The sequence below is a fragment of the Microbacterium gawkjiense genome (assembly GCF_031932225.1).
In the GTDB taxonomy this organism is placed as follows: Bacteria; Actinomycetota; Actinomycetes; order Actinomycetales; family Microbacteriaceae; genus Microbacterium; species Microbacterium gawkjiense.
On record NZ_JAUZVV010000001.1, the window covers coordinates 957,362 to 1,013,148 of the forward strand.

The following is a 55,787-nucleotide window of genomic DNA, read 5'->3' on the forward strand; positions in this document are numbered from 1 at the left end:
TCGAGCTCGGGCGGGATCACCCGCACGGGCGCCGTGATGACGAGCGTGCGCGAGACGTCGCCGTGGCGGAACTCGAGGGCGGTCTCGCGCACCGTGCGCACGATCGCCGGATCGCCCTGCCGGTGCTCGCCGCCGAAGTAGGCGTGCAGGTCGCAGAAGATGAACACGCTCGGGTCGGTCACGCCGGCGGCGTGCTGCAGCGCGCGGGCGGGGTTCGTCGTGTTCGAGACGCTCTTGCCGTCGGGGCCGATGAGCCCGAGCGCCGAGGTCCACGTCCACACCGCGCGGCGGTTACGCTGCGCGTGGGCGGCGTCGGTGATCGCGGCGATCGCGCGGACCTCTTCGCCGGTCTCGAGGTACAGCAGCGGCAATCGCGCCTTGAAGGCGGCGTCCAGCGTGGCGTCGAAGGTCACGTCCGTCCCTTTCGTTCGGTGGTCATGGTGTGTCGGATGCCGGTTCGTCCAGCGTGATCGTCCATCGCCCGGCGCCCTCGTCGGTGTCGACCCGCAGGATCACGCGCCCCTGCGCGGGCCAGGATGCGCGGGTGTCGACGTCGTCGACGCCCTTCACGAGGTCGATGACCTCGCCCGGGAAGGCGGCATCCACGGTGAAGAAGCCGTCCCCCTCGAAGGCGAAGCGGGCACTCAGCGCGTCGCCGTCGTACGACAGCAACGCCGGACCGTCGCCCGTCGCGGACCCGCCCTCGATGGGTGTCGGCGTCTCTCGACTCACGCTCGCGGTCCAGTCCGTGAGGCGCGGCGCGAACCAGAGCCGGCCGCCCGTCGCGGCCGACACGACGGCGATCTTCCGGCTCTCGCTCACCAGCCCGATGTAGTCGGGGCGTTCGTCGTCGAGACCCACGGCGGCGTCGACCTGCTGGTAGACGTTCAGGTAGTCGTCCGTGCCGCTCGTGAGCGGGCCCACGACCCAGACGTCGTCGCCCGGCGGCAGCTCGATGAAGCCGCTCGCGGCCGTGCCGCTCAGCTCGTCGCCCTCGAGCCGCGCCTCCTGCGCGTCGGGGTCGTCCCACGGTTCGTACTCGTAGCGGTTCGGGTCGGTGAGGACGAGGTCCCCCGTCCGCGGGTTGACCCCGACGAAGGGCACGAGGACGAAGGCGAGCACGACCGCGACGGCCGACCCGGCCAGCCAGGTGATGGTCGAGAAGCGCCGGATCCGGGCATCCGCGGTACTCACGGCGTCGCCCCGGGTGACGGTGACGGTGACAGCGTCGGTGTCGGTGTCGGTGTCGGCGGGAACTCGAGCTTCCAGCCCACGTCGTCCCAGGATTCGACCGAGAAGACGACGAGCGGCGCGTCGGGCCACGCGATCGACTGGTCGAGGGGCGCCTCGCCGTCGAAGGTCCTCTCACTGCCGTGGGGCGTCACGATCTGGATCGCGATGCTCCCCTCGCCGCGCGCGCTCAGCCGGGCGGTCGACGCCTCGCCGGCGTGGGTGAAGACGGCCGACTCGAACCCGGAAGCGACGTCGTTCGTCCACCCGAGCCCGCCCGTGGTCACCCGCGCGCGCCACGTCTCATCGCTGAAACCGTCGACCCACAGCTCGACGTCGGGCTGCTCGACGAGCACGACGACGCGGCCGTCGGCGAGGGAGGAGAAGCGCGGCGGCTCGCCGTACTCACCCTCGGTCACGATCCGGCCGCCGGGGCCTGTGACCCGCACACCGCCGAGGTAGGTCGAGTCCTCGGGCGTCAGGACGACGGCAGCGTCGACGTCGAGACCGCTGAGACGGATGACCGCACCGTCGGAACCCTCGTACACCCCGCCGCCGCGGTCGTCCGCGACGATCGGGTCCGGGCTCGTCCACGGCTCGCTCGCGTAGTCCTCGTCGACACCGACCGCACCCACGTCGAAGCCGCCCTCGTCCGCGTAGACGAGGGCGACGATGCCCGCCACGACCAGGCCCGCGATCCAGACGAAAGCGGTGAAACCGCCCAGTCGCGCGATCGCCGTCCGGCTCGCGCCCGTCTGCCCGCCCGCGCTCATGTTCCCCTCCGCCCCGACACGTTACCGGGCACGGAGGTCAGGACGAGAAGGCTAGGAGCGCCGTCGGCGACGGTGCTATTGTCCGGTGCCGGACGCGGCCAGGGACCCCCGTGCGATCCTCGATCGCGAGCGAGACGACCTCGTCGGCCCGCTCGCCCGCGACGAGCAGCGTGTCGCGCGCGACCACGTGGTGACGCGGCCAGACCGTGCCCGCCTCGGCGAGCGCGATCGGCTGCAGGGCCTCGCCGCCGCCGCGCACCTTGACGGTCGCGATCGTGTCGCTGCCGCGCAGCCCCGCGTAGAGGAAGACACCGTCGGCGGACATCGCGAGCTCCGCGCCCCTGTCGCCCGGGAAGGCGCCGAGCTGCGCCCCGCCCACCAGGCGCCATTCGCCGGCGGCATCCGCCGCGAGCGCGAACACCTCGCCCGAGTACTCCGTCACGACGTACACGTGCCCACTCGGGTGCGCCCGCAGGTGACGCGGGCCGGTGCCGGTCGGCAGGGCGAGGCGCTGCACCTCGCGGCCGCCGCGCCAGAAGCGCACGAGATCGAGGCCGAGGTCGGTCGTCGCGATCACTCCGCCGGGCAGCGCGGCCGCCTGGTGCGCGTGCGACGGCCGGCCCGGCGCGGGTCTGGCCGCATCCGTCTCGTCGTCGGCGTGCGGGATGAGGTGGGCGTACTCCGCGCCGGCGGCGGCACGCAGCGCGCGGGCCGCAGCGGTGAGATCGGATGCCGGTCCGCCCTCGGCGGCGGCCGTCCACGCGCGGGCGGACCCGGGCCGCCCGTCGGGAGCGAGCGCGACGCGCACCACCGCACCGTCGCCGTAGCAGGAGACGATCAGCGCGTCCTCGAGCGCGAGCACGTGGCAGGGGCTCTCGCCCACGGCCACCTCGGGTCCGAGCGGAGCGAACGAGCGCTCCCCCGTCTGACGGTAGGCGCGGACGGTGCCGCGGCCCTCGAGCGTCGCGTAGACGACGTCGAGGGACGGGTGCCGCGCGATCCACGATGGCGACTCGGCCGCGACGACGTCGCCGCCGCCGAAGCCGAGGGGGCCGCTCGCCAACGGGGATGCGGCGCTCCCGGCATCCAGCAGTCCGATGCCCGTCGCCGACCCGCCCATGTCGGCGGAGTACCCGCCGAGCAGGAACCGCACGGGTCAGTCGAGCAGGTCGTGGCGCACGATGACCGCGTCGCGCGCGGGCCCGACGCCGATGACCGAGATGCGCGTGCCGCTCATCTTCTCGAGGGCGAGCACGTAGTCCTGCGCAGTCTGCGGCAGGTCCTCGAAGGTGCGGGCGGTCGAGATGTCCTCGCTCCAGCCGGGGAAGTTCTCGAGGATCGGCGTCGCGTGGTGGAAGTCGGTCTGATTGACCGGCACCTCGTCGAAACGCTGTCCGTCGACGTCGTAGGCGACGCAGACGGGGATCTCCTTCAGGCCCGTGAGGATGTCGAGCTTGGTGAGCACGAGGTCCGTGATGCCGTTGATCCGCGTCGCGTAGCGCGTGATCGGGGCGTCGTACCAGCCGACGCGGCGCGGCCGGCCGGTCGTCGTGCCGAACTCGAACCCGCGCGAGCGCAGGAAGTCGCCGTCCTCGTCGAACAGCTCGGTCGGGAACGGACCCGAGCCGACACGCGTCGTATACGCCTTCACGATGCCGACGATGCGGTCGAGGCGGTTCGGCCCGACGCCCGATCCGGTCGAGGCGCCGCCCGCGGTCGCGGAGGACGACGTGACGAACGGGTAGGTGCCGTGGTCGATGTCGAGCATCGTCGCCTGGCCACCCTCGAAGACGACGACATCGCCGGCATCGAGCGCGTCGCTCAGCAGCAGACCGGTGTCGCACACCATGGGCCGCACGCGCTCGGCGTACGAGAGCAGGTCGTCGACGACCTCGTCGACGGTGATGGCGCGGCGGTTGAAGACCTTCACCAGCAGGTGGTTCTTCTGGTCGAGGGCGCCCTCGACCTTCTGGCGCAGGATGTTCTCGTCGAACAGGTCCTGCACGCGGATGCCGGTGCGGTTGATCTTGTCGGCGTAGGTGGGGCCGATGCCGCGACCGGTCGTGCCGATCATGCGCTTGCCGAGGAAGCGCTCGGTGACCTTGTCGAGCGTGCGGTGGTATTGCGTGATGATGTGCGCGTTGGCGCTCACCTTCAGCCGCGAGACGTCGACGCCGCGGGCCTGCAGGGCGCCGAGCTCGGCGAAGAGCACCTCGAGGTCGATGACGACACCGTTGCCGATGACGGCGTTGACGCCCGGCGACAGGATGCCGCTGGGCAGCAGGTGCAGGGCGTACTTCTCGTCGCCGATCACCACGGTGTGGCCGGCGTTGTTGCCGCCGTTGAACTTGACGACCCAGTCGGTGCGCTCACCCAGGAGGTCGGTGGCTTTGCCCTTGCCCTCGTCTCCCCATTGAACGCCGACGATCACGATGCCTGGCATGGGCTCTCCCCCGTTATCGGACGGTTACACCCCATCCTATCGGGCCGGGTCCGCGGCCCGAGCCGCGGCATCCGCTCCGCAACGCGGCGTCACACGATTTGTCGTCGTCGGCACGGATTGGGTTGCATCGAGGGGACTGCGCGCGGAAACCGCGCCGTCGTTCCCCCACCCCCACCATCCGAGAGGACGGCCGTTGATCGCGCTCGATCGGGTCTCGAAGCACTACGGCGGTGTCCCCGCCGTAGATGACGTCTCGCTGACCATCCCCACCGGCGAGGTGTTCGGCATCGTCGGTCAGAGCGGCGCCGGCAAGAGCACCCTCGCCCGCATCGTCAACCTCCTCGAACGGCCCGACCACGGCACCGTGACCGTGGACGACGTCGAGCTCACGGCACTGGGCGAGACGGAGCTGCGTGCGGCCCGCCGCCGGATCGGCATGGTCTTCCAGCGGTTCAACCTGCTCAGCAGCCGCACCGTGCGCGGCAACGTCGAGCTCGCCCTCGAGCTCGACGGCGGCTCCCGCGCCGCCCGTCGCGACCGCGCGCAGGAGATGCTCGACCTCGTCGGCCTCGGCCACCGCGGCGACGCGTCGATCCACGAGCTCTCGGGCGGTCAGCAGCAACGCGTCGGCATCGCCCGCGCCCTCGCCACGCGGCCGAGCGTGCTCCTCTCGGACGAGGCGACGAGCGCCCTCGACCCCGAGACGACCGAGTCGATCCTCGACCTCTACCGCCGCATCAACGAGGAGCTCGGGCTCACCGTCCTGCTCATCACGCACGAGATGGACGTCGTGAAGTCCAGCTGCCACTCGGCCGCCCTGCTCGAACAGGGCCGCGTCGTGGAACAGGGACGCCTGGTCGACGTCATCCGCACACCCGGCTCGCGCCTCACCTCGCAGCTGTTCCCCCTCGGCCCCGTACCCGACGGCGTACCGGCCGACGCGACGGTCATCGACATCACCTTCGCGGGCGGCACCGCCGATCGTCCGGTCATCGCACGTCTCGCCCGCGACCACGACGCCGATGTCTCGATCCTCGGCGCGGTCGTCGAGCGCATCGCGGGGACGCAGGCCGGCCGCACACGGCTCGAGGTCCCCGGCCACGTCGCAGCAGCCGTCATCGCCGACCTGCGCGCACAGGGCCTGCTCATCGAGGTCCTCCAGGGGGTGGCCGCATGAACCAGCAGCTGATCGACGTCCTCCTCAAGGCGACCGGCGAGACGCTCTACATGGTCGGCGTCGCCCTGCTCGTGACGATCGTCGTCGGGCTCCCTCTCGGTGTCGTCCTCGTCGGCACCGAGGCGGGGCGCTTCCTCGAGCGCCCGTTCGGATCGCGCGCCGCCGGTGTCGCGATCAACCGCACCCTCGACTTCATCGTCAACTTCGGCCGCTCGGTGCCGTTCATCATCCTGATGGTCGCCCTGATCCCCGTCACCCGGGCCATTGTCGGCACCTTCATCGGATCGACCGCGGCCATCGTGCCCTTGTCGGCCGTCGCGATCCCCTTCTTCGCCCGCATGGTCGAGATCGCGGTCAAAGAGGTCGACCCGGGTCTGCTCGAGGTCGCCTCGTCCCTGGGCGCGAGCCGGTGGCAGCTGGTGACCAAGGTGCTGCTGCCCGAGGCCGCCCCCGCCGCCCTCCTCGGCCTGTCGACCACCGTGACCTCGATCATCAACTTCTCGGCGATGGTCGGCACGGTCGCCGGCGGCGGACTCGGCGACGTCGCGATCCGCTACGGCTATCAGCAGTACAGCTGGATCCACATCGTCGCGGTCATCGTCATCATCTTCGCGATCGTGATGGTGCTGCAGAGCCTCGCCGCCTGGGGCGCCCGGCGCCTCGGCCGACGCAGCACCCGCCGCAGCGCGCGCGTCGCCGCGGCATCCACCGTCTGATCCGCCCCTCCCTCCTCCGGCCGTCCCGACGCCGGTCCCCCGCACCACCGACGAAAGGCATCACGATGTCCCGCACCCTCCGTTCCGCCCTCCTGGCCACCGCCGCCGCCACCGCGCTCCTGCTCAGCGGCTGCGCCTCGTCGCCCTCCGCCGGTGGTGAGGGCGACGGCGACGGCCTCGGCACGCTCAAGGTCGGCGCGCTGCAGACGCCGGCCGGCGACATCCTCAACCACATCGCCGAGACGAGCGCGAAGGAGGCGGGACTCACCATCGAGTTCGTGCCCTTCACCGACTACAACACGCCCAACACCGCGCTGGCCGACGGGTCGATCGACGCGAACCTGTTCCAGAACGCGACCTTCCTCGAGACCTTCAACGAGCAGGCCGGCGGCGAACTGGTCAGCGTCGGCGAGGCATACCTGCCGAGCGCAGCGTTCTACTCCGACAAGGTGTCGAGCCTCGACGACCTCGCCGACGGCGCGAGCATCGCGATCCCCAACGACCCGACCAACGAGGGACGCGCGCTGAAGCTGCTGGCATCCGAGGGGCTCATCGAGGTCACCGACGGCGTCGTCGACCTGAGCGGCATCACCGCCAACCCCAAGAACTTCGAGTTCCGCGAGATCGAGAACGCGACGCTGCCGCAGGCGCTGCCCGATGTGGATGCCGCCTTCGTCACCATCTCGTTCGCCCTGCCCGCCGGCCTCACGAGCGACAAGGCGATCCTGCTCGAAGGCGAGGACAGCCCGTACTACAACGTCCTCGCGACGCGCCCCGAGCTGAAGGACGACGCCCGCGTGCAGAAGCTCTACGAGCTGCTGACCTCGCAGGAGACCGCGGACTTCGAGAACGAGACCTGGGGCGGCCTCGTCGTCCCCGTCGTCAAGGGCTGACCTCTCCCGTTGCGCGCGGCCCGCACCGCCGGGCCGCGCGCTAGGGTTCGGTCATGCGTACCCGAACGTGGCCGACGGTGTGGTCGGTCGTCAGGCTGCTCGCCGCCGCGGTCCTCATGACCGCCGTCGTCGGGCAGTTCGTCACCACGATCCGCTTGGCGATCGCAGACGACCGCGACGTGACGACCACGATCGCGAACTTCTTCAGCTTCTTCACGATCCTGTCGAACCTCGTCGGGGCCATCGCCCTGCTGGCGGCGGTCATCTGGTTCTTCATGCGACCGCCGCACGAAGACCGCGAACCCCGGGGGATCGCCGTCGCCCTGGCCGCAGCCACGACCTACCTCACGATCACCGGCGTGGTCTACAACCTGCTGCTGCGTGGGCTGCCCACGGCCGACGACCACGTCGCCTGGGCCAACGAGATCCTCCACGTCGTCGCGCCGCTGTTCCTCGTGATCGACCTGCTCGTCGCGCCCACCCAGCGCGCTTTGCGGTGGCGGTCGGTCCTCGTCATCCTCGCCGTCCCGATCCTCTGGATCGTCTACACCCTGATCCGCGGACCGTTCGTGACCGACCCGGTGCGCGGCGTCGCGTTCTGGTACCCGTACCCGTTCCTGAACCCGAACGGGGTCGCCGGGTGGGGCGGTGTCTGGGCGTACGTCGCCGGGATCGCCGTCACCTTCGTCGTCGTCGGCACGATCGTCGTCGCCGTCGGGCGCCTGCGCACCCGCGGGGCGCGTTCCGCCCTCACGGTCTGAACCCCGGATCATTCCGAGGGCGGTCGCGCGCGTCAGCTGCGCCAGGCGGCGAGCTTGCGGCGCAGCGGAGTCACCTGCCGCAGCTTGAACAGGACGTACCCGAGAGCTGCGGATTCCGTGTCGAAGGTCTGCAGCGTGCGTCCCATGACACCGCCGCGCTCGTCCGACACCCACGCCTGCCACTGCGCATCCGTGCGCGTGAGCAGCACCGCGTTCATGTGGACGTCGCCCACACCGTACAGGACGGGCGCATCGAGGGACTCCTCGCGGACGATCACCATCAGTTCCTCGACGCTCATCCGTGGACCTCCGGGATCACTCCGCGGGGCGCGAGGACTCGCGCACGATCAGGTGGGTCGGGAGCGGGGTGTCCTCGGTGAGTCCGTCGGGCTCCTCGACGGCGAGGAGCACCTTCTGCATCATGAGCTCGCCGAGGGCACGGAAGTCCTGCCGCACGGTCGTGAGCGGCGGCGACAGGTAGGCGGCCTCGGGCACGTCGTCGAACCCCACGACGGCGACGTCCTCGGGGACGCGCAGCCCACGGGCGCGCAGCGCCGAGAGCAGACCGATCGCCATGTGGTCGTTGCCCGCGAAGACCGCGTCGCCCGGGGAGAGGTCGAGCGACCGTCCGATCTCGGCCCCGCTGGCCGCGGTCCAGTCGCCGTGGCGCGGCTCCACCACCGCCAGCTGGCGGGCCGCGAGCTCGTCGCGCCAGCCGCGGATGCGCTCGACGGCATCCGGATTCCGCACCGGACCGGCGATGTGGAGGATGCGGCGGTGCCCCAGCTCGGCGAGGTGACGCACGGCCGACCGCGCGCCGCGGTACTGATCGATCGACACGAGCTGCGGATGCCGGCGCTGCGTCGCGGCGGCGGCGACCATCGGCACACCGAGGTCGAGCCCGCGCACGACCTCGAGGACGCCGAGGTCGGTCACGACGAGGACGATCGCGTCGACGCGCTGCCGGAGGAGCCCTTCGACGACCGAGCGGATGCTGGCGGCATCCGTGTCGGGCGCGGTCACCGAGTCGACGGAGTACCGCTCTACACGCGCCGCGACGTTGAAGTGCATCGCGATCGAGGTGGGCCCGAAGTCCGCCGTCCCCGGCGTGATCAGACCGATCGTGCGGGTGCGCTTCGTGACGAGGGCACGGGCGGCCGGCGACGGGCTGTAGCGCAGCTGCGCCATCGCCTGCTCGACCCGCGCGCGGGTGGCGGGCCGGACGTTCGGCAGGTCGTTGAGCACCCGCGAGACGGTCTGGTGCGAGACGCCGGCGAGGCGCGCGACGTCGAAGATGTTCGCGGACTTCGCACCGCGCTCGTCGCTCACGACTCGTCCTCGGGTCGGGCCACGAGCGCCAGCAGCGAGTCGACGGTGAGCGAGTCCGCCGGAATGGTGTCGACGAGTCGACCCCCCCGCATGATCGCGATGCGGTTCGAGACCCGCAGCACCTCTTCGAGCTCGGCCGAGATGAACAGCACCGACAGGCCGTTGTCGGCGAGGTCGGCGACGAGCCGCTGGATCTCGACCTTCGCGCCGACGTCGATGCCGCGGGTCGGCTCGTCGAGCACGAGCACCCGGGGCGAGAGTGCGAGCAGCCGCGCGAGCAGCACCTTCTGCTGGTTGCCGCCCGACAGGGTCCCCGCCGGCCGGTCCGGATCGGCGGGACGGATGTCGAGCGCCTCGATCCAGCTCACTGCGAGCTCGCGCCGGCGGGCGCGGGTGAGTCGGTGCAGGATGCCGCGATCGGCCTGCAGCGCGAGGGTGATGTTGTCCTGCACGCTGAGCTCGCCGATGATCCCCTCGGTGCGCCGGTTCTCGGACGAGTAGACGATCCCCTGCCCGATCGCCCGTCGCGGCGTCGCGAGCACGGCGGGCGCACCGCGGACCTCGATCTCACCGGCATCCGGTCGATCCACCCCGGTCAGCGCGCGCGCCAGTTCGGACCGTCCCGAACCGAGCAGCCCCGCGAGACCCACGACCTCGCCCTCGCCGATCGCCAGGGTGGCCGAGGTCAGCCCCGTCCCCGAGGCGAGGCCGCGTCCGGCGAGGGCGACGGGAGAGGATGCCGCGGCATCCTCCCGCTGGTGGACGTCGAGCTCGTCGGCCCCGCGTCCGAGCATCTTCTCGACGAGGTCGATGCGCAGCAGCTCGGTCGGCACGTACTCGCCGATGCGGCGGCCGCCGCGCAGCACCGTGATGCGGTCGCAGATCTCGTAGACCTGGTCGAGGAAGTGCGAGACGAACAGCACCGCGACACCGCGGGAGGTCAGTTCGCGGATGACGCGGAAGAGCTCGGCGACCTCGTCGAGGTCGAGGCTCGAGGTCGGCTCGTCGAGCACGACGACACGGGCGTCGACCGAGATGGCCCGCGCGATCGCGACGAGCTGCTGGATCGCCAGGGAGTGCCGCGACAGTCGCGTGCGGGGGTCGATGTCGAGCCCCAGGCCCTCGAGGATCTCGCCCGCGCGGCGGTGCGTCTCGCGCCAGTCGATCGCCCCGAAGCGCCTGCTCTCGCGTCCCAGCAGCACGTTCTCGCCGACCGAGAGGTTCGGCAGCAGATCGATCTCCTGGTAGACGGCGCTGATCCCGGCGGCGAGCGCATCGGCGGGCGAGCCGAAGTGCACCGGCTCACCGCCGACGCGGATCGTCCCGGCATCCGGTCGCAGCGCACCCGTGATCGCCTTGATGAGCGTCGACTTGCCGGCGCCGTTCTCGCCCATCAGCGAGTGGACCTCGCCGGGCAGCAGACGGAAGTCGACGGCGTCGAGCACCGTCTCGGAGCCGAAGCGAACGGTCGCGCCGGTCACCTCGACGACCGGCGCGACCGCTGCTTCGCGCGCATCCATACGGACCATCATGCCCGCGGTGAGCTCCCCCCGAGCGTCACCGCGACGTTCGCGCGGTCCGCGCCACGAGCAGGCGCTGCACGACGACGAAGACGAGCAGCAGTGCTCCGATCGTGATGCGGGTCCACGACTGGTCGACTCCGAGGAAGGAGATGACCGTCTTGATGGTGCCGTAGACGAACACGCCGATCATCGATCCGAGCACGAACCCGCTGCCGCCCGTGAGCAGCGTGCCGCCGATCACCACCGCGGCGATGGTGTCGAGCTCGGTACCGATGCCGTTCAACGGGTAGGAGGCCCCGGTGTACGCCGTGAAGACGACACCCGCGAGTCCCGCGCACACACCGCTGATGACGTACGCGAGCAGCTTCGTCCGCACGACCGGCAGACCCATGAGGCGCGCGGACTGCTCGTTGCCGCCGATCGCGTAGATCGTGCGTCCGAAGCGGGTGAACTGCAGGATCAGGATGCCGGCGAGCACGACCAGCAGCGCCAGGATGCCGGTCGGGGTCAGGTAGAAGCTGCCCGGCCCGCCCTGCATGCGGGTCGACTGCAGCCACAGGATGGCGGGCTCCTCGACGCGGATCGACGACAGGCTCACCATGAACGCGAGGCCGCGCGCCGCGAACATGGCCGCGAGCGAGGCGATGAACGGCTGCACCCCGAAGTACTGCACGAGCACGCCGACGAACAGACCCATGAGGGCGCCGAGGACCAGCATGACCGGGATGACGAGGGCCACCGGCATCCCCTGGCTCAGCATGCTGGCACCGAGCATCCCGGTGAAGGCCATCACGGCGCCGACGGAGAGGTCGATGCCGCCGGTGAGGATGACGAAGGTCATGCCGACGGCGAGGATCAGCAGGTACGCGTTGTCGAGCAGCAGCGCCGACAGCACGCGCGGGGTGACGAAGTTGCCGAAGTAGGCCTGCGCCCCGAGGAGCATCGCGACGAGGATGACGACGGCGGCGAAGACGGGCACCCACGAGGCGTGCCGGCTGCGGAAGCGCTGGACCGTGTCGGCGAAGCCGCCGGTGCGTCCGAGGTCTGCGGTGATCGCGCTCACGAGGCCACCTCCACAGTGCGACGGGTGCCGCCCCGGACGGCATCGGCTCCCTTGGCGAAGAGGGACCGCGTGCGCGGGGACTGCACGAGGACGACGATCACGACCACGATGGCGAGGAACAGCGGGCTGACCGCCGGCGGCACCCCGAGGAAGGTGATCGTCGACTTGAGGGTCTGGATCGTGAAGACGCCGACGACGGTGCCGGCGATCGTGAACTTGCCGCCCATGAGGCTCGTGCCGCCGAGGACCACCGCGAGGATCGCGTCGAGCTCGATGTAGAGGCCCGCGGCGTTGGCGTCGGCCGCCATGATGTTGGACGAGTAGAGGATGCCGGCGAACCCGGCGAGCAGCCCGCTCGCCGCGTACGCGCCCCAGACGATGCCGCGCGAGCGGACACCGGCGAGGCGGCTGGCCTCGGGGTTGATGCCGACGGCCTCGGTGAGGACGCCGAGCGCGGTGCGCCGCTGCAGGACGGCGACGATCACGATCGCGACCACCGAGACGTAGAACGCGAACGGCAGACCGACGAGATACCCCTGCGCCATGAAGCGGTACGGCGCGCTCGTGATCGTCGTGATGAAGCCGCCCGTGATGAGGAGGGCGACACCGCGGCCGGCGAGCATGAGCACGAGGGTCGCGATGATCGGCTGCACCCCGACGACGGCGACGAGGAAGCCGTTCCAAACACCCAGCACGAGGGCGACACCGACGGCGAGCGCGATCGCGATGAGCACCGTCGAGAGGTCCTCGGGTGCCGGCGACGACGAGATGAAGGTGAGGGCCACCGCGCCCGAGACCGCCATGATCGCGCCGACCGAGAGGTCGATGCCGCGCGTCGCGATGACGAGCGTCATGCCGAGCGCGACGAGCATGAGCGGTGCGCTGTTGCGCAGGATGTCGATGAGCGGCCCGTAGAGCTGACCGTTCTGCACCGTGATCGAGATGAACGAGGGCCGCGCGATCGTGTTGATGATCACGAGCACGAGCAGTGCCGCGATCGGCCAGACGAGGCGGTGCGCCAGGAAGCGCTTGAGTGTCGGGTTCATGCCGCTGTCTCCGGGTTGAGGCGGGACGTCGTCGTCTCGCCGGACTCTTGCGCGATGAGGGCGACCAGGTCGTCGACGGTCACGTCGGTGGCGTCCAGTTCGCCGATCTTAGAACGGTCGCGCAGCACCACGATGCGCTGCGCGATGCGGACGACCTCCTCGAGCTCCGAGGAGATGAAGACGACCGAGAGGCCCTCCGCCGAGAGCTCGGCGACCTTGCGCTGGATGTCGGCCTTCGCGCCGACGTCGATGCCGCGGGTCGGCTCGTCGAGGATGATGAGCTGCGGCGCGGTGGCGAGCCAGCGCGCGAGCAGCACCTTCTGCTGGTTTCCGCCCGAGAGGTTGCGCACGAGTGCGTTCGGGTCGGCGGGGCGGACCCCGAGTGCCGAGATGTACTCCGACACGATCGCATCGCGCTCGGCGCGGCCGATCGGGCGCATCGCTCCGCGCTTGGCCTGGATGCCGAGGACGATGTTCTCGGCGACGGTCAGGTCGGCGATGATGCCCTCGGCGCGACGGTCCTCGCTCGAGAACGCGATGCGATTGTCGATCGCGTTCCGCGGGTTGGTGATGCGTGCGGCATCCCCCCGCACTTCGTGGGTGCCCGCGTCGGCGCGGTCGGCGCCGTAGACGAGGCGGACGAGTTCGCTGCGTCCCGAGCCGAGCAGACCCGCGATGCCGACGACCTCGCCCTCGTAGACCTCCATGTCGACGGGTTCGATGACGTTCTTGCGGCCGAGGCCCGCGACACGCAGGACGGGCGTTGCGGTGCGGTCGATCTCGCGCTCGGCCGAGCGCGAGAGGGCCTCGAGCTCGTCGAGCTGCCGGCCGATCATCTTGGCGATGAGTTCGCCGCGGGGAAGCTCGGCGGGCAGGTACTCGCCCACCAGCTGGCCGTTGCGCAGCACCGTGAGCCGGTCGGAGATCTCGTAGACCTGGTCGAGGAAGTGCGTGACGAAGAGGATGGCGACGCCGCGGTCGCGGAGACCGCGGACGACGGCGAACAACTGCTCGACCTCGCTGCGGTCGAGGCTCGAGGTGGGCTCGTCGAGGACGAGCACCCGGGCATCGGCGACCGTCGCTCGGCTGATCGCGACGAGCTGCTGCACCGCGATGGAGTGCGACGCGAGCGCCGAGCGCGGGTCGATGTCGAGGCCGAGGGCGGCGAGGTACCGCGTCGCCTCGCGGTGGGTGGCCCGCCAGTCGATGAAGCCCGCCCGGCGCACCTCGCGGCCGAGCATGACGTTCTCGCCGACCGAGAGGTTGGTGCAGAGGTTGACCTCCTGGTACACCGTGGAGATCCCGGATGCCTCGGCGTCGGCCGTCGAGCGGAAGACCCGCTGCTCGCCGGCCACCTCGATCGTCCCGCCGTCGATGGCGTACACGCCCGTCAGCGCCTTGATGAGCGTCGACTTGCCGGCGCCGTTCTCACCCATGAGGGTGTGGACCTCGCCGGCGCGCAGCGTCAGGTCGACCCGGTCCAGGGCGAGCACCCCGGGGAACCGGATGGTGACATCCCGCATCCGCACGACCTCGTCGTGCTGCGGGGCGGTGGCCGGGGACTCCGGCGTGGCTGCGACATCGACCATGAGGCGCGCCTTTCCGTGATGACCGCCGGGGACCGGAATCCGGTCCCCGGCGGTGGTTCGGTGATCCGTACGGACCGTGGGGGTTCCGTCGATCAGTAGGGGCGGGAGTCGAGGACCTCGGCGGCCTGCTCCTGCGTGAACGACTGGTCCTCGACGATCGTGCGCTTCTCGACCTCATCGCCGGCGACGACGGCCTTGACGAGCTCGGCGGCCTTGTCACCGAGGAGCGGGTTGCACTCGACGATGAAGTTGAACTCGCCGTTCGCGAGGGCGGTCATGCCGTCCTTCACCGCGTCGATGGTGACGATCTGGATGTCCTTGCCCGGGGTCAGACCGGCCGCCTTGATGGCGTCGAGCGCACCCAGGCCCATGTCGTCGTTGTGCGCGAACAGGACGTTGATGTCCTTGCCGTACTTCTGGAGGTAGCCCTCCATGACCTTCTTGCCGCCGTCACGGGTGAAGTCGCCGGTCTGCGAGTCGAGCACGTTGACGTCGGTGCCTTCGATCGCCTCGTTGAAGCCCGTCGCCCGGTCGAGCGCGGCCGACGAACCGGTCGTGCCCTCCAGGACGACGAGGTTCGCGCCCTTGCCGTCGAAGTTCTCCTTGACCCACTCGCCGGCGGTGCGGCCCTCCTGCTCGAAGTCGAGGCCGACCCACGAGGCGTAGAGGTCGTCGCTGGCCGAGACGGTGCGGTCCTCGAGGATGACCGGGATCCCGGCATCCTTGGCTTCCTTCAGGACGTCGTCCCAGCCGTCGACCGTGATCGGCGCGATCACGATGGCGTCGACACCCTGGTTGATGAAGTTGCGGACGGCGGAGATCTGCGCCTCCTGCTTGTTGTCGGCCGCGTTGAAGATCAGCTCGAAGCCGTTCTCCGTCGAGAAGGCCTTCTTCATCGACTCGGTGTTGGCGGCACGCCAGCCCGACTCCGACCCGGTCTGCGCGAAGCCGACCTTGATGACGTCGTCACCGCCGCCACCCCCGTTGCCACCGGCTCCGGGAGCCGCGCCGCCGGCGCAGCCTGTTGCGACCAGCGCGAATGCCCCCAGCATGGCTGCAGCCGCGAAAACGCTCTTCTTCATCCCAAAACCTCCTTGTTCGGGTCCGGCTCACCGCCGGTGTTCCGGGCCGCCCTGGCCTTCGGATGCTCGAATGTTAGCCTTCACATTTCTCGCAGCGCTAGATTGTGAGCGATAACATTCCGGTAACGCGGCGGGCGGGCAGGGCTGCACCTGCGCGGGCGCCAAGCGGCCCGGTCCAGGCGATGTGAGCATTCACATCCCGGCGCACCGACCCGCCGAGCGGAGATTCTCGCCGACACACCGGCCCCGCATCCGCTCCCCGCGTGTCGCCCGGATCTCCGCCGCACCGCCCGCGCGTAACCGCGCCGGGGGCCGGACCGCCCGCTCGATAGGATGGAGGCCATGTCGAAGGTCCTCCAGTCCCTGCCCGTCGGCGAGCGCGTCGGCATCGCCTTCTCGGGGGGTCTCGACACCTCGGTCGCGGTCGCCTGGATGCGCGACAAGGGCGCCGTCCCGTTCACCTACACCGGCGACCTCGGCCAGTACGACGAGGACGACATCGCATCGATCCCCGGCCGTGCCCTGCAGTACGGCGCCGAGGGTTCCCGCCTCATCGACTGCAAGCCGATGATGGTCGAAGAGGGCCTCGTCGCCCTCTCGTGCGGCGCGTTCCACATCCGCTCCGGCGGGCGCACCTACTTCAACACGACGCCGATCGGCCGCGCCGTGACGGGCACGATGCTCGTCCGCGCCATGAAGGAGGACGGCGTCGACATCTGGGGCGACGGCTCCACCTACAAGGGCAACGACATCGAGCGGTTCTACCGCTACGGCCTGCTGGCGAACCCGGCCCTGCGCATCTACAAGCCGTGGCTGGATGCCGACTTCGTCACCGAACTCGGCGGCCGCACCGAGATGAGCGAGTGGCTCGTCGCGCACGGGTTCCCCTACCGCGACTCCGTCGAGAAGGCATACTCCACCGACGCGAACATCTGGGGCGCGACCCACGAGGCGAAGACGCTCGAGCACCTCGACGTGTCGCTCGAGATCGTCCAGCCCATCATGGGCGTCCGCTTCTGGGACCCCGAGGTCGAGATCAAAACCGAGGACGTGTCGATCACGTTCGAGGCGGGACGCCCCGTCGCGATCAACGGTGTCGAGTACGCGGATGCCGTAGCCCTGGTCATGGAGGCGAACGCGATCGGCGGGCGCCACGGCCTCGGAATGAGCGACCAGATCGAGAACCGCATCATCGAGGCGAAGTCCCGCGGCGTCTATGAAGCCCCGGGCATGGCGCTGCTGTTCATCGCGTATGAGCGCCTGATCAACGGCATCCTGAACGAGGACACCCTCGCCACCTACCACGAGCAGGGCCGGCGTCTCGGCCGGCTCATGTACGAGGGCCGCTGGCTCGAGCCGCAGTCGTTCATGCTGCGCGAGTCGATCCAGCGCTGGGTGGGGTCCGCGATCAGCGGCACCGTGACCCTGCGTCTGCGTCGCGGCGAGGACTACACGATCCTGAACACCGAGAGCCGCAACCTGTCGTACTCGCCCGAGAAGCTCTCGATGGAGCGCGTCGGCGACGCCGCCTTCGGCCCGACCGACCGCATCGGCCAGCTGACGATGCGCAACCTCGACATCGCCGACTCGCGTGCCCGCCTCGAGCACTTCGTGTCGCTCGGCCTCATCGGCGGCGCGACCGGCGAGCTCGTGGGCGACCTCGAGCGCGGCGGCGCGGCGGCGATCACGGGTCACGCGCAGCCCTTCGACGAGCAGCGCGAGGGTCTCGCCGAGGCCTTCGACGAGGCCGGCGAGTCCGCCTCGTTCGACTTCGGCGCGGACTGAGCCTCAGCCCCGCGGCGGGCGGTACGCGACCCGGGCACGGGTCTCGCCCGAGCGGCGGACGAGCCACGTCCCGCTGCGTCGCGCGAGCGCGATCGGCTCGTCCGTCACCGGCCGGCCGTCCCGTTCGAGCGCCACGGCGGTGTCCCACGGCGACACGTTGATGACGTGCACGACCTCGACGTCGTCCGGAGTGCGGCACGGCACCACGACGACGCCGCGACTGTCGGACGTGATCCGGATGCGAGGATGCGCCCCGAGTCGTGCGAGGAGCGCATCCCAGATCTGCGGCAGGCACGGCAGGTCCGCCGCCGCCACGACGACGCGTCCCGCCCCGAGCCCGATGTCGAGGACGCAGGGCTCGCCGGTGCGGGCGAGGTGCGCGAGCGGTGCGGTACCGGCATCCGCTCGTCGCGTGGTCAGAGGCTGCGCGAAGCCGACTGCCACCTCGGCGCCCTGCCACGCCGGGCCGTCGGGGGTGATCGACGGGGCGACGAACGGCGTGCGGCCGGGGGTCGCCGCGTGAGTCGGGCCGACGTCCAGCCCGAGCGCGTCGATCAGGGCGGTGGCCGGGCGACCCTCCATGTCGTGCTGGGGCACGGGTCCGCTCAGCAGCAGCCGCCCCCCGCGACGGACCCAGTCGGCGAGCGCGCGCTGCAGGTCGTCGTCGAGGGACGGCGTCGGCGCGAGGGCGAGCACCCGGTCGGTCGGCAGGTCGGCGAGCGCGTCCGGCCCGTCGAGCAGTGTCGCGTCGGGCGCGTACCCGCCCACGACGAGGGCACGCGTCATGATCTCGCGCGGTCCCGATCCGCGGAAGCGCTCGAGCTCGGCGACGAACTCCGCCTCCCGCGTCGAGCCCGGGTAGCGGTACTCGGTCATGTAGTGGTCGACGACGAACCCGATGGTGACCGGCGGGCGTTCGGGCCGTGCCGCGCGCAGCAGCTCGGCGGCATCCGTCACCGCCTCGGTCAGGTGCACCGTCTCGGCGAACCACGTCGCGAGGTCGCCCTCGGGCCGGATGGGCGCCGCGAACCCGTGGCGCTCCCCCGTGAACGCGATGCGATCGTTGCCGTCGCCGACCGGCTCGAACAGCTCGGGGTTCCGTCCTCCGGCGAGCAGGTAGTAGTTGACGAGCGAGCCGCCCTGCGCGATGGCGAGCTGCAGCTTGAGCCCCGCGGCCTCCGGCCCGGTCGTCACGTCGAGGGCCTCGCCGTAGTCGCCCGAGCCCACCTCGAACTCGAGCACCCCGTACGGCTGGTCGGCCCGACAGGTGGCCGCGAGGAACGCCGTCGAGGTCCACAGCCCCGGCAGGGTGTCGAGGTCGAGATCCCCGATGTAGATGTCGGTGCCGGGGATCGTGTCGCCGTCCGCCCACGTGCGGTGCAGCTGCGAGATCCCGAGCGGGAACATCGTCGCGCGCTCCCCCCAGCACCCGTGGATGTTCACGAGCAGCGCCACGTCTTCGCCGACGCCCCGGGCGCGGACCCCGGCGCGCAGGTGCTGCACGTACCGTGCGTAGCGGTCGCGCGTGAAGCGGCCGAGGTCGCGGTGCAGGGCGAGCACCTGCTCGTCGACGGGTGAGCGCAGCGCCGGACCCCACGTCGCCGGGTCGGTCACGTCGAAGGACGTCGCCCCGACGCCGTACCGCGCCTGGACGGCCTCGCGCGACGTCGTCGCGACGAGCCCCTCGACGAACTCGGCGACGGTCCGGTCCGAGAGGTCGGGTCTGTTCGTCACCCAGGGCAGCATCCCGATCTCGTTGTCGAGTTGGATGCCGACGATCGGCCCACCTCGGTCGACCGCGTGCGCCGCGAGCAGCGGGATGACGGCGTCGAACCACGTGTCGACGGCGGCGAGGAAGGCGGGATGCAGGTAGTCGACGATCGTCTCGGGTCGCCGCTCCCCGTCCCAGCCGGCCGCACGGATCTCGGGGTTTCGTCGCAGCACCGAGTACCCGAGCCCCTCGTTCTTCAGCTCCGCCATCACGAACGGGCCGGGCCGGGCGATCACCGACAGGCCGCGCTCGGCGCACAGGTCGAGGAAGCGGACCAGGTCGAGGTGAGGATGCCGCTGCCCGAAGTCGAACGTCCCGTCGGGCAGCTCGTGGACGAGCCACGGGACGTAGGTCGCGACGGCGGTCACCCCGGTGCGCACGGCGGTGTCGAGCCGGTCGGCCCACTCCGCCGGATCGAGACGGAAGTAGTGGATCTCACCCGAGACGACGAGATCGCGGCGGAGGTCGGCGGGACGATCGGCGGCGCGCATCGGGCGACCGTACCGCCGGTAAATGGTTACATCAAACGCCCGCTGTGGGTTCGCTGGATTATCTTGCACACATGTGTGCAAGATAATTACACTGGCTTCGTGACCGACTCCTCCGTTCCCCGCCGCATCCGCCGTGACGCCGTCGCCAACCGCGCCGGCCTGCTCACGGCTGCGGCACAGACCCTGGCGGCCGACCCGAACGCCTCCGTCGACACGATCGCGCGTGCCGCGGGCCTCAGCCGCCGCGCCCTCTACAGCCACTTCGACGACCGCGACGCGCTCATCCGCGAGATGATCCACGCCGGCGCCGAGCGCTTCAACGCCATCGCCGACACGGTCGACGACGACGGCCCCGCGCCGCTCGCCCTCGCCCGGCTGGCCCTCGCCCTCTGGGAAGGCGCCGCGCACGTGCAGTTCGCCGCCGCCGTCGCCCTCGACGACTCCCACGTCGGCGAGACCGCCGCCATCCTCACGCCGGTCCGCCGCCGCGTGCTCGAGATCGTCGACCGCGGCCGCTGCGAGGGCACCCTCCGCGGCGACCTGCACGTCACGACGGTCGCGCGCCTCGTCGAAGAGGCGGCACGCACCGTCATCACGCGGCTGGATTCGAGTCGGCCGGATGCCGCCGGTGTGGCCGTCCGCGCGATCCTCGGTGTCGCGGGGCTCGGGTGGCGCGAGGCCGACGCCGTGCTCGCGGAGGCTCGCGCATGAGGATCGCCCTCGACGCCGTCGCGAAGGGCAAGGACGGCGGCATCCTGCCCCCCACCTCGCTCGTCCTCGAGACGGGACGTGTCACCCTCGCCACCGCCGAGACGGAGCAGCGCCCCTCGGTGCTCGGTCTCATCGCGACGGGACGGATGCGTCCGGATGCCGGCACGGTGACCCTCGGCGGACACCGCGGCGCCCGTCGGCTCCGCCGCGTCGCCGCGCTCGTCGACGCCCCCGAGGTCAACGACCCGGCCCCCGATGTCGCCGTCGTCGGTGTCGTCGAGGAGGAGCTCATGTTCGCGGGGCGTCGCGCCGATCCCCTGTCGGCCCGGCACTGGCTCGACGACCACGGCTGGCGCCACCTCGCCCGCACACCGTTCGGCCAGGTCCCGGCGGACGACCGCATACGCATGCTGCTCGAACTCGCGGCGCTCCGCCGCGGCATCGAGGCTCTCGTCCTCGTCTCGCCCGACCGCCACGGCGGCGATCCCGTGCACTGGCAGCGGATCGCCGAGGAGTTCGCCGCCCGCGGCTTCGCCGTGCTCGTCATCGCCGGGACGGCCGCGGCGAGCGCGCTCACCCCGAGCGAGCCCGCGGCGCCCGCGCACGTCGGTCGGCCGCGGATCCGCGCCGGCGCCGCGCTGCGCCGCGCGCGCCGCCGGCCGGCATCCGTCACCGCTCGCCCTTCGACCGGAGGCATCCGTCCGTGAAGATCCCCGCCCTGTTCGCCGCCGAGCTGCGGCGGCTCACCTCCACCCGCATGCGGGTGATCGCCCTCATCGCCCTGATCCTCGTGCCCGTCCTCTACGGCGGGCTGTACCTATGGGCGAACCAGGACCCGTACGGCAACCTGTCGCAGGTGCCGGTCGCCCTGGTCGTCAGCGACGAGGGCGCGACGCTCAACGGCAGCGCCCGAAACCTCGGCGACGAGGTCGCCGACTCGCTGCTCGAGGACGGCAGCTTCGACTGGCACGAAGTGGATGCCGCCGGTGCCCGCCGCGGCCTCGATGACGGCGCGTTCGACTTCGCCGTCACCCTGCCCGCCGACTTCACCGCGGCCGTCGCCTCGATCTCGTCGGCGGACCCGCGTCAGGCCGAGATCGACCTGACGACGAACGACGCGAACAACTACCTCGCCTCGACGATCGGCACGCAGGCGGTCGAACGCATCCGCACGACCGTGAGCGAGAAGGTCGTCCGCGAAGCCGGCCTGACGATGCTCGACGCGCTGAACACCGTGCGCGTGAAGCTCCTCGACGCCGCCGACGGCGCGGGCACCCTGACCGACGGCCTCACGACGGCCGGCGACGGTGCCGACACCCTCGCGGACGGCGCGGGCACCCTGGCCGCGGGCACGACGAAGCTCGAGGGCGGGGCGACGAAACTCGCGTCGGGTGTCGACACGCTCGCCGACGGACTGCGCTCGCTCTCCTCCGGCGCCGCGCAGGTCTCGGGCGGCACCGCGAAACTCCGCAGCGTCGCCGACCGCGTCGGATCGGCCGCCGACCGGGTGAGTTCCGCCGTCCCCACCCTCCGCAGCGACCTCACGAGCGCGCTGACCGACCAGGGACTCGACGACGCGCAGATCGCGAAGGTGCTGGACGTGCTCGACCCCATCGGCACCCGCGTCGACGACCTCGACACCAGGGTGCAGCAGGCCGTCTCGCAGATCGACACGCTCGACGACGGCGCGTCCCAGGTGGCGGCCGGCAGCTCCACGCTCGCAAAGGGGGCGGCGACGGCCTCGACGGGGGCGCACACCCTCGCCGACGGCATCGCGACGGCGGATGCCGGGGCCCACGAACTCGACACCGGCGCGCACTCGCTGGCCACCGGCATCCACCGACTCGAGGACGGTGCGGGCACGCTCCGCGACGCCCTGCAGGCGGGCGCCGAGAAGCTGCCCGACGACAGCGCGAAGACCCGCGCCGCGCAGGCAGCTACCCTCGCCGACCCGGTGGGTGTCGCCGAGGACTCGCTCACCCAGGCGCAGAACTACGGCGCCGGACTCGCCCCGTTCTTCGCCGCCCTCGCCGGGTGGATCGGCATCTACGCGCTGTTCCTCATCGTGAAGCCCGTGTCCCGTCGCGCGGTGACCGCGCTCCGCTCCCCCGTCCGCGTCGCGATCGCGGGTTGGCTGACGCCGGCCGCCCTCGGCGCGGTGCAGATGGTGACGCTGTTCGGCGTGCTGTCGATCGCGCTCGGCTTCTCGTTCACGCATCCGCTGCCGACCCTCGGCATCCTGCTGCTCGCGTCGGCCACCTTCGCGGCCATCATCCTCGCGCTGAACGTGTGGCTGGGGTCGGTCGGGCAGTTCCTGGGCCTCGTGCTGATGGTGCTGCAGCTCGTGACCGCCGGCGGTACGTTCCCGTGGCAGACGCTGCCGGCGCCCCTTGCGGCCCTGCACCACGTGCTGCCGATGGGGTACGTCGTCGACGCGATGCGGCAGGTCATGTACGGCGGTGTCGCCGGCCGCGCCTGGGCGGATGCCGCGGTGCTCGCGACGTGGCTCGTCGGCGCCCTGCTGCTCGCCGTCGCCGGCGTCACGCGCATGACGTTCCGGCGCACGATGCGCGACCTGCAGCCGAGCCTGATCGGCTGAGGCTCAGCCGCCCGCGCCGGGCGGGGTCTCCTTCGCGTCGGCGAGCTCGTCGACGTGCAGGGTCCGCCGGTCGATGGTGCCGTTGCGGTACGCCTGGCGCCCGACCATGTGGGCCGACAGCGGCGCCGTCGCGAACTGGATGACGAGCACGGGCACGAGGAAGGCGACGACCGCCCACGACTGCAGCTCGATCCCCACCGCGATGGCGATCAACAGAAGCCCGAGCACCTGCGGCTTGGTCGCCGCGTGCAGGCGGGTCGGCACGTCGCGGAAGCGCAGCAGTCCGATCGCGGCCGTCAGGCACAGGAGCGCCCCCCCGAGGATGAGGACGAGCGACACGACGTGCACGATCTCGGTCATCGCTCGGCTCCGTCCCGGCGGGCGACGAACCGCGCGATCGAGACCGACCCGAACACGCCGACGGCCGCGACGATCAGCAGCACGGGAAGCGTCCGCGTGTGATGGTTAATCGCCATCTCGGCGCCGAGCGCGCAGATGAGGAGCGTCAGCAGGACGTCGGAGGCGACGGCGCGGTCGAGGATCGAGGGCCCGACGATGATCCGCCAGACCGTGAGCAGGGCGGCGACGCCGAAGACGGCGCAGATGACGACGATGAGGGCGGTGGTCACGGGCGCTCCTCCTTCACGCGGGTGCGGATCTCGGCGCCGCCGGCGCCCGACGCGCGGATCGCCTCGAGCTGGGCGGGCGAGCCGACGGCCCGCACGATCCGCGCCTCCCAGCGCTGCACCATCCGCCGCTGCGCGTCGACCTCGGCATCCGTCGCGGCCCCGAGGACGTGCAGGTAGAGGATGCGGCGGTCGCGGTCGGTCTCGAGGACGAGGGAACCGGGGATGAGGGATGCCGTGACCCCGACGTGCGCCATGATCAGGTCGTCGTCGGTCACGAGGGGCACCGCGACGACCGAGACGCCGGGCTGCCGGCCGGGCCGGACGACCTGCCACGCCACGACGAGTGAGCCCTTCACGACGGCGCCCAGGAACTGCACGAGGAAGACGAGCAGCCACCACGGGTTGAGGCGGCCGGACAGCTCGACGGGCGGCAGACGGAAGACGCTCGTCACGAACACGGCGACGACGGTCCCGGTGAGGAAGGCGAGCACCGTGAACTGACCCCACAGCAGCATCCAGAGTGCGATGAGCCAGAGGAAGAACGGCAGCTGCCGCCAGATCCCGGTCAGCGCGCTGCGCTTGACGTCAGTTCCCATCGTTCACCTCGTCCTGCAGCTGGGTGAGGGTCACGGGGTTGAGCAGCGACGCACCCATGCTCGCGCACAGGTGGTAGATCGGACCGGCGAAGACGGTGAGGGCTATCGTGACGGCCACCATGCCCGTCGTGGACGCCGTCATGATCCGCGGGATCACGCGACGCTCCGTCTGCACGCCCGCGGCGGGCGCGTCGCCCAGGTACGAGATGCGGTCGATGACGCCGGACTCCTCGGTGTGGTCCTCCTCCTCGCGCCAGAATGCGAGGTTCCACGCGCGCATCAGCGCCAGGAGGGTCAGGAGCGAGGTCACGATACCCGCGACGATGAGGGCGTACATGATCGGCGTGCCGACCTCGGCGGCCGCGTTGAACAGCGCGTACTTGCCGATGAAGCCCGAGAACGGCGGCAGACCGCCGAGGTTGATGGCGGGGATGAAGTAGAGGACGGCGAGCACCGGCGCCGCCTTCATAAGCCCCTTCACCTTCAGGATCGACGTGGAGCCGGCCCGGCGCTCGACGAGTCCGACCGCGAGGAACAGGGTCGTCTGCACGACGATGTGGTGGACCATGTAGTAGACGGTCGCGCCGAGGGATTCCGGGGTCGCGATCGCGAGTCCGAAGACCATGTATCCGATGTGACTGACGAGCGTGAACGACAGGATACGTTTGAGCTCGGCCTGCGCGACGGCGCCGAGGATGCCGACCACCATCGTGGCGAGCGCCACGATCAGCAGCAGCTGGTTGACGTCGTTGTCGCGGAAGATCTGCGTCTCGGTGCGGATCATCGCGTAGACGCCGACCTTCGTCAGCAGGCCCGCGAACACCGCCGTGACCGGCGCCGGCGCGGTCGGGTACGAGTCGGGCAGCCAGAACGACAGCGGGAAGACCGCCGCCTTGATGCTGAAGGCGAGCAACAGCATCAGGTGGAGGACGAGCTGCACCTCGTCGGGGAGCTCTCCCATCCGGTCGGCCAGCTGGGCCATGTTCACGGTGCCGAGCGCGCCGTAGATGGCGGCGATCGCGGCGAGGAAGAGGATCGACGAGACGAGCGACACGACGATGTAGACGACGCCGGTGCGGATGCGGGACTCGGTGGATCCGAGCGTGATGAGCACGTACGACGCGACCAGCAGGATCTCGAACCCGACGTAGAGGTTGAAGAGGTCGCCCGCGATGAACGCGTTGAAGATGCCAGCCGCGAGGATCAGGTACGACGGGTGGAAGATCGAGACCGGCGTCTCCTCGTCGCCGTCGGCCGCACCCTGGCCGACCGAGAAGAGCAGGACCGCGAGCAGCACGATGCTCGAGACGAGCACCAGCAGCGCCGCGAGGCGGTCGACGTACAGCACGATGCCGAACGGGATCGGCCATCCGCCGACCGACACCGCCAGCGGCATCCCGCTGACATCCACGTAGTACAGCAGCACGGCCGCGACGGCGGCGGCGACCGTGAGGGTCACGATCGAGACGCCCACCTGCACGCGGCGGCGGCGGCCGAAGATCAGCGCGATCCCCGCGCCGAGCAGCGGCAGGGTGACCAGGAGGGGGACGAGCGCGGTCATCGCGGGCCTCCCGGGGTGTCCGTCGGGGCGTCGTCGCGCAGTTCGGCGATGTCCTGCGCGTGGAGGATCACGATGGGCGAGGTCTCCGTCCCGATGAAGTCGGTCGTGGCGTCGTCGTCCTCGTCCGTGATCTCGTCGTCCATCGTCTCCTCGTCGCGGGCGCCGCGCTCGCGCACCTCGCGGTCGGCCTCGTCGTCGGTGACGGTGTCGGCCTGACCGAGCTGCCAGGAGCGGTAGATGAGGGCGAGCAGGAAGGACGAGATCGCGAACGTGATGACGATGGCGGTCAACGAGAGCGCCTGCGGCAGCGGGTCGCTGAAGGACTCCCCCTCGCCGGCGCTGCCGTAGAAGGGTGCGACTCCCGGGGCGCCCATGACGACGAGCAGGAAGAGGTTGGCGGCGTTGCCGAGCAGCAGGAAGCCGATGAGGACGCGCGTGAGGCTGCGCTCGAGCATCGCGTACACCCCGGCGGCGAACAGCACCCCCATGATGATGACGAGGACGAGCGAAACGGTCATGCGGTCACCCGCTCCCGCTGCGCCTGCGTCTGCCGGTCGACCTCGGCGCCGAGCGACCGCAGCACGTCGAGGACGAGTCCGATGACGACGAGGTAGACGCCGACGTCGAAGATCGTCGAGGTCACGAACTCGACCTCGCCGAGGAGCGGCAGTTCGGCCTCCCAGTAGGTGCTGGTCAGCGGTGCGGCGCCGAAGAACAGGGGCACGATCGCGCACGAGAGCGCGAGGACCATGCCCGCACCGAGCAGGCGACCGGCATCGGTGGGCGCGGCGGCACCGAGCTCCCACCGTCCGCCCGCCACGTAGCGCATCACGAGGGCCATGCCCGCGACGAGGCCGCCCGCGAAGCCGCCGCCGGGCAGGTTGTGACCGGCGAAGAGCAGGTAGACCGACACGACGATGATCGAGTGGAAGAGGATGCGGACGATCACCTCGAGCAGCAGCGATCGGTTCTCGGGCTTGACCTTCAGCCCGCCGACGAGCCAGGCCTGCCGGGTCGAGCCGGGCGCCGTCGAGCGCGGGCGCGGGCCATCGGCCGTCTCGACGAGCGGACGGCGGCTGCGACCCGTGCTGGTCGGCATCGACGGCAGGACGCGGCTGTCGGAGCGGTTCGTGACGAAGACGAGCGAGGCGACACCCGTCGCGGCGAGGATGAGCACCGAGAGCTCCCCCATCGTGTCCCAGCCGCGGAGGTCGACGAGGGTGACGTTGACCACGTTCTTGCCGTGTCCGATCTCGTAGGCCAGGTCGGGGAACGGACCCGAGACGGGGTCGGCGACGCGGGCCCCCGTGGCGATGAGGGCGATCGCCGCCATCGTGACGCCGACACCGATGCCGATGACGGCCCGGACCACCGGCAGCACCGAGGCGTTGTGGTCGCCGAGACGGGCGGGGATGCGGCGCAGCACCAGGGCGAAGGCGATGAGGGTCACGGTCTCGACCAGGATCTGCGTGAGCGCGAGGTCGGGGGCACCGCTCGTCGCGAACAGCAGCACCATGCCGAGCCCCGTCACCGAGACGAGCACGACCCCGGTGTAGCGCTTACGGGCGCGGATCGCGACGAAACCGGCGAGGATCATGACCGGTGCCGCCAGCAGCTGGGCCGGGCTCTGCCACGCGTCGACCGCGATGCGCCATTCCGTACCGGCGAGTAGCGCCGTGGCCTCCGCCGCGACGAACACGACGAAGATCGTGCCCACGTAGAACGGCAGCGAGCCGCGCTGGGTGAGCGAGGTGGTCCAGACCGAGACGCGGGCGATGCCGCGCAGGGACAGGTTGTAGACGTCGTTCGCCGTGAACGGCATGACACGCGCCTTCAGCGGGCGCCGCTGGGTGAACCAGAACAGCAGCGCTCCGAGCGCGATCGAGCCGAGCGACAGGAACAGCGCCGGCTCCCACCCGTGCCAGAGGGCCAGGTGGTACTCCTTGCCGCCCTCTTCGAGCGGGATGCCGTCGGCGTACCCGGCGATCGCCGCGTCGACCAGCGGCGCCGCGACGCCGGCGACCATCGTGAGACCGCTCAGCACGACGGGGGCCACGAGGAAGCCGATCGGCGGGTCGGGCCACTCGGTGCGCTCGAGCGGGGCGCCGGCGGCATCCTTCTTCGTCCAGAACGCACCCCACACGAAACGGATGCCGTACGCCGCCGTCAGCGCCGAACCGAGGAGGATGCCGATGAGCGGGATGAGGGCCGCCGTCTCGGTGCCGCCCTCGAGGAACGAGGTGAGCGCCGCCTCTTTCGCGACGAAGCCGACGGTCGGGGCGACCCCCGCCATCGAGGCGATCGCGATGATCGAGAAGGTCGCGAGGGTGGGCGCCTGCCGACCGACGCCCGAGAGCTCCGCGATGTCACGGGTGCTGAGCTGGCGGTCGATGACGCCGACGACGAGGAACAGTGCCGACTTGAAGAGGGCGTGCCCCACGAGCAGCGCGAGACCGGCGAGCGCGCTGTTGCGTTCGCCGTACCCGAGGACGACCGTCAGCATGCCGAGCTGGCTGACGGTGCCGAAGGCGAGGATGCGCTTGAGGTCGGACTCCCGCAGCGCCTGGAAGCCGCCGAGCAGCATCGTGAAGACACCGAGTCCGATGACGATGGGACGCCACGGGTCGGTGTCGGCGAAGGCAGGTGCGAAGCGGGCGATGAGGTAGATGCCCGCCTTCACCATGGCGGCGGCGTGCAGGTAGGCGCTCACCGGGGTCGGCGCGGCCATGGCGCCGGGCAGCCAGAAGTGGAACGGGAAGATGGCCGACTTGCTGAGCGCGCCCACGAGCAGCATCACGATCGCGGCATTCAAGGCGACGGCCTGGCCGCCCTCGAAGACCGGGCCGGTCTCGAGCATCGTCGCGATACTCGTCGTGCCGTAGAGGACGACGAGCATGACGACGCCGATGAGCATGACGAGCCCGCCGAGAGTCGTCACCAGCAGGGCCTGCAGCGCGGCACGACGGCTCGCGCCGCGCCGGTGGTAGAAGCCGATGAGCAGGTACGAGAGGACGCTCGTGACCTCCCAGAGCATGATGAGCACGACGATGTCGTCGGTCAGCACGAGCCCGTACATCGCCCCGGCGAAGGCGAGCAGCACCGCCGAGAACGTCGCGAGGCCCTCGGTCTTGCCGGCGAAGTACCAGCGGCAGTAGATCATCACGAGGGCGCCGACGCCGGTGACGATGAGGGACATCACCCACGACAGGACGTCCATCCGCATCGACACCTGCACCGCGAGATCCGGGATCCAGGTGTATGTCTCGAACGGGATATCCCCGGCGAGCACGGCGGGCGTCTGCCAGGCCGTGTGCACGAAGGCGGCGATCGGCACGATGGCCGCGACGAGGAAGGTGCGTGACCCGAGGCGCGCGACGAGTGCCGGAAGGAGGAGGGGCACGAGCGCGAACGCCGCGAGGAGGATCAGCAACCTGGCCTCCTCTGTGCACTCGCGGGGGTCGAGGACTCCAGTCTACCGGCTGACGACCAGCCGGCGCCCGGCGGGTTCCCAGGTCAGGCGGGTACCGGACCGGTCGTGTTCCCGCGTCGGAATGTGCAGGTGAGGGTGAGGGATGCCGGGTCCCGCCCCTCGAGCATCGCGACGACGGCCTCGCCCGCGGCGCGCCCCTTCGCGATCGCGTCCTGCACGAGCGTCGTCAGGGCGTACGGCGCGAGCCCGTCGACCGTGATGCCGTCGAAACCCGTCACGCTGAGGTCCTCGGGGACACGCAAACCTGCCTCCTCGGCCGCGCGGATGACGCCGGCGGCAAGCAGGTCGCTCTGCGCGATGATCGCCGTGGGCCGCTCCCCCTGCAGCAGGACGCGACCGGCTGCGAGTCCCTCGTCGATCGAGCTCGCCCCGACGGCGTAGGCGGGCGCGTCGGGGTAGACCTGCCGCGCGCCGCGCAGGCGGTCGCGGGTGACCTCGACGGCGATTCGACTGGGGTCGTCGATGAAGCCGCGGGGGCGCGTGGCATCCTTCGTCAGCGTGACGAGGGCCACCCGCTCGTGTCCGAGCGAGCGCACGTGCTCGGCGGCGGTGCGCTGGGCTTCGACGTTGTCGAGCAGGATCTGCGGCACGTCGGGTCCGGCGTCGCCCTCGATGACGACGACGGGGATGCCGCGTCGCCCCAGGACGTCGACCGAGGACTGCAGGATCTCGTTGCACCCGAGCAGGATCGCGGCGTCGACTGGAGCCGTCGTGAGCGTGGGCGCCGACTCGACGGGTCCCTCGTCGTGGAGGAGCAGGACGCCGGCGCCGATGGGCGCGAGCGCATCGGTGAGACCGTCCATCATCGCCGCGGTGACGGGGTCGCGGAACGCGGACGCGAGGCGCTCGCGGAAGAGCACGGCGACGACGCCGGCACGTCCGGTGCGCAGGGACGCGGCCCGCGGATCGGGGCCCGTGTACCCGAGGGCCTCGGCCGCCGCGAGCACCTTGGCGCGGGTGGCGTCCGACACGGACACCTTGCCGCTGAAGACGACGGATGCCGTCGACGCCGACACCCCGGCTTCACGCGCGACGTCGGAGATCGTCGCTCGGCGGCTGCTCATCTTTCGATCGTAGCCGCACGTATCCGATTCTCGAATCGATTCGGAGATCCCGCTAGAGTGACGCCATGACGTTGCACCTCACCGCCTCCCGCCTGTGGACCTGGCGCCTCGCCGTGTTCGCGATCTTCACCGCGAGCGGTCTGAGCATCGCGACGTGGGCGTCGCGGGTGCCCTCGATCAAGGCTGCCCTCGGCATCGAGAACTCGACGATCGGTCTGCTCCTGCTCGGGATGGGCGTCGCGTCGATCCTCGGCCTGTCGGTCTCCTCCGTCATCGCCGCCCGCATGGGGACGCGTCGCGGGATGCTGACGGTCATGCTGGTCCTCGCCGTGGGGCTGTTCCTCATCGGCCTCGGCACCGACGTCATGCCCTCGCTTCTGCTCGTCCTCATCGGGCTCGCCCTCTTCGGGTTCGGCAACGGCGCGCTCGACGTGCTCATGAACGTCGACGGCGCGGCGATCGAGGTCGAGGTGGGCAAGACGATCCTGCCGCTGTTCCACGCCTTCTTCAGCCTCGGCACCGTCATCGGCGCCGGCATCGGCGCGCTGGTGGCCGGGGCGCGGATCGGTGTCTTCCCGCACACCGCTGTGATCGCCGTCGCGATCGTCGTCCTCGCCGTCGTCGCCTTCGCCTACGTGCCGCAGCGCGACTTCGGCGCACCCGACGCGGCTCCCAGCGGATGGCGCTCCCGCCTCTCGGCTGCTCTGTCGGCGTGGCGCGAACCCCGCACCTACGTTCTGGGCGTCGTCATGCTCGGCATGGCGTTCGCCGAGGGCGGCGCGAACGACTGGATGGCCCTCGGCGTGAGCGAGGACCACGAGGGCGGGGTCGCGCTCGGCGCCGCGGCGCTCACGGTCTTCTCCGTGGCGATGACCGTCGTGCGCGTCTTCGGCGGGCCGCTCGTCGACCGCTTCGGCCGCGTCGCGACGCTGCGGGTGCTGGCGGTCACGGCCGTGGTCGGCATCCTGCTGTTCATCCTGGCGCCGAACCTGCCACTCGTCTTCGTCGGCGCGGCCCTCTGGGGCGTGGGCGCCTCGCTCGGCTTCCCGCTCGGGATGTCGGCTGCCGCCGACGACCCCGAGCACGCGGCCGCGCGGGTGAGCGCCGCCGCGACCATCGGCTACGTCGCGTTCCTGTGCGGGCCGCCGATCCTGGGTGTCATCAGCACGCACATCGGCCTGCTCAACACGCTGTTCATCATCGCCGCGCTGGTCGCCGCGTCGGGGTTCGCCTCGGGCGCCGCCAAGCCCCTGCCGGGCACCCGCGGCACTAGCCATTGAGGGGCGTCAGAACAGACGCGGAGCTCCCGACTCGATGCCCTTCATCTCGTCGTAGTCGAGGGTGACACAACGGATGCCGCGGTCCGCCGCCAGGACCTTCGCCTGCGGCTTGATCTCCTGAGCGGCGAAGACGCCGGTGACCGGCGCGAGGTGCGGGTCGCGCCCCAGCAGTTCGAGGTAGCGCGTGAGCTGCTCGACGCCGTCGATGTCGCCCCGACGCTTGACCTCCACCGCCACGGTGCCGCCCTCGGGATTGCGCAGCAGCAGGTCGACCGGTCCGATGGCGGTGGGGAACTCCCGGCGCACGAGCGTCAGGTTCTCGCCGATGACGCCGACCTGCTCCGCGAGGAGCCGCTGCAGATCGGCCTCGACACCGTCCTTGACGAGGCCCGGGTCGGTGCCGAGCTCGTGCGACGAATCGTGCAGCACCTCGTAGATCCGGATGGTCAGCTCATCGCCCGACTTGGCGTGCGCCACGCGCCACTTCTCGACGACGTCAACGTCGTCCTCGCCGGGCTCGATGACCGTCAGCGTGCACGGCGGGCTCATCCAGTTGAGCGGTTGGTGCTGGATGTCGCGGTGGAACGCGACCGTGCCGTCGGCCTTCACCATGATGAGGCGGGTGGCGGGCGGCAGATGGGTGTTGAGGCGACCGGTGTAGTCGACGGAGCAGCGGGCGATGACGAGACGCACGGCGACGAGCCTACCCGCGGGTCCGTACGGGATCGTCCGGGAATGGGTTCCGACGCCGCGTTCCCGGGTGGCGGCTCGTACCGTGGACGGCGAGCAGGTGCGCCGGTGGCGGTCCGTCTCCGGGGGGAGCACGAGATCACCACGTCACCGGGCGCCGTCGCCGCACGCGGATTCGGGCTCGCGTGCCGCTCACCGCGGTGGTGCCGTGTCGGTGACCCGGGGTCCGACTCGGCGCCTCCGCGGCTCTACGATGACGGTGTGGGGGGCACGAGCGACACGAGTGCGGCGCGCATCGACGAGCTGGTCTCGGAGCTCCGCACCCTGCGCGACGCGAGGGGCGTCTCGTACCGCGAACTGGCCGCCCGGATCACCGAACGGCGCATCGCCGCCGGCGCGAATCCCGCGGCGGCGCGCGTCGCCCACACCACGATCTCGGATGCGTTCCGGCTCGGTCGGCGTCGGCTCAACGCCGGCCTCGTCGCCGAAATAGTGGAGGCGCTCGGCGAGGACGCCACTGCGGTGTCCTCCTGGCAGGCGCGGGTGGCGCAGGCCGTCGCCACCGATCCGGTCCACTCTCCGGCGCCGGTCACGGAGACACCGCCCCCTCCCGCGGTGGGGCGCACCCCGGGACGCGTGATCGCCGTCATCGTCGCGGGCGTCCTCCTGAACTCGACCGGCAAGTTCGTGAACCCCCTGCTCGGCGACGTGTTCTTCTTCGACATGGCGGGGACGGCTCTCGTGGCCATCCTCGCGGGCCCCTGGGCGGCCGCCTCCGTCGGCGTCCTCTTCATCGCCGTCGAACTCCTCAAGGGTCAACTCGTCGACGCGGTGTTCTCGGTGACGATGGTGTCCGCCGGACTCGTCTGGGGATTCGGGGCGTCCCGATTCCGCCTCGCCGCCTCGCTCCCCCGCTTCCTGGGGTTGAGTGCCGTCGTGGCAGCGGTCACCTCGACGATCGCGGTTCCCATCACGGTGTTCTACTTGGGTGGCTCCACCGATCGTGGACTCGACGGCCTGCGCGACGTCGTGAGCGGGATGAGCGGGGTGAACCCCGAGGTCGCGATCGGCATCGTGAACATCACCATCTCGCTCGTCGACAAGGTGATCGTCGGTGCACTCGCGTACGCGGTCGCCACCCTCGTCCGTCAGACGCTCCGACCCGCCCGTAGGCTGGACGCATGACGACACGCTCCCCCTGGTCCTGCATCCTCTGGGACGTGGACGGCACCATCGTCGATGCATCGGACGGCATCCTCAGCCGACTCGACCGCTGCCTCAGTCATTTCGGGTACCCCGCCCCGACCCGCGCGGAACTGGTCCACTGGATCGGACCGCCCATGTACGACTCGTTCCAGAAGAACGTGGGGATGACCCCGGCGCAGGCGTCCGAGGCGGTCACCTACTACCGCGCACTCGGCAAGCAGGACGGGTACACGGCCCGCACGCGGCTCTACCCGGGTGTCGGGGAGCTCATCGCGGACATCTCGGCCGCCGGCATCCCGCAGGCGACGGCGAGCTCGAAGCCGGAGGTCCAGGTCGTCGCGCTGATGGAGCACTACGGTCTGGCCGAGCACATGCAAGCGATGGCGGGCGCGACCCCGGACGAGAAGACCCTCGCCTCGAAGGCGGACATCGTGGCGGAGTCACTGCGGCGGCTGCGCTCGATGGGGGTCGACACGAGCCGACCGATCCTCATCGGGGACCGCCATCACGACATCGACGGGGGCGCGGCGAACGGCGTGCCCGTGATCTTCGTGCGGTGGGGCTTCAGTTGGCCCCACGAGTCAGAAGGAGCGCAGGCGGCGGTCGACACGATGGTCGAGCTCCGCCGCCTGCTCCTCACTGAAGAGGTGTGAAACCTCAGAGGGGACGGATGTTCTCCGCCTGAAGACCCTTGGGGCCCTGTGCGATGTCGAACTCAACTCGCTGGTTCTCTTCCAGCGAGCGGTAGCCCGACGATTCGATGGCCGAGTAGTGGGCGAAGACGTCGGCGCCGCCTTCATCGGGAGCGATGAACCCGAAGCCCTTCTCCGAGTTGAACCACTTGACGGTACCGCTGACGCTCATGAACTGCCTTACTGATTGTTGCCGGCGACACGTCCGCCGGTCGTTCCCCAACCTAGCCCTCGCAGCCTGTGCAGTCACCCCCCACGTGCGAAGGTGACACAAACGTTGCCGGACGTACACCCGGTGTCCGCCCATGCGGCGACCGCAGCGATACCCCCGGGGGTATCATCAGGACATGCGGACCATCATCATCGGAGGTGTCGCGGCAGGGATGTCGGCGGCCACGCGCCTGCGCCGTCTCGACGAACAGCGGGAGATCGTCGTCTTCGAGCGCGGCGCGCACGTTTCCTTCGCGAACTGCGGACTCCCTTATTACGTCGGCGGCGTGATCGCCGACCGGTCGTCGTTGCTGCTGCAGACCCCCGCATCGCTCGCCGCGCGCTTCGCGCTGCGCGTGCACGTGCGGCACGAGGTGACGGCGATCGACGCCGCGTCCAAGGTCGTCACGGTGCGCGACCTCGATGCCGGCACCGAACGGGACGAGCCGTTCGACGACCTCGTGCTCGCCATGGGAGCGGCGGCGACCAGCGGCATCCCGGGCGAGGGCGTTCCGGTCGCGACCCTGCGCAGCGTCGACGACGTCGATGCGATCACCGAGGTCCTCGCGGGGCTGCGGACGCCGCGGACGGTCGTCGCCGGTGGCGGGTTCATCGGCGTGGAAGCCGTCGAGAACCTCGCGCACCGCGGCGCGCAGGTCACCCTCGTGCAGCGCGGGGCGCAGGTGCTGAGCGCCCTCGACCCCGAGATGGCCTCGCCCGTCCACCGTGCGCTGTCGACCGCCGGAGTGGACGTCCGCACCCGGACCACGATCGAGCGCCTCGAGGCCGGCGCCGTCGTCCTGTCCGACGGCAGCCGCGTGCCCGCCGATCTCGTCGTCGACGCGCGCGGGGTGCGTCCCGACGTCCGGATCGCCGAGGCCGCGGGCATCGCACTCGGCCCGACCGGCGGCATCGCCGTCGACGACTGGCACCGCACGAACATCCCGGGCGTGTGGGCCGTGGGCGATGCGGTCGAGAAGACCGACCACCTCGACGGCGCCGCGACCCTCGTCACCATGGCGGGCCTCGCCAACCGGCACGGCCGAGCGGCGGCCGACGACATCGCCGGCGTCGCCACCGCACCCGCGACCCCCGCGCTCGGGACGACGATCGTCGGCATCCTCGGCCTCACGGTCGGGCTCGTCGGCTGGAGCGAGCGCCGGCTCGTCGCGGCGGGCCGGGCGCACCGCGTCGTGCACACCCACCCGTTCTCGCATGCGACGTACTACCCGGGTGCCGAGCAGATGGCGATGAAGCTGCTCGTCGACCCCGAGACCGATCTGATCCTGGGGGCGCAGATCGTCGGCGGAGCCGGCGTCGACAAGCGGCTCGACGTCCTCGCCGTCGCCATGACGGCCGGGCTCACGGCATCCGCTCTGTCCCAGCTCGAACTCGCGTACGCACCGCAGTACGGATCGGCGAAGGACGCGATCAACATGGCGGGGTACGTCGCCGAGAACCTCGCGACGGGAGCCGACCGCACGATCCAGTGGCACGAAGTGGATGCCGCCCGCGCGGCCGGCGCCGTCGTGGTCGACGTCCGCACAGCCGAGGAGAACGAGGCCGGCGCGATCCCCGGCGCCGTCCTCCTGCCGCTCGACGAGATCCGCGAGCGTCATTCGGAGCTGCCCGACGCGCCCCTCATCGTGCACTGCAGGGTCGGACAGCGCGGGCACACCGCGAGCCGACTGCTGCAGCAGCTGGGCCACGATGTCCGCAACCTCGACGGCGGCTGGCTCACGTGGACCGACGGCCTCGAGGCCGCGGCGCGCGAGGAGGTCTGACGGTGTCGACGGCGCTCCGGGACGAGGAGGCCGTTCGCCGCATCGCGAACCGCCTCAAGCGCGCGCAGGGTCAGCTCGCCGCCGTGATCGCCGCCGTGGAGGACGGCGGCGACTGCCGCGCGGTGGTCACACAGCTCTCTGCCGTGTCGAGCGCGATCGATCGGGCCGGGTTCGCGGTCATCGCCGCCGCCATGCAGCAGTGCCTCGGCGAGGACGACGCCGAGCTGCAGATGGCGGACCTCGAGAAGCTCTTCCTCTCCCTCAGCTGAGAGGCGGGGCGAGGCCGAGGGGCGGGCACCGGCATCCGCTCTGGTCACGCGGGTGACGGCGGTCTACGGTGAGCGGATGACCGGACTCACCCCGTATCTGACGTTCCCCGGCACGGCGGGCGATGCGCTGACCTTCTATCAGGCGGTGTTCGGCGGCGACCTCGTGCTGAACACGTTCGCCGAGTTCGAGCGCGTCGACGGTCCCGGCGATTTCATCGCCCACGGGATGCTGACCGGCCCGGTCGCGCTCTTCGCTTCGGACGGCGGGCCCGGGGACGAGGCGCTGCAGCTGCGCGGAGCGATGTTCGCGCTGCTGGGGGCTGCGGAGCCGGCCGTCCTCGAGACGTGGTTCGCCCGGCTGGCCGACGGAGGCCGGATCGTCGACGATCTGCAGCTGCGCGCCTGGGGCGACCACGACGGAACGGTCACCGACCGCTTCGGGGTCACCTGGCTCATCGGCTACCAGGGCTGATCCGGACTCAGGCCCGCCGGCGGCGCCCGCGGATGAGCGCAGAGCCCACGGCGACGGCGGTCCCCGCGACGATCCCCACGACGGTCTCCCACAGTCGGTCCGTCAGCAGAACGCCGACCGTGGTGGGCGCGGCGAGCTGGACCATGAGGAGGGCGAGCGGCGTGATGAAGACCATCGCGATCGCGTAGTTGCGCCCGACGAAGAGCTCGGCGCCCGCCTGCAAGGCTACGGCGATGAGGATGACGGCGAGCGGCGGCATCCCCAGGGCGAGGATGCCCGCCGCGACGAGCACGCCGAGCAGGGTGCCGATGAGCCGCTGCAGCCCGCGGATGACGCGGGCCTTCACGTGCGGGCCGCTCACCGCGGCGACCGCGCCCACCATCGCCCAGTACCAGTGGGCGTGGAAGAGGAGCAGCCCGGCTGCGCCGGCGAGCACCGTCGCGACCGCGACCGTGAGGGCCATCTCCGCGGCGACGGCGCCCACCGGCATCCGGTTCTTCGTCCGCGTGAGACGCGGGATCCGGCGGCCGGTCACAATCTCTGAGACGAGGGTCACCGTGAGGGAGAAGAAGACGGCGGCCAGACCCACGACGAGGACGTCGCCGAAACGCGCGCCTTCTGCAGGGATGGATGCCGTGGCCCCGGCCGCGAACACGATGAACAGCGCGCCGGGCGGGTGCCACCGCGTCGCATACGCGAGCAGGGTCGCCACGGAGGCGACCGCAGCCACGACCACGATCGCGAGCAGAGCCGGCGCGTCGGCGACCGAGAGCGCGGTGCCGATGAGCATCGCGGCGACCACGACCGCCCCGGCCGCCACCTGCATCCGGACGCGGTCGCCGATGCGATCGGTGCGGCCGTAGAGCGAGGCGAAGGCTCCGAAGCTCGCATAGATGCTGAGGTCCAGCCGACCGATCGACCACAGCACGATCAGCGGGACGCCGACGCTGATCGCGGCCCGGATAGCGACGGTGTGGTCGCGATCGTAGGGTGCGACACGGATGACGCCGGTCCAGATCCGGCCGCGCGACGTGTTCACCGTCCGAGCCTAGAAGCCCGGCTGCATCGTCGGAAACGACGAAGCCGGTCGGGGTTCTCACCACCGACCGGCTTCGTTCGCACTGTCTGTGCGCGAGGGGGGAGTTGAACCCCCACGCCCTTTCGGGCACTGGCACCTGAAGCCAGCGCGTCTGCCTATTCCGCCACTCGCGCGAACCCGTGTCGCCACGGGATCAACTTTCCGAGGATATCATGGCGCGAGCCCGCCGGAGAAACGGCCGCAGCTGTGTTCCCCAGACCCTGCCAGGGTCGACAACTAGCATGTGAGCACCGGTCCAGACTGCCTGAGGAGCCCCGTGGGACTACTTGACAGCTTCGAGAAGGGAATCGAGCGCGCCGTGAACGGCGCGTTCGCGAAGACCTTCCGCAGCGGTGTGCAGCCTGTCGAGATCGCCTCCGCACTGCGTGCCGAACTCGATGCGAAGGCCGCCGTCGTCTCGCGCGACCGCATCCTCGTGCCGAACACGCTCGTCGTCCGGCTCGCCCCCGCCGACCACGAACGCATGGGCGCCCTCGGCCGCACCCTGCACGACGAACTCGTACAGCTGGTCGAGGGCCACGCCAAGGCGCAGAAGTACAGCTTCGCGGGCCCCGTCTCGCTCGCGATCAACCCCGACGAGTCCCTGACGACCGGCACCGTCCGCGTCGACTCGCGCTCCGCCTCGGCCGAGGAGGTCTCGTGGCACGGCGTCGTCGAGATCGACGGCACGCAGCACCGCCTCACCGGCAGCCGCACCGTGATCGGCCGAGGGACGGATGCCGACATCACGATCCCCGACGCCGGCACCAGCCGTCGCCACGTCGAGATCCTGTGGGACGGTCGACGCGCGATGGTCCGCGACCTCGGCTCGACCAACGGCACCCAGCTGAACGGGCAGAAGGTCTCGGAGGCCGCCCTCGAGCCGGACTCCGTGGTCACGATCGGCCGCACGCGCATCACGTTCCGCGTCGTCGCGCAGGCGGCATCCCGCATCCCCCCGCGGCCGCAGGATCCCGCGACCCGCTTGTTCGACCTCGGAGGCCAGGCATGAGCGAACTGACACTCCTGCTGCTGCAGATCGGATTTCTGATCCTGCTGTGGTTCTTCGTCTTCGCAGTGGTCTACTCGCTGCGCGCCGACCTGTTCGGCGTCAAGGTGCGCAAGATGCCCGAGCCGGCACCTGCCGCCGCGGGCCCCGTCGCGACGGCCCCGGCCAACGCCGAGACCTCCATCGTCTCGCCGGTCATGACGCGCCCGGCGGCACCCTCCGGCCCCCAGAAGGCGACGGTCAACACCGTGTCCCGCATCGTCATCACGAGCGGACCGAAGGCCGGGCTCGAACTGCCCCTCGGTGACGAGCCCCTGACGATCGGCCGCTCCAGCGAGTCGGGCCTCGTCATCCGCGACGACTACACCTCGAGCCACCACGCCCGCCTCGTCCTCTGGGGTGAGCAGTGGATGGTGCAGGACCTGGACTCGACGAACGGCACCTGGCACGACGGCGAGCGCGTGGCATCCCCCGTCCCCGTCATCGTCGGCGCTCCGATCAAGGTCGGCGCCACGACGTTCGAGCTGCGGAAGTAACGGCCCGCACCGATGGTCTTCGAGGGCTCGAGCGCCGCCATCTCGCACACCGGGAAGGTCCGCTCCAACAACCAGGACTCGGGCTTCTCGGGCTCGAACCTGTTCGTCGTCGCCGACGGCATGGGCGGGCACGCCGGCGGTGACATCGCCTCGAGCATCGCCGTCCACCACCTCGAGGGCCTCGACCACGCATTCCCGACGCCGGCCGAAGCCGAGCGCGAGCTCCGTGAAGCGATCGTCGACGCCGCCCACGTCCTCGTCGACACGGTCACCGAGCGCCCCGAGCTGGCCGGCATGGGCACGACGGTCAGCGCCGTGCTCATGGTCGACGACTACGCCGTCATCGCCCACATCGGCGACTCCCGCGTCTACCTCTTCCGCGACGGCGTGCTGACGCAGATCACGACCGACCACACCTTCGTCCAGCGCCTCGTCGACTCGGGCCGGATCACCCCCGAAGAGGCGCGCTACCACCCGCGCCGGTCCGTCCTCATGCGCGTGCTCGGCGACATGGGCACCGACCCCGAGGTCGACGCGTTCATCATGCAGACCCAGCCGGGCGACCGGTGGCTCATCTGCTCCGACGGACTGTGCGGCGTCGTCGACGACGCGCAGACCGCCAAGGTCCTGCGCCAGGACCTCGCCCCGGGTCGGACCGCCGACATGCTCCTGAAGCTGGCGCTGGATGCCGGTGCCCCCGACAACGTCACGATCGTCCTCGTCGACGTGGGCGGGCGGCATCCGATGTTCAGCGGAACCGCGACCATCGTCGGGTCCGCGGCCACCCCGAAGGGCATCGAGGTCCCCGTGGCGCGCCCCGCCCGCACGGGCTGGTTCCAGACCGGACGCCAGGCGGCGAACGAGCCCAGCCACTTCGAGCCCGCGGCCGAGTACCTCGAGGAGCTCATCGAAGAGGACCGTCGCCGCGCGCGCCGCCGCCGCGTCTGGTGGTTCGTCGGCTTCATCGCGATCGTCGCGGTGCTCGCCGCGGGCGTCTTCGCCGGCTACGCCTGGACGCAGACGCGCTACTTCGTCGGCCCCGACGACGACAGCGTCGTGATCTACCGCGGCATCCAGCAGGACATCGGTCCGATCTCGCTGTCCACGCCGTACGAGGACACCGACATCCTCCTCGCGGACCTGCCCGCGTATCAGCGGCTGTCCGTGGAGCAGACCATCTCCGCCCGATCCCTCGCCGACGCCGAGGCGATCGTCGACAACCTCCGCCAGGGGACCCCATGACAGCCGCGGTAGAAACCGACACGACGGTCATCAAGGCACTCCGGAAACTCCGGATGCCGGCGACCCAGCGCAACCGCGAGCTCGGCCTGCTCGTGTTCGCCATCATCGTCTCGACGGTCGCCGTGCTGCTCGTCCAGCTGGGCACCCGCGACGAGATCGACCCGACGTTCCTCTCGTACTGCGGATGGCTGGCGGGGCTGTCGCTCGCGCTGCACATCGTGACGCGCATCTGCGCCCGCGACGCCGACCCGTTCGTCCTGCCGATCGCGACGCTCCTCACGGGCATCGGCGTCGCGATGATCTACCGCCTCGACATCGCCGAGGACCGCGTCGGCTGGTCCTCGCTCGGGTTCCGCCAGCTCGTCTGGGCGGCGATCGCGATCGCCGGCGCCATCCTCATCGTCATCTTCCTCCGCAACTACCGGGTGCTCTTCCGGTACACGTACGTCTTCGGCCTCAGCGGCATCCTGCTGCTCCTGCTCCCCTTCGTCCCGGGACTCGGCATCGAGGCGGGCGCCGACGTCTGGGTGTCGGTCGCCGGTGTCTTCTCGTTCCAGCCCGGTGAGCTCGCGAAGATCTGCCTCGCGATCTTCTTCGCCGGCTACCTCGTCCGCACCCGCGAGGCCCTCACCTCGGTCGGCACGCGCTTCCTCGGGATCACCTGGCCGCACGCCCGCCAGCTCGGGCCGCTGCTGATCGTGTGGGGTGTCTCGCTCGGGATCATCGTCCTTCAGCGCGACCTGGGTACCGGCATCCTCATCTTCGGCATGTTCATCGCGATGCTCTACGTCGCGACGGGCAAGGCGAGCTGGGCGATCCTCGGCGTCCTCCTGGCCGTCGCGGGCGCCCTGGCCGCCTCGCAGGTCCTGCCCTACGTCGCCTCCCGGTTCTCGAACTGGCTCGACGCCTTCAACCCGGACTACATCAACGGCAGCAGCTTCCAGCTCGTCTCGGGCATCTTCGGCCTCGCCCACGGCGGACTCATCGGCACCGGCTGGGGCTTGGGCCGACCCGACCTGACGCCGCTCGCCCACAACGACTACATCCTCCCGAGCCTCGGTGAGGAACTCGGCCTGGTCGGCGTCTTCGCGATCCTGGCCCTTTACATGGTCTTCGTCAGCCGCGGCATCCGGATCGGCATCGCGGGTCAGGACGACTTCGGAAAGCTGCTCGCGACGGGGCTGTCGTTCACCCTCGCGCTGCAGGTGTTCATCATGGTCGGCGGCGTCACCCGTCTCATCCCGTTGACGGGTCTGACGATGCCGTTCCTCGCGGCCGGCGGTTCGTCCCTCATCGCGAACTTCCTCATCATCGCGATCCTGTTGAGGATCTCGGATGCCGTCCGCTCCAGGCCCCGGGTGGTGATCGGATGACCAAACAACTCCGTCGACTGAGCGTCGTGGTGCTCCTCATGTTCCTCAGCCTGTTCGCGGCGACGAGCGTGATCCAGGTGGCCCTCGCCGGTCAGCTGAACGAGAACCCCGACAACCGGCGCACGCTGTACGACTCGTACGCGGTGCAGCGCGGCACGATCTTCGCCGGCAGCACGGCGATCGCGTCGTCCGAGCCGAGCGACGACGTCTACAGCTGGATCCGCACGTATCCGGATGCCGAGATGTGGGCGCCCGTGACCGGGTTCATCAACCCCGTCCTGCGCTCCTCGACCGGGCTCGAGTACGCGATGAACGCGGCCCTCGCCGGCACCGGCAGCCAGCAGTTCCTGACCCGTCTCGACCAGATCGTGAGCGGCCAGCCGCCGCGCGGGTCGAACGTGCTCCTCTCGCTCGACCCCGCCGTGCAGAAGGTCGCGTACGACGCGCTGGACGGACTCGAGGGAGCGGTCGTCGCCATGGAGCCCGACACGGGCCGCATCCTCGCGATGGCCACCAGCCCCAGCTTCGACACGAACAAGCTCGCCTCGCACAACAGCTCGGCGGTCAACGCCGCCGATCAGGAGCTGCAGGCGGATCCGCTGCGGCCGCTCACCAACCGGGTGACCCGCGAGACGGAGCCCCCCGGATCGACCTTCAAGCTCGTCGTCGCGTCGGCCGCCCTCGCCTCGGGGAAGTACACCCCTGACTCCGAGTTCGACAACCCGGCGACCTTCACGCTCCCGGGAACGAGCAACGTCCTGCACAACTTCGACCGCGGCACGTGCGGACCGGGAGAGAAGACCACGCTCGAGACCGCGCTGCGGCTCAGCTGCAACATCCCCATGGCCGAGCTCGCGCTCGAGCTGGGCACCGACGCCATCCGTGAGCAGGCGCAGAAGTTCGGCTTCAACTCGGCCTTTGAGATCCCCCTCGACGTCGCGGCGTCGAGCTATCCCGAGGGCTTCGACGAGCCGCAGACCGCGCTCAGCGGCATCGGTCAGACCGACGTGCGCGCCACCCCGCTGCAGATGGCGATGGTCGCCGCCGGCATCGCGAACGACGGCGTCGTCATGAACCCGCGGATGGTCGACCGCGTCGTCGCGGCCGATCTGACGGTGCAGGACGAGCCCGCGAACACGCAGTTCGGCGAAGCGCTGACCCCCGAGGTGGCCGAGACGATGACGACCCTGATGATCGGCAATGTCCAAAACGGCGCCGCGTCGGGTGCGAGAATAGACGGCGTCGACGTCGCCGGGAAGACCGGAACGGCGGAGCACAATCCGGGGGACCCGTACACGCTCTGGTTCACCGGTTTCGCGCCCGCAGAGGACCCGCAAGTGGTCGTCACGGTGATGGTGGAGAACGGTGGTGGGCTCGGCCAGAACGGCACGAGCAACGGGATCGCGGCCCCGATCGCGAAGAAAGTGATTGAGGCGGTGCTGAGCGAATGAGACCGACGCAGGGTGTGAGCTTCGGCGGACGGTACGAACTGGACTCGCGGATCGCGATCGGCGGCATGGGCGAGGTCTGGGAGGCCACCGACCATGTCATCGGCCGCACGGTCGCCATCAAGATCCTCAAAGACGAGTACATGGGCGACCCGGGCTTCCTCGAGCGCTTCCGCGCCGAGGCCCGTCACGCCGCGCTCGTGAACCACGAGGGCATCGCGAGCGTCTTCGACTACGGCGAGGAGAACGGCTCCGCCTTCCTCGTCATGGAGCTCGTCCCCGGCGAGGCGCTGTCGACGATCCTCGAGCGCGAGGGCGCCCTCTCGACCGACAAGACGCTCGACATCGTGGCGCAGACCGCGTCGGCGCTGCAAGCGGCCCACGCCGCGGGGCTCGTCCACCGCGACATCAAGCCCGGCAACCTGCTGATCACCCCCGACGGCCGCGTCAAGATCACCGACTTCGGCATCGCCCGCATCGCCGATCAGGTGCCGCTGACCGCGACCGGCCAGGTCATGGGAACCGTTCAGTACCTCTCGCCCGAGCAGGCGTCGGGGCACGCGGCATCCCCCTCCACCGACATCTATTCGCTCGGCATCGTCGCCTACGAACTGCTCGCGGGTCGTCGTCCGTTCACGGGTGAGTCGCAGGTCGCCATCGCGATGGCGCAGATCAACGACACCCCGCCGCCGCTGCCCGACACGGTCGCCGAGCCCGTGCAGCGCTTCGTGATGAGCATGATCGCGAAGAAGCCCGAGGAACGTCCCGCCTCGACCTCCGCCGTCGCGCGTGCCGCCGGCGCGCTGCGTCGTGGGGACGTCGCCGGTGCCGCGGCCATCGTCCCCGCGATCGGCGGCGCCGCCGACGCGGACGCGTTCACTCAGCTGCTGACCCCGACCACGGGATCGGATGCCACGACCCGCCTCCTGCCCGCCGGCGCCGCCGCTGCGGCCGGGGTCGGGGCGGCTGCCGCCGTCGGCACGGGCACGGCCGCGCTGTCGACCGACCAGGCCTCGCCCGCGGGGACGCAGCGCAAGAAGAAGCGCAGCCCGTGGACGTGGCCGCTCGTCGCGCTCATCGTGCTGCTCACCATCGTCCTCGTGGGCTTCCTGATCACGCTGTTCATGCCGCAGGGCAACACCGCGGCTCCGAGCAACACGCCCTCGAACCCGCCGTCGAGCGCCAGCGTCCCGCCCTCCTCACCCGCACCGACCCCCAGCGAGACCGAGCCGACGACCGCCAACCCCGCGACCCTGGGGCTCGAGGGGAAGACGTGCGATGAGGCGACCCAGATCCTCAACGACAACGGATACCCGAACGTGGTGTGTCAGGACGGCGACGCGGCGAACTCCGATGCCGAGGTGGGTCTGGTCTACCGCGTGAACCCCACCGGCAACCCCGACCCCACCGAGCGCATCACGCTCACGCTGTACACCGAGGCGGCCCCGATGGACGCCCCCGCAGCCCCGCGCATCGAGGGTGGCAACGGAGACGGCACCGTCACGGCCGGATCGACGGTCCAGGTCATGTGGGACAGCTACACCTGTCCCGCGGGCGCTCCCACCGCGTCGAGCTACACGATGACGCTCTCGGGCGGCATCTTCGACACGAACGGCGAGTCGACGGCGAGCTTCGACATCGACCAGCGCCCGGCGAAGATCGTCGTCGACGAGAACAGCCAGGCCCTCTCGGTGACCTACACCGTCACGTGCACGGGTGAGAGCACCGAGCGTGTGTCGGGGAGCTCTCCCGAGGCGTCGGCGTCGATCGTGCCCGCGCCCGAGGAGACCCCGCCGGCCGACGGCGAGGGCGACGGCTGACCACGACCGCTTTCAGCGGGCTTTCGAGCGGGGTCGGATAGGCTGTCCGGGTTCCATTCCGGGGAGTGATGTGTCCGTACAGCAACGCGTGCTTTCGGGCCGCTACCGCGTCGATGACCTCATCGGCCGAGGCGGCATGGCTTCGGTGTACCGCGGGCAGGACCTCACGCTCGGGCGCGACGTCGCCATCAAGATCCTCGAGCCGGATCTCGCCGCCGACGGGGCGTTCCGCACGCGGTTCCGCCTCGAGGCGCAGTCCGCGTCGCGCATGTCGCACCCTGCGATCGTCCGTGTCTTCGATGCCGGTGAGGAGACGAGGACGGATGCCGCGGGGCAGCCGCATCCCGAACCGTACATCGTCATGGAGCTCGTCTCGGGGCGCCTGCTGAAGGACATCATCAGCGAGGGTCCCGTCCCGATCGAGGACGCCCTGCGCTACACCGACGGCATCCTCGAAGCCCTCGAGTACTCTCACCGGGCCGGCGTCGTCCACCGCGACATCAAGCCCGGCAACGTCATGGTGACGGATGCCGGTCAGGTGAAGGTCATGGACTTCGGCATCGCGCGTGCCGTGTCGGACTCGTCGTCGACGGTCGCCGAGACCACCGCGATCATCGGAACCGCGTCGTACTTCTCGCCCGAGATGGCCAAGGGCGACCCTGTGGACGCCCGCGCCGACATCTACTCGGCCGGCATCGTCCTCTACGAACTTCTGACGGGGCAGCCGCCGTTCCGCGGCGAGAACCCGATCGCGGTCGCCTATCAGCACGTGTCCGAGGCGCCCGTCCCGCCGTCCGAGGTGGTCGAGACCGTGCCGCGGTCGCTCGACGCCCTCGTGCTGCGCGCGCTCGCGAAGGACCCGTTCCAGCGGCCGCAGACCGCCGTCGCCTTCCGCGACGCCCTCGCCGCCGCGACCGGCCGCAAGGCGCCGAGCAAGCGACGCGTCGAGCACCTCAGCAACGAGCTGTACGGACCCGACCCCAAGCAGGCGGCCGAGACGGCGCGGTCGCTGCGCCAACTGACGAGCGACGACACGATGCGCCGCACGCAGGCCGGGCCACCCGTCGCGTGGGTGTGGGCCGGCATCGCGATGCTCGCCGTGCTGCTCGTGTCGGTCTTCATCTGGGTGAACACGATCCGCCCGGAGGAGGGGACCGTCACCCCGAACGCGCTCACCGTCCCCGACGTCGTGACGATGACCTGGGACCGCGCGCAGGAGGTCCTCGGCAAGGACCAGCTCGAGCCGCTGCAGGTCGGCGAGACGAGCGCCGACGTCCCCGAGGGCGCCGTGGTGCGCACCGACCCCGCGGCCGGCACCACCGTCGCACCGGGAGACCAGGTCACCGTGTACGTCTCGGAGGGTGTCGAGATGTCCGCCATCCCCACCCTCGCCAACCTGACGGTCGACGAGGTGATGACCGCCCTCGAGCAGGAGGGCCTCACGCTCGGTTCGATCACGCGACGCAACGACCCCGCCCTGGCGGCCGATGTCGTGATCAGCGGATCGGTGGACGGCGCGCCCGTGACCGCCGGCGAAGAGGTCCCCCTCGACACCGCCGTCGACCTCGTCGTCGCCACCGGCACCGTCACCGTCGAGGACTTCGCGCTGAACTACACGGTCGACAAGGCCGCCGAGATCCTCAGCTCGGACGAGTACGGCCTCGAGCCCGTCATCCAGGAGGATCCCTCCTGCCCGGCCACCGACCCGCGCATGGTGAAGGTGCAGTCGGCGATCGGCGAGGTCCCCGTGGGGTCGGAGATCGTCCTCACGACCTGCAGCGGCTGACTCCCGCGGTCACGTCACGGTGCGATGCGGTGACAGCCGGGCGCCGCGCGCTGCGGCATCCATCACTCCGATGCCCTCCAGCCACGTGCCCAGCAGCAGGTAACCGCCCTCGGTGAGCACGCTCTCGGGGTGGAACTGCACCCCGACCAGCGGCAGCGAACGGTGCGCGAGCCCCATGACCGTGCCGGACTCCGTCCACGCCGTGACGCGCAGGTCGGCCGGAACGCGGTCGCGCTCGACGGCGAGCGAGTGGTAGCGCGTGGCCGTGAACGGCGACGGCAGTCCCGCGAACACCCCGGTGCCGTCGTGGTGCACGGGCGAGGTGCGTCCGTGCATGAGGTCGGCAGCGTGCGAGACGACCCCGCCGAACGCGACCGCGAGCGCCTGATGCCCGAGGCACACGCCGAGCATGGGGGTGGCGGTGGCGGCGCACCGCCGGACGATCTGAATCGACGCACCCGCATCCTCGGGCGTGCCGGGGCCGGGAGAGATCACGACGCCGTCGGCCGCGTCCACGCGCGAGAGCGCATCCGCGGCATCCGATTCGACCATCTCGACGTCGGCGCCCACCTCGACGAGGTACCCGATCAGGGTGTGGACGAAACTGTCGTGGTTGTCGACGACGAGGACACGGATGCCGCTGGTCACCCGCCGCCGCCGACGGTGGACTCCTCGTTCGGCCACAGCGTGTGGAACACCCACGGGAACGCGTAGTAGAAGAGCAGGTACAGGATGATCGCGGCCAGCACGATCAGGATGAGGACCCGCACCCACCACGGGCCGGGAAGCACACGCCAGAGCGCCGCGTACATCAGGCGTCCACCCCTGCGGTCAGCGACGCCGGCGGGCCGTCGGCGGTCGGGGTGAACTCGTCGAACACGGCGTAGGCGATGATGCGCTCCAGGGAGTTCAGTTTCGGCGCACAGCTCGTGAGCGTCAGGTAGCGGCCGTCGGCTTCGACGCCGGGCTGGTTGGGGACGGGGAGCAGCACCTGCACCTGCGTCTCCTGGACGTACTCGAGCGAGCGGAACCGGTAGGTGTACCAGCCCGCCTTCGTCTGGACGACGATGGCGTCACCGATGACGAGGCGGTCGATCGGGTCGAACGGGGCGCCCGAGGTCCACCGGTGCGCGGCGTAGGCGGTGTTGCCCACCGCACCGGGCATCGCGGTGTCGGGGTAATGGCCGATCTCGCCGCGGTCGAGGATGTCGGGGCGGGTGATCCCGGAGGCGATCTTGAACTGCCAGTTGGAGCCGAAGCGCGGCACCTTCATGATCCCGAACACGTCGCCGTGCGACTGCTCGCCGAGGACCGGGATCGCCGCGGGGCCCTCCGGCTCCGCGGTCGCATCGGGCGCGGGGGTCTCGGACGGGCCCGGGGTCTCGGGCGCTTCGTTCGCCCACTCCTCCGCGAGCGCCTGCGCGGCAGCGTGCTGCTCGCTCTGCACGATCGCGTCCCCGATCCAGGTGTGCCAGGACACGTAGAGCAGGGTCAGCACACCGACCGTGAGCAGGATCTCGCCGAACACGCTCGCGATCGTCGCGCGACGACGAGGGCGCGGACGACGGGAACGTCGGGTGGGGTGCTCCGTGGGCGAGGAGTCGGTCACGATCGGAGTTTAGCCAGCGAAGGCTGGATCCGGGCTGGCAGGTAGACTTCCCCCCATGGCACGTGGAGACAAGGACGACGACCGACTCGTCCAGACCGAGGGCGACGCCGCCCCCAACCCCGTCTGGTTCAAGCCGATCATGCTCGGGCTGATGCTCATCGGTATGATCTGGATCATCGTCTTCTACCTGAGCGGCCAAGCCTTCCCGATCCCCGACATCGGGCCGTGGAACCTCGCGATCGGCTTCGGCATCGCGTTCATCGGGTTCCTGATGACGACGCGCTGGCGCTGAGCCCGCGGCATCCCAAGTCCTCGACAGGAATTACACCGGTGTGATTCATCCCCATCTGTGGATGAACCTGTGGATAACTCAGAGGTAGAGCAGACCCGGCACGGTCACGGCGATGGCGATGAGACCGATCCCGACGGCGACGAGCAGCAGCGCCTGCAGGCCCTGACGGTTCTGCGCGCGCGTCCGCGCGAAGACGAAGCCGGCCAGCAGACCCACGAGACCGCCACCGATGTGCGACTGCCAAGACACTCCGGCGCCGACGAACGAGAACACCAGGTTGATCCCGAGCAGGATCGCGATCGGGAGGATGTTCGCGCCGACGTGGCGCCCGATGATGAGCATCGCCGTCAGCAGACCCCAGACCGCGCCGGACGCACCGACGACGGCGGACCCCGGCGCGATGAGCGCGACGAGGACCGATCCGCCGATCGCGCTCAGCGCGTAGAGGGCCAGGAACCGCGCCTTGCCGAGGAGGGGTTCGAGGCTGCGGCCCAGAGCCCACAGCGCCAGCATGTTCAGAGCGACGTGGAACGGCAGCGGGGTCGAGTGCACGAGGGCGACCGTCAGCATCCGCCACGGCTCGAAGGGCGCCCCGCTGCCCGGGACGACGTACGGCGGAGCGAAAGCGAGCGCGCCCGTGACCGCGCCGCCCACGACGGGGATGAGCTGCACGAGGTAGATCGCGAGCGTGACGATCATGATCGCGTACGTGACGACGGGGCGGTCGCTGCGCAGCTTGCGGGCGAACCGCCCCGGCATCCGCCTCACCTCGGCCGACCGCGCACCCTTCTGCTGTTCCGCGAGGCACTCCGGGCAGATGACGCCCACGGGCAGCGGCGTCTGGCACTCGGGGCAGATGGTGCGGAGGCACCGCTGGCAGAGCACGAAGCTCTGACGGTCGGGATGCCGGTAGCAGAAGTTGTCCGGATTGGTCCGGGGGTCGGCCGAGGTCACGAAGGGATCAGGCCTCGGCGATGTCGATCGAGGAGATGACGACGGGCTCGAGCGGGCGGTCCTGCGCACCGGTCGCGACGGCGCTGATGGCGTCGACGACCTTGCGGGAGGCGTCATCGGCGACCTCGCCGAAGATCGTGTGCTTGCCGTTGAGCCACGGGGTCGGGTCGGTCGTGATGAAGAACTGCGACCCGTTGGTGCCCTCGGCCTTGCCCGTGATGGCGTTGCGGCGCAGGCCCGCGTTCGCCATGGCGAGAAGGTACGGCTTGCTGAAGGTCAGCTCGGGGCTGATCTCGTCGTCGAAGTTGTAGCCCGGTCCGCCGATGCCCTGACCGAGCGGGTCGCCGCCCTGGATCATGAAGCCCGGGATGATGCGGTGGAAGATGACGTCGGTGTAGAGGGGACCCTCGCCCGGCTTGCCGGTGGCGGGGTGCGTCCACGCCTGGGATCCGTCGGCGAGGCCGATGAAGTTCTTGACGGTGCGCGGCGCCTGGTCGCCGAACAGGTTGACGACGATGTCGCCGTGGGTGGTGTGCAGGGTTGCGACAGCGGAGTGAATCGGCATACCCATCATCCTCTCACTTGCAACCCCCCTCACAGCCTGAATGCGTCTGGCAGTATGGACCCACTACGTCCCCGGATGAACCCCGAAAAGGGAGGGCCCCGTGAGCCTCAACCGCAAGACCAAGAAGGAACTCCGCAAGCTGCAGAAGCAGGCTGCGAACCTCTGGGAGTCCCAGCAGGTGCTGGTCGGCCAGGCCGGTGAGGTCGCCCGCGAGGCGGGTCGCCAGCTCGGCAAGTACAACCACGACCACGTGGTGCCCGCCGCCAAGCACTCCTACGAGCGGTACGCCGCTCCCTACGTCGACCGCGGTGTCGAGACCGGACGCAAGGTGCTCAACGGCGCCGTCGTCCCCGCCGCGGGAGCCGTCGTCGGTACCGCCCTGTCGGTGTGGGACGTCGCCAACGACAAGCGTCACCGTCTGGCGAAGGGCAAGGGGCTCGGCGGCTTCGACGCCGACGACTTCCGCAAGAAGGCGAAGAAGGCCGGCAAGAAGGCGACGAAGAAGCTCAGCGTCCCCGAGAAGAAGAGCGGACCGAGCGCCGGCGGCGTCCTCGCCCTCATCTTCGGCATCGCTGCGGCCGCCGGTGTGCTCTACGCCGCGTGGCAGACGCTGCGTGCCGACGACGAGCTGTGGGTGGCGGACGACCCGCTGCGTGCACCGGATGCCTGAATCCAGGCCCGTACCGTCGGAGCGCGTCGCTGAAGCGGCGCGCTCCCGGTCTTTTTCGGTGGAGTTCGTCGCCCGGGCGGCCGCGGGGAGTCTCGAGGAAGCCGCACGGATGCTGGGTCTCGCGGCATCCGACATCGTGAAGACCCTCGTCGTCAAGCGCAGCGACGACACCTACCTGTTCGCCCTCATCCCGGGCGATAGCGCCATCTCGTGGCCGAAGCTGCGGGCCGTGGTCGGCGTGAACAAACTGCGGCTGCCCGAACCGGAGCTGGCGCTCGCGGCGACAGGGTTCGAGCGCGGCACGATCACACCGATCGGCAGCACGACGGACTGGCCCGTCTACGCGGACGAGACCATCACGGGTCGACGGATCGCGATGGGGGCCGGCGCCCACGGCTTCAGCCTCTTCGTCGACGCCGACGACCTCATCCGTGCCTACGGCGCGACGGTCGCCGACATCTCGCAGGCGATGGGCGAGCGTCAGGCCTGAGGCAGCAGCCCCGCCATCCGCAGGGCGGTGTCCACGAGACCGACCCGGGTCAGCGCCGGGACGTCGCTGAGCGGGAACCACGCCGCCTCGTCGGTCGATCCGTCCTCCTCATTGCGGAGGTCGCCGCCGACGATGTGCGCGCGGTAGAGGATGCGGAGCGCCTGGATCGGCCCTTCGCCGTGCAGCCGGTCCTTGGCGGCGATCACCTGCGAGTCGGTGCCGAGGATACCGTCGAGTTCCACGTGGAACCCCGTCTCCTCGAAGACCTCGCGCACCGCGGCATCCTTCGGATCCTCACCGGGATAGATGCCCCCGCCGGGCATGGTCCACGCGGGTCTCGTGGGGCTGTTCCAGTGAGCGAGCAGGATGCGGTCCCCGTCGGTGATGACGGCGTACGCGGCGACGCGGATGTCCACGCGTTCACCCTACGCGCCACCTCGACGCGGGGGGACTGCCTGGGGTGCGAGCTCCCCAGCCACGCACCCCAGGCCCTGTCGCGCAGAGCCCCCAGAAACTCCACGTCCCCCAGCGGAGTTGCTGCTCACGATGGATCCGATCTTCGGGTGGTCGTCTCCAACGGCGACACCATTCATGGTGTCGGGTACGGCGCAAGCGAAGCGCAACATCACCTCAAGATCAGCGCAAGATTCCTCACACGTCGGCGTGGTGACGCTGCGCAACCCCCGTCTGAGCCTCGAGTTCGCGCACCAGAGGGATGACCTTCTCGCCGAACTGCTCGAGCTCGTCCTGGAAGTGCAGGAAGCCGAGGAGGAGGAGGTCGACCCCGCGCCGGCGGTACTCGACGATGCGTCGGGCGACCTGCTCGGGTGTGCCGATGAGCTGCGTGCGGAACCCGTCGTTGTACTGGACGAGGTCCTCAAAGCTCGAGTCCGCCCACATCCCCTTGCGGTCGGCGGTCGCGGGACCCGCCTGCTGGACGGACGTGCGGAAGCCCTCGACGGCCTCGGTGTCGGCCTTGGCGATGATCTCGCGCAACTGCTCGCGCGCCTCGGCCTCGGTGTCGCGCACGATCGCGAAGCCGTTCAGGCCGAACCGTACGCGGCGTCCGTGCTCCGCCGCGATGCGGGTGACCTCGTCGTACTGCTCGGTGAAGCCGTCGAAGTCCTTGCCGTTGGAGAAGTACCAGTCCGCGTAAGCGCCGCCGTTGAAACGCGCCGCCGTCGAGTTGCCGCCCTGAAAGATCTCCGGATGCGGTCGCCCGGGCACCGGGTACGGTCCGGGCCGCAGGGTGAAGTCGTTGACGCGGTAGAAGTCGCCCGCGAACCGGACATTCTCCTCGGTCAGCAGTTTGCGCAGGACCTGCAGGAACTCGCCCGACCGCCGGTAGCGCTCGTCGTGGTCGAGCCAGGGGAGTCCGAGCTTGGTGAACTCGTCCTTGAACCAGCCCGACACGACGTTGACGGCCGCGCGACCCTTCGAGAAGTTGTCGGCCGTGAGCAGGAACTTCGCGAGGACCGCAGGCTCCCACAGGCCCGGGTGCACCGCCGCGATGACCTTCAGCTTCTCGGTCGCCAGGAGCAGGGCGAGGCTCGTCGACGTCGACTCGTGCTGCTGCGCCGCGCCGTAGCTCGACAGGTACCGCACCTGACTGAGCGCGTACTCGAAGCCGACGCGCTCGGCCGTGCGGGCCAGTTCGATGTTGTAGTCCAGGTCGAACGAGGTCCGCTGCTCGATCGAGGACACCACCAGTCCGCCCGATACGTTGGGCACCCAGTAGGCGAACTTCGTGGGCTCGAGGCCCGCCGTCGTCTCCGTCATCATCCGCTCCGTTCCGCCTCGCTCCGAGGACTGTGCGAACGAATCTCCGCCATGGCCGTAGGGGTGTCAAAGAAGACGACGATCGGTGTCGCGGCGTGACGGGATATGACGACCGGGGATGCGCGAAACGCCGGACCCTGTGGGGAACCGGCGTTTCTGGAATGTGGAGCCTAGGAGATTCGAACTCCTGACATCCTGCTTGCAAAGCAGGCGCTCTACCAACTGAGCTAAGGCCCCCGGTGCGGTGACGGTGGGGCTACCAGGACTTGAACCTGGGACCTCTTCATTATCAGTGAAGCGCTCTAACCGCCTGAGCTATAGCCCCGTCGTTGCCGGCTCACGCCTGCAACCTCCAAGACTTTACCCGAAGAGGGCGCCGTTTGACGAATCCGCGGCGGCGGCGGCCCGCGGCATCCGTTCGTTCTGATTCACTGGCCTCATGAGCACGACCATCCCCCGTGAGCCCGGCCACCGCGAACCGCAGGGCGCCGGCCTCGGCCAGCGCTTGAACTGGCTGCGCGCCGGTGTCCTCGGCGCGAACGACGGCATCGTCAGCGTCGCCGCCGTCGCGGTCGGCGTCGCCGGTGCGACGAGCGACCTCGGACCGATCCTCACGGCATCGTCCGCCGCTCTCGTGGGTGGGGCGATCTCGATGGCGCTCGGCGAGTACGTCTCGGTGAGCAGCCAGCGCGACACCGAGCGCGCGCTCATCGAGAAGGAGACGCGGGAGCTCGCCGAGATGCCCGACGAGGAACTCGGCGAGCTCGCCGAACTCTACGAGGCGAAGGGGCTCAGTGCGGAGACCGCGCGGAAGGTAGCCGAGGAGCTGACCGCGCACGACGCCCTGCGCGCGCACCTCGACATCGAGCTCGGCATCGACCCCGACGAGCTGACCAGCCCGTGGCAGGCCGCCCTGTCGTCGGCGATCGCCTTCACGCTCGGCGCGCTGCTGCCGTTCCTCGCGATCCTGCTGCCACCGGCGGAATGGCGGGTGCCGACGACGTTCGTCGCCGTCCTCATCGCGCTGGGTCTGACCGGCACCATCTCGGCGACCCTCGGCGGCGCCGGCAAGCGGCGGGCCGTCGTGCGTCTCGTCGTCGGCGGGGCACTCGCCCTCGCTGTCACCTGGGCGCTGGGTCTGCTGCTCGGGACATCCGTCGCGTGAGCGGATGCCGCGGCATCCGACTCAGTTCGAGGTGAAGCCGACGAGCAGACCGCCGGTGACCTTGACCATGAGGTTGTAGATCCCCGCGAGGACCGCACCCAGCACCGTCACGACGATGAGGTTCAGGATCGCGACGACCGCGGCGAACGCCATCACCTGGGGCAGGTTGAGGATCGAGGCGAGCGTGAAGGTGTTCTCGCCGTTGACCGCACCCAGCAGGGCGTCGACCTGGCCCACGAGACCGGTCGAGCTGATCACGAGGTAGACGAGCAGCGTCGAGACGACCGTGACGATCGCGAGGGCGACGGCCGCCAGGAAGGACAGCTTCACGGCCGACCAGAAGTCGACGTAGACGAGACGGAGGCGGACCTGCTTCGCGGTCGTCCGGCTCGAGGACTTCTTGGCCAGCTTGTCGGCTACGGAGCTCATGCGTCACTCTCTTCGGTGGTCTCGGGAGCTGCGGCGGCCTCCTCGGCCCCCGCACTCTCAGCCAGACCCCGCTCGCCGTTGCGGGCGATCGCGAGGATCCGGTCGTCGTCATCGGGGCGAGCGAAGACGACACCCATCGTGTCGCGACCCTTCGCAGGCACCTCAGCAACGGCCGAGCGTACCACCTTGCCGCTGGCAAGAACCACGAGGACCTCGTCGTCCGCGCTGACGATCAGACCGCCCGCGAGCTCGCCGCGGTCGTCGTGCAGCTTGGCGACCTTGATGCCGAGACCGCCGCGGCCCTGCACGCGGTACTGGTCCACCGAGGTGCGCTTGGCATACCCGCCCTGGGTGACGACGAAGACGAATCCCTCGTCACGCACGACGGATGCCGAGAGCAGGCTGTCGCCGTCGCGGAAGGACATGCCCTTCACACCCTCGGTCGAGCGGCCCATCGGACGCAGCGATTCGTCGTTCGCCGTGAACCGCAGCGACATGCCGAGGCGCGAGACCAGCAGGAGGTCGTCGGTCGAGTCGACGAGCATCGCGCTGACGAGTTCGTCGCCGTCCTCCTCGTCCTGACCGCGCAGGCGGATCGCGATGATGCCGCCCTGCCG

General features: G+C 70.4%; 57 protein-coding genes and 3 tRNA genes (2 of these 60 running past the window's edge). 25 read left to right on the forward strand and 35 right to left on the reverse strand.

What is annotated here, in order from left to right:
• The 5 genes in view from Q9S71_RS04615 to Q9S71_RS04635 are tightly spaced (at most 37 nt apart) and all read right to left on the reverse strand, a layout consistent with a single transcriptional unit that may run on beyond the window.
• Positions 1-413 carry the 5' end (the start) of an AAA family ATPase gene (locus tag Q9S71_RS04615; protein WP_311860827.1) on the reverse strand. Its footprint begins 1,207 nt before the window's first position, so the window shows 413 of its 1,620 coding nt (coding positions 1-413); its start codon is at positions 411-413; the stop codon falls past the left edge of the window.
• Positions 414-435: 22 nt separating this feature from the next.
• On the reverse strand, positions 436-1,194 hold the full coding sequence (locus Q9S71_RS04620) for a hypothetical protein (protein ID WP_311860829.1): 759 nt from the start codon (positions 1,192-1,194) through the stop codon (positions 436-438).
• Complete coding sequence (locus Q9S71_RS04625; RefSeq protein ID WP_311860832.1) at positions 1,191-2,003, reverse strand: hypothetical protein; 813 nt, start codon at positions 2,001-2,003, stop codon at positions 1,191-1,193. The genes Q9S71_RS04620 and Q9S71_RS04625 overlap by 4 nt, the downstream gene beginning before the upstream one ends.
• A 37-nt stretch (positions 2,004-2,040) precedes the next feature.
• A complete protein-coding gene (locus tag Q9S71_RS04630; RefSeq protein ID WP_311860834.1) occupies positions 2,041-3,156 on the reverse strand; it encodes a lactonase family protein in 1,116 nt (371 codons plus the stop codon).
• 3 nt (positions 3,157-3,159) lie between these two features.
• A complete protein-coding gene (locus Q9S71_RS04635; protein ID WP_064002858.1) occupies positions 3,160-4,446 on the reverse strand; it encodes an adenylosuccinate synthase in 1,287 nt (428 codons plus the stop codon).
• Between the two features lie 193 nt (positions 4,447-4,639).
• Here Q9S71_RS04635 and Q9S71_RS04640 point away from each other — a divergent pair, with 193 nt between their 5' ends.
• From Q9S71_RS04640 to Q9S71_RS04655, 4 genes are all read left to right on the forward strand, one after another.
• The gene (locus Q9S71_RS04640) at positions 4,640-5,623 is read left to right on the forward strand and encodes a methionine ABC transporter ATP-binding protein (RefSeq protein WP_311860837.1); all 984 of its coding nucleotides are present in this window, start codon (positions 4,640-4,642) and stop codon (positions 5,621-5,623) included.
• Positions 5,620-6,339 carry a methionine ABC transporter permease gene (locus Q9S71_RS04645; protein ID WP_311860839.1) on the forward strand — a complete coding sequence of 240 codons (720 nt, stop codon included), beginning with the start codon at positions 5,620-5,622 and terminating at the stop codon, positions 6,337-6,339. The genes Q9S71_RS04640 and Q9S71_RS04645 overlap by 4 nt, the downstream gene beginning before the upstream one ends.
• Positions 6,340-6,404: 65 nt before the next feature.
• Positions 6,405-7,232, forward strand: a complete 828-nt coding sequence (locus tag Q9S71_RS04650) for a MetQ/NlpA family ABC transporter substrate-binding protein (protein WP_311860841.1) — start codon at positions 6,405-6,407, stop codon at positions 7,230-7,232.
• A 53-nt stretch (positions 7,233-7,285) separates the two neighbouring features.
• The gene (locus tag Q9S71_RS04655) at positions 7,286-7,993 is read left to right on the forward strand and encodes a Pr6Pr family membrane protein (protein ID WP_311860843.1); all 708 of its coding nucleotides are present in this window, start codon (positions 7,286-7,288) and stop codon (positions 7,991-7,993) included.
• Between the two features lie 32 nt (positions 7,994-8,025).
• On the opposite strand, the gene Q9S71_RS04660 is transcribed toward Q9S71_RS04655, so the two are convergent.
• The 7 genes from Q9S71_RS04660 to Q9S71_RS04690 all read right to left on the reverse strand — a co-directional run bounded on the left by Q9S71_RS04660 (position 8,026) and on the right by Q9S71_RS04690 (position 15,625).
• The gene (locus Q9S71_RS04660) at positions 8,026-8,292 is read right to left on the reverse strand and encodes a hypothetical protein (RefSeq protein WP_311860845.1); all 267 of its coding nucleotides are present in this window, start codon (positions 8,290-8,292) and stop codon (positions 8,026-8,028) included.
• A 16-nt stretch (positions 8,293-8,308) separates the two neighbouring features.
• On the reverse strand, positions 8,309-9,322 hold the full coding sequence (locus tag Q9S71_RS04665) for a LacI family DNA-binding transcriptional regulator (RefSeq protein WP_311860847.1): 1,014 nt from the start codon (positions 9,320-9,322) through the stop codon (positions 8,309-8,311).
• Positions 9,319-10,842 (reverse strand): sugar ABC transporter ATP-binding protein, encoded by a 1,524-nt coding sequence (locus Q9S71_RS04670; RefSeq protein ID WP_311860849.1) that lies wholly within the window; start codon positions 10,840-10,842, stop codon positions 9,319-9,321. The genes Q9S71_RS04665 and Q9S71_RS04670 overlap by 4 nt, the downstream gene beginning before the upstream one ends.
• A 37-nt stretch (positions 10,843-10,879) precedes the next feature.
• On the reverse strand, positions 10,880-11,908 hold the full coding sequence (locus Q9S71_RS04675; RefSeq protein WP_311860851.1) for an ABC transporter permease subunit: 1,029 nt from the start codon (positions 11,906-11,908) through the stop codon (positions 10,880-10,882).
• Entirely contained in the window at positions 11,905-12,954 is a 1,050-nt protein-coding gene (locus Q9S71_RS04680; protein WP_311860854.1) for an ABC transporter permease, read from the reverse strand. Before Q9S71_RS04680 ends, Q9S71_RS04675 begins: the two co-directional genes overlap by 4 nt.
• Positions 12,951-14,543 carry a sugar ABC transporter ATP-binding protein gene (locus Q9S71_RS04685; protein ID WP_311860856.1) on the reverse strand — a complete coding sequence of 531 codons (1,593 nt, stop codon included), beginning with the start codon at positions 14,541-14,543 and terminating at the stop codon, positions 12,951-12,953. Before Q9S71_RS04685 ends, Q9S71_RS04680 begins: the two co-directional genes overlap by 4 nt.
• A 92-nt stretch (positions 14,544-14,635) precedes the next feature.
• Positions 14,636-15,625 carry an ABC transporter substrate-binding protein gene (locus Q9S71_RS04690; protein WP_311860858.1) on the reverse strand — a complete coding sequence of 330 codons (990 nt, stop codon included), beginning with the start codon at positions 15,623-15,625 and terminating at the stop codon, positions 14,636-14,638.
• Between the two features lie 342 nt (positions 15,626-15,967).
• On the opposite strand from Q9S71_RS04690, the gene argG reads away from it, so the two are divergent.
• A complete protein-coding gene (argG, locus tag Q9S71_RS04695) occupies positions 15,968-17,410 on the forward strand; it encodes an argininosuccinate synthase (protein WP_311860860.1) in 1,443 nt (480 codons plus the stop codon).
• 3 nt (positions 17,411-17,413) lie between these two features.
• Here argG and Q9S71_RS04700 read toward each other — a convergent pair whose 3' ends face one another.
• Positions 17,414-19,672 (reverse strand): beta-galactosidase, encoded by a 2,259-nt coding sequence (locus tag Q9S71_RS04700; protein ID WP_311860863.1) that lies wholly within the window; start codon positions 19,670-19,672, stop codon positions 17,414-17,416.
• A 99-nt stretch (positions 19,673-19,771) separates the two neighbouring features.
• On the opposite strand from Q9S71_RS04700, the gene Q9S71_RS04705 reads away from it, so the two are divergent.
• The 3 genes from Q9S71_RS04705 to Q9S71_RS04715 are packed head-to-tail and all read left to right on the forward strand — an operon-like array spanning position 19,772 to position 22,982.
• Positions 19,772-20,383, forward strand: coding sequence for a TetR/AcrR family transcriptional regulator (locus Q9S71_RS04705; RefSeq protein WP_311860865.1), 612 nt, complete (start codon positions 19,772-19,774; stop codon positions 20,381-20,383).
• Positions 20,380-21,090: a hypothetical protein gene (locus tag Q9S71_RS04710; protein WP_311860866.1), complete on the forward strand. Its 711-nt coding sequence runs from the start codon at positions 20,380-20,382 to the stop codon at positions 21,088-21,090. Before Q9S71_RS04705 ends, Q9S71_RS04710 begins: the two co-directional genes overlap by 4 nt.
• Complete coding sequence (locus tag Q9S71_RS04715; RefSeq protein WP_311860869.1) at positions 21,087-22,982, forward strand: YhgE/Pip family protein; 1,896 nt, start codon at positions 21,087-21,089, stop codon at positions 22,980-22,982. Before Q9S71_RS04710 ends, Q9S71_RS04715 begins: the two co-directional genes overlap by 4 nt.
• Before the next feature lie 3 nt (positions 22,983-22,985).
• Here Q9S71_RS04715 and mnhG read toward each other — a convergent pair whose 3' ends face one another.
• The 7 genes from mnhG to Q9S71_RS04750 form a co-directional block, all read right to left on the reverse strand.
• Positions 22,986-23,342: a monovalent cation/H(+) antiporter subunit G gene (mnhG, locus tag Q9S71_RS04720; protein WP_311860871.1), complete on the reverse strand. Its 357-nt coding sequence runs from the start codon at positions 23,340-23,342 to the stop codon at positions 22,986-22,988.
• A complete protein-coding gene (locus Q9S71_RS04725) occupies positions 23,339-23,611 on the reverse strand; it encodes an MrpF/PhaF family protein (RefSeq protein ID WP_217528955.1) in 273 nt (90 codons plus the stop codon). The genes mnhG and Q9S71_RS04725 overlap by 4 nt, the downstream gene beginning before the upstream one ends.
• Entirely contained in the window at positions 23,608-24,207 is a 600-nt protein-coding gene (locus tag Q9S71_RS04730) for a Na+/H+ antiporter subunit E (protein WP_311860873.1), read from the reverse strand. Before Q9S71_RS04730 ends, Q9S71_RS04725 begins: the two co-directional genes overlap by 4 nt.
• Positions 24,197-25,768 carry a Na+/H+ antiporter subunit D gene (locus Q9S71_RS04735; RefSeq protein WP_311860875.1) on the reverse strand — a complete coding sequence of 524 codons (1,572 nt, stop codon included), beginning with the start codon at positions 25,766-25,768 and terminating at the stop codon, positions 24,197-24,199. The genes Q9S71_RS04730 and Q9S71_RS04735 overlap by 11 nt, the downstream gene beginning before the upstream one ends.
• On the reverse strand, positions 25,765-26,286 hold the full coding sequence (locus Q9S71_RS04740) for a Na(+)/H(+) antiporter subunit C (RefSeq protein WP_064002838.1): 522 nt from the start codon (positions 26,284-26,286) through the stop codon (positions 25,765-25,767). Before Q9S71_RS04740 ends, Q9S71_RS04735 begins: the two co-directional genes overlap by 4 nt.
• Positions 26,283-29,198, reverse strand: a complete 2,916-nt coding sequence (locus tag Q9S71_RS04745; protein WP_311860877.1) for a Na+/H+ antiporter subunit A — start codon at positions 29,196-29,198, stop codon at positions 26,283-26,285. The genes Q9S71_RS04740 and Q9S71_RS04745 overlap by 4 nt, the downstream gene beginning before the upstream one ends.
• A gap of 83 nt (positions 29,199-29,281) precedes the next feature.
• Positions 29,282-30,322, reverse strand: coding sequence for a LacI family DNA-binding transcriptional regulator (locus Q9S71_RS04750; RefSeq protein WP_311860879.1), 1,041 nt, complete (start codon positions 30,320-30,322; stop codon positions 29,282-29,284).
• Positions 30,323-30,387: 65 nt separating this feature from the next.
• On the opposite strand from Q9S71_RS04750, the gene Q9S71_RS04755 reads away from it, so the two are divergent.
• Positions 30,388-31,602, forward strand: a complete 1,215-nt coding sequence (locus Q9S71_RS04755; protein WP_311860880.1) for an MFS transporter — start codon at positions 30,388-30,390, stop codon at positions 31,600-31,602.
• 6 nt (positions 31,603-31,608) lie between these two features.
• Here the strand turns inward: Q9S71_RS04755 and nucS are convergent, their stop codons facing one another.
• A complete protein-coding gene (gene nucS / locus Q9S71_RS04760; RefSeq protein ID WP_311860882.1) occupies positions 31,609-32,295 on the reverse strand; it encodes an endonuclease NucS in 687 nt (228 codons plus the stop codon).
• A 258-nt stretch (positions 32,296-32,553) separates the two neighbouring features.
• Here nucS and Q9S71_RS04765 point away from each other — a divergent pair, with 258 nt between their 5' ends.
• On the forward strand, positions 32,554-33,477 hold the full coding sequence (locus Q9S71_RS04765; RefSeq protein ID WP_311860883.1) for a helix-turn-helix domain-containing protein: 924 nt from the start codon (positions 32,554-32,556) through the stop codon (positions 33,475-33,477).
• Positions 33,474-34,151: an HAD hydrolase-like protein gene (locus Q9S71_RS04770; protein ID WP_064002833.1), complete on the forward strand. Its 678-nt coding sequence runs from the start codon at positions 33,474-33,476 to the stop codon at positions 34,149-34,151. Before Q9S71_RS04765 ends, Q9S71_RS04770 begins: the two co-directional genes overlap by 4 nt.
• 4 nt (positions 34,152-34,155) lie before the next feature.
• On the opposite strand, the gene Q9S71_RS04775 is transcribed toward Q9S71_RS04770, so the two are convergent.
• Positions 34,156-34,362 (reverse strand): cold-shock protein, encoded by a 207-nt coding sequence (locus Q9S71_RS04775; RefSeq protein WP_064002832.1) that lies wholly within the window; start codon positions 34,360-34,362, stop codon positions 34,156-34,158.
• Positions 34,363-34,537: 175 nt separating this feature from the next.
• Here Q9S71_RS04775 and Q9S71_RS04780 point away from each other — a divergent pair, with 175 nt between their 5' ends.
• The 3 genes from Q9S71_RS04780 to Q9S71_RS04790 all read left to right on the forward strand — a co-directional run bounded on the left by Q9S71_RS04780 (position 34,538) and on the right by Q9S71_RS04790 (position 36,925).
• The gene (locus tag Q9S71_RS04780; RefSeq protein ID WP_311860887.1) at positions 34,538-36,184 is read left to right on the forward strand and encodes an FAD-dependent oxidoreductase; all 1,647 of its coding nucleotides are present in this window, start codon (positions 34,538-34,540) and stop codon (positions 36,182-36,184) included.
• A 2-nt stretch (positions 36,185-36,186) separates the two neighbouring features.
• The gene (locus Q9S71_RS04785; protein ID WP_311860888.1) at positions 36,187-36,453 is read left to right on the forward strand and encodes a metal-sensitive transcriptional regulator; all 267 of its coding nucleotides are present in this window, start codon (positions 36,187-36,189) and stop codon (positions 36,451-36,453) included.
• 76 nt (positions 36,454-36,529) lie between these two features.
• Positions 36,530-36,925: a VOC family protein gene (locus Q9S71_RS04790; protein WP_311860889.1), complete on the forward strand. Its 396-nt coding sequence runs from the start codon at positions 36,530-36,532 to the stop codon at positions 36,923-36,925.
• 7 nt (positions 36,926-36,932) lie between these two features.
• Here Q9S71_RS04790 and Q9S71_RS04795 read toward each other — a convergent pair whose 3' ends face one another.
• Positions 36,933-37,964, reverse strand: coding sequence for an FUSC family protein (locus Q9S71_RS04795; RefSeq protein WP_311860890.1), 1,032 nt, complete (start codon positions 37,962-37,964; stop codon positions 36,933-36,935).
• An 89-nt stretch (positions 37,965-38,053) separates the two neighbouring features.
• A tRNA-Leu gene (locus tag Q9S71_RS04800) sits at positions 38,054-38,137 on the reverse strand.
• Between the two features lie 143 nt (positions 38,138-38,280).
• Between Q9S71_RS04800 and Q9S71_RS04805 the strand changes: the two genes are divergently transcribed.
• From Q9S71_RS04805 to pknB, 7 genes are all read left to right on the forward strand, one after another.
• Positions 38,281-39,015, forward strand: coding sequence for an FhaA domain-containing protein (locus tag Q9S71_RS04805; RefSeq protein ID WP_064002828.1), 735 nt, complete (start codon positions 38,281-38,283; stop codon positions 39,013-39,015).
• A complete protein-coding gene (locus Q9S71_RS04810; protein ID WP_253035718.1) occupies positions 39,012-39,548 on the forward strand; it encodes an FHA domain-containing protein FhaB/FipA in 537 nt (178 codons plus the stop codon). The genes Q9S71_RS04805 and Q9S71_RS04810 overlap by 4 nt, the downstream gene beginning before the upstream one ends.
• A gap of 12 nt (positions 39,549-39,560) precedes the next feature.
• On the forward strand, positions 39,561-40,790 hold the full coding sequence (locus Q9S71_RS04815; RefSeq protein WP_064002826.1) for a PP2C family protein-serine/threonine phosphatase: 1,230 nt from the start codon (positions 39,561-39,563) through the stop codon (positions 40,788-40,790).
• The gene (locus Q9S71_RS04820; protein WP_311860891.1) at positions 40,787-42,163 is read left to right on the forward strand and encodes an FtsW/RodA/SpoVE family cell cycle protein; all 1,377 of its coding nucleotides are present in this window, start codon (positions 40,787-40,789) and stop codon (positions 42,161-42,163) included. Before Q9S71_RS04815 ends, Q9S71_RS04820 begins: the two co-directional genes overlap by 4 nt.
• Positions 42,160-43,614 carry a peptidoglycan D,D-transpeptidase FtsI family protein gene (locus Q9S71_RS04825; RefSeq protein WP_311860892.1) on the forward strand — a complete coding sequence of 485 codons (1,455 nt, stop codon included), beginning with the start codon at positions 42,160-42,162 and terminating at the stop codon, positions 43,612-43,614. The genes Q9S71_RS04820 and Q9S71_RS04825 overlap by 4 nt, the downstream gene beginning before the upstream one ends.
• A complete protein-coding gene (locus Q9S71_RS04830; RefSeq protein WP_311860893.1) occupies positions 43,611-45,431 on the forward strand; it encodes a protein kinase domain-containing protein in 1,821 nt (606 codons plus the stop codon). The genes Q9S71_RS04825 and Q9S71_RS04830 overlap by 4 nt, the downstream gene beginning before the upstream one ends.
• A gap of 88 nt (positions 45,432-45,519) precedes the next feature.
• Positions 45,520-47,217 (forward strand): Stk1 family PASTA domain-containing Ser/Thr kinase, encoded by a 1,698-nt coding sequence (gene pknB, locus Q9S71_RS04835; RefSeq protein WP_311861694.1) that lies wholly within the window; start codon positions 45,520-45,522, stop codon positions 47,215-47,217.
• Positions 47,218-47,226: 9 nt separating this feature from the next.
• Here the strand turns inward: pknB and Q9S71_RS04840 are convergent, their stop codons facing one another.
• Genes Q9S71_RS04840 through Q9S71_RS04850 form a run of 3 tightly spaced genes read right to left on the reverse strand, consistent with a single transcriptional unit; the run spans position 47,227 to position 48,826 of the window.
• A complete protein-coding gene (locus Q9S71_RS04840) occupies positions 47,227-47,865 on the reverse strand; it encodes an anthranilate synthase component II (RefSeq protein ID WP_311860894.1) in 639 nt (212 codons plus the stop codon).
• A complete protein-coding gene (locus Q9S71_RS04845; RefSeq protein ID WP_197471621.1) occupies positions 47,862-48,029 on the reverse strand; it encodes a hypothetical protein in 168 nt (55 codons plus the stop codon). Before Q9S71_RS04845 ends, Q9S71_RS04840 begins: the two co-directional genes overlap by 4 nt.
• On the reverse strand, positions 48,029-48,826 hold the full coding sequence (locus Q9S71_RS04850; protein ID WP_311860895.1) for a class E sortase: 798 nt from the start codon (positions 48,824-48,826) through the stop codon (positions 48,029-48,031). The genes Q9S71_RS04845 and Q9S71_RS04850 overlap by 1 nt, the downstream gene beginning before the upstream one ends.
• A gap of 55 nt (positions 48,827-48,881) precedes the next feature.
• On the opposite strand from Q9S71_RS04850, the gene Q9S71_RS04855 reads away from it, so the two are divergent.
• Positions 48,882-49,118 carry a cell division protein CrgA gene (locus Q9S71_RS04855; protein WP_311860896.1) on the forward strand — a complete coding sequence of 79 codons (237 nt, stop codon included), beginning with the start codon at positions 48,882-48,884 and terminating at the stop codon, positions 49,116-49,118.
• A 78-nt stretch (positions 49,119-49,196) separates the two neighbouring features.
• Here Q9S71_RS04855 and Q9S71_RS04860 read toward each other — a convergent pair whose 3' ends face one another.
• A complete protein-coding gene (locus Q9S71_RS04860; protein ID WP_311860897.1) occupies positions 49,197-50,072 on the reverse strand; it encodes a rhomboid family intramembrane serine protease in 876 nt (291 codons plus the stop codon).
• 7 nt (positions 50,073-50,079) lie between these two features.
• A complete protein-coding gene (locus Q9S71_RS04865) occupies positions 50,080-50,637 on the reverse strand; it encodes a peptidylprolyl isomerase (RefSeq protein WP_311860898.1) in 558 nt (185 codons plus the stop codon).
• Positions 50,638-50,737: 100 nt separating this feature from the next.
• Between Q9S71_RS04865 and Q9S71_RS04870 the strand changes: the two genes are divergently transcribed.
• Both Q9S71_RS04870 and Q9S71_RS04875 read left to right on the forward strand, forming a co-directional pair.
• Positions 50,738-51,307 (forward strand): hypothetical protein, encoded by a 570-nt coding sequence (locus Q9S71_RS04870; RefSeq protein ID WP_064002817.1) that lies wholly within the window; start codon positions 50,738-50,740, stop codon positions 51,305-51,307.
• On the forward strand, positions 51,300-51,797 hold the full coding sequence (locus Q9S71_RS04875; protein ID WP_311860900.1) for an aminoacyl-tRNA deacylase: 498 nt from the start codon (positions 51,300-51,302) through the stop codon (positions 51,795-51,797). The genes Q9S71_RS04870 and Q9S71_RS04875 overlap by 8 nt, the downstream gene beginning before the upstream one ends.
• On the opposite strand, the gene Q9S71_RS04880 is transcribed toward Q9S71_RS04875, so the two are convergent.
• The 4 genes from Q9S71_RS04880 to Q9S71_RS04895 all read right to left on the reverse strand — a co-directional run bounded on the left by Q9S71_RS04880 (position 51,788) and on the right by Q9S71_RS04895 (position 53,901).
• Positions 51,788-52,213: an NUDIX hydrolase gene (locus Q9S71_RS04880; RefSeq protein WP_311860901.1), complete on the reverse strand. Its 426-nt coding sequence runs from the start codon at positions 52,211-52,213 to the stop codon at positions 51,788-51,790. The genes Q9S71_RS04875 and Q9S71_RS04880 overlap by 10 nt on opposite strands.
• Positions 52,214-52,448: 235 nt before the next feature.
• Complete coding sequence (gene sfnG, locus Q9S71_RS04885) at positions 52,449-53,576, reverse strand: dimethylsulfone monooxygenase SfnG (RefSeq protein ID WP_311860902.1); 1,128 nt, start codon at positions 53,574-53,576, stop codon at positions 52,449-52,451.
• 164 nt (positions 53,577-53,740) lie between these two features.
• Positions 53,741-53,813: transfer RNA gene (locus Q9S71_RS04890), tRNA-Ala, on the reverse strand.
• A 14-nt stretch (positions 53,814-53,827) separates the two neighbouring features.
• Positions 53,828-53,901 (reverse strand) — tRNA-Ile (locus Q9S71_RS04895).
• 114 nt (positions 53,902-54,015) lie between these two features.
• On the opposite strand from Q9S71_RS04895, the gene Q9S71_RS04900 reads away from it, so the two are divergent.
• The gene (locus Q9S71_RS04900; RefSeq protein ID WP_217528909.1) at positions 54,016-54,741 is read left to right on the forward strand and encodes a VIT1/CCC1 transporter family protein; all 726 of its coding nucleotides are present in this window, start codon (positions 54,016-54,018) and stop codon (positions 54,739-54,741) included.
• Positions 54,742-54,762: 21 nt separating this feature from the next.
• Here Q9S71_RS04900 and Q9S71_RS04905 read toward each other — a convergent pair whose 3' ends face one another.
• Both Q9S71_RS04905 and gyrA read right to left on the reverse strand, forming a co-directional pair.
• A complete protein-coding gene (locus tag Q9S71_RS04905; protein WP_064002812.1) occupies positions 54,763-55,170 on the reverse strand; it encodes a DUF3566 domain-containing protein in 408 nt (135 codons plus the stop codon).
• Positions 55,167-55,787, reverse strand: partial view of a DNA gyrase subunit A gene (gene gyrA, locus Q9S71_RS04910; protein WP_253035462.1) — the 3' portion only. The gene runs 1,938 nt beyond the window's last position; the window shows 621 of its 2,559 coding nt (coding positions 1,939-2,559); the start codon falls outside the window, past its right edge; its stop codon occupies positions 55,167-55,169. Before gyrA ends, Q9S71_RS04905 begins: the two co-directional genes overlap by 4 nt.

Bases quoted from the DNA above. Each gene is read 5' to 3' on its own strand.
- Q9S71_RS04625 (WP_311860832.1), bottom strand. From the start codon at position 2,003: ATGAGCGCGGGCGGGCAGACGGGCGCGAGCCGGACGGCGATCGCGCGA.
- Q9S71_RS04635 (WP_064002858.1), bottom strand. From the start codon at position 4,446: ATGCCAGGCATCGTGATCGTCGGCGTTCAATGGGGAGACGAGGGCAAG.
- Q9S71_RS04645 (WP_311860839.1), top strand. From the start codon at position 5,620: ATGAACCAGCAGCTGATCGACGTCCTCCTCAAGGCGACCGGCGAGACG.
- Q9S71_RS04650 (WP_311860841.1), top strand. From the start codon at position 6,405: ATGTCCCGCACCCTCCGTTCCGCCCTCCTGGCCACCGCCGCCGCCACC.
- Q9S71_RS04655 (WP_311860843.1), top strand. From the start codon at position 7,286: ATGCGTACCCGAACGTGGCCGACGGTGTGGTCGGTCGTCAGGCTGCTC.
- Q9S71_RS04660 (WP_311860845.1), bottom strand. From the start codon at position 8,292: ATGAGCGTCGAGGAACTGATGGTGATCGTCCGCGAGGAGTCCCTCGAT.
- Q9S71_RS04670 (WP_311860849.1), bottom strand. From the start codon at position 10,842: ATGGATGCGCGCGAAGCAGCGGTCGCGCCGGTCGTCGAGGTGACCGGC.
- Q9S71_RS04680 (WP_311860854.1), bottom strand. From the start codon at position 12,954: ATGAACCCGACACTCAAGCGCTTCCTGGCGCACCGCCTCGTCTGGCCG.
- Q9S71_RS04685 (WP_311860856.1), bottom strand. From the start codon at position 14,543: ATGGTCGATGTCGCAGCCACGCCGGAGTCCCCGGCCACCGCCCCGCAG.
- Q9S71_RS04690 (WP_311860858.1), bottom strand. From the start codon at position 15,625: ATGAAGAAGAGCGTTTTCGCGGCTGCAGCCATGCTGGGGGCATTCGCG.
- argG (WP_311860860.1), top strand. From the start codon at position 15,968: ATGTCGAAGGTCCTCCAGTCCCTGCCCGTCGGCGAGCGCGTCGGCATC.
- Q9S71_RS04700 (WP_311860863.1), bottom strand. From the start codon at position 19,672: ATGCGCGCCGCCGATCGTCCCGCCGACCTCCGCCGCGATCTCGTCGTC.
- Q9S71_RS04710 (WP_311860866.1), top strand. From the start codon at position 20,380: ATGAGGATCGCCCTCGACGCCGTCGCGAAGGGCAAGGACGGCGGCATC.
- mnhG (WP_311860871.1), bottom strand. From the start codon at position 23,342: ATGACCGAGATCGTGCACGTCGTGTCGCTCGTCCTCATCCTCGGGGGG.
- Q9S71_RS04730 (WP_311860873.1), bottom strand. From the start codon at position 24,207: ATGGGAACTGACGTCAAGCGCAGCGCGCTGACCGGGATCTGGCGGCAG.
- Q9S71_RS04735 (WP_311860875.1), bottom strand. From the start codon at position 25,768: ATGACCGCGCTCGTCCCCCTCCTGGTCACCCTGCCGCTGCTCGGCGCG.
- Q9S71_RS04740 (WP_064002838.1), bottom strand. From the start codon at position 26,286: ATGACCGTTTCGCTCGTCCTCGTCATCATCATGGGGGTGCTGTTCGCC.
- Q9S71_RS04750 (WP_311860879.1), bottom strand. From the start codon at position 30,322: ATGAGCAGCCGCCGAGCGACGATCTCCGACGTCGCGCGTGAAGCCGGG.
- Q9S71_RS04755 (WP_311860880.1), top strand. From the start codon at position 30,388: ATGACGTTGCACCTCACCGCCTCCCGCCTGTGGACCTGGCGCCTCGCC.
- Q9S71_RS04770 (WP_064002833.1), top strand. From the start codon at position 33,474: ATGACGACACGCTCCCCCTGGTCCTGCATCCTCTGGGACGTGGACGGC.
- Q9S71_RS04775 (WP_064002832.1), bottom strand. From the start codon at position 34,362: ATGAGCGTCAGCGGTACCGTCAAGTGGTTCAACTCGGAGAAGGGCTTC.
- Q9S71_RS04780 (WP_311860887.1), top strand. From the start codon at position 34,538: ATGCGGACCATCATCATCGGAGGTGTCGCGGCAGGGATGTCGGCGGCC.
- Q9S71_RS04790 (WP_311860889.1), top strand. From the start codon at position 36,530: ATGACCGGACTCACCCCGTATCTGACGTTCCCCGGCACGGCGGGCGAT.
- Q9S71_RS04810 (WP_253035718.1), top strand. From the start codon at position 39,012: ATGAGCGAACTGACACTCCTGCTGCTGCAGATCGGATTTCTGATCCTG.
- Q9S71_RS04815 (WP_064002826.1), top strand. From the start codon at position 39,561: ATGGTCTTCGAGGGCTCGAGCGCCGCCATCTCGCACACCGGGAAGGTC.
- Q9S71_RS04820 (WP_311860891.1), top strand. From the start codon at position 40,787: ATGACAGCCGCGGTAGAAACCGACACGACGGTCATCAAGGCACTCCGG.
- Q9S71_RS04825 (WP_311860892.1), top strand. From the start codon at position 42,160: ATGACCAAACAACTCCGTCGACTGAGCGTCGTGGTGCTCCTCATGTTC.
- Q9S71_RS04830 (WP_311860893.1), top strand. From the start codon at position 43,611: ATGAGACCGACGCAGGGTGTGAGCTTCGGCGGACGGTACGAACTGGAC.
- Q9S71_RS04845 (WP_197471621.1), bottom strand. From the start codon at position 48,029: ATGTACGCGGCGCTCTGGCGTGTGCTTCCCGGCCCGTGGTGGGTGCGG.
- Q9S71_RS04855 (WP_311860896.1), top strand. From the start codon at position 48,882: ATGGCACGTGGAGACAAGGACGACGACCGACTCGTCCAGACCGAGGGC.
- Q9S71_RS04865 (WP_311860898.1), bottom strand. From the start codon at position 50,637: ATGCCGATTCACTCCGCTGTCGCAACCCTGCACACCACCCACGGCGAC.
- Q9S71_RS04875 (WP_311860900.1), top strand. From the start codon at position 51,300: ATGCCTGAATCCAGGCCCGTACCGTCGGAGCGCGTCGCTGAAGCGGCG.
- sfnG (WP_311860902.1), bottom strand. From the start codon at position 53,576: ATGACGGAGACGACGGCGGGCCTCGAGCCCACGAAGTTCGCCTACTGG.
- Q9S71_RS04900 (WP_217528909.1), top strand. From the start codon at position 54,016: ATGAGCACGACCATCCCCCGTGAGCCCGGCCACCGCGAACCGCAGGGC.
- Q9S71_RS04905 (WP_064002812.1), bottom strand. From the start codon at position 55,170: ATGAGCTCCGTAGCCGACAAGCTGGCCAAGAAGTCCTCGAGCCGGACG.